Raw genomic sequence first — 56,216 nt, forward strand, 5'->3', positions numbered from 1 at the left:
AGGTGGACGAATTGACCGCGTTTCCGTCACTTTTGCGCCCGCTTCGACAGACGCTTCGCACTTGGCTATCCTTGCCGGCATGACCCCGATCCGGATTGCCCTGAAGCGGCTGCCCAACGGCGCCGACCTGCCGCTGCCCGCCTATGCCACCGCCGGCGCGGCGGGGATGGACGTGGTGTCGGCCGAAACATGCGAGATCGCGCCCGGCGCGCGGCGCGCGGTGGCGACCGGCTTCGCGCTCGCCATCCCGGATGGCTATGAGGTTCAGGTCCGCCCGCGCTCCGGCCTCGCGCTCAAACATGGGGTGACCTGTCTCAACACGCCCGGCACGATCGACAGCGACTATCGCGGCGAAGTGAAGGTGATCCTCGCCAATCTGGGCGACGCCGTCTTCACCATCGCGCGCGGCGATCGCATCGCCCAACTGGTCCCCGCCCCGGTCCAGCGCGCCACGCTCGACGAGGTAGCAGACCTCGACGCGACGGCGCGCGGCGACGGCGGCTTCGGATCGACCGGGCGATGATCGTATCCGCTGTCCTGATGCTTGTCGCCGCGCAGGCCGCGCCCGTCGACCCGGCTCCGCCGCCGCCGGTGGTGCCGACCGCGCGCGCCGCGGCGCTCGCCCCGCCGGCCGACTGGTCGCGGTTGCCGCCGATGCCGTGGCGCGAGGCGCCGGTGCTGACGCCCGACCTCACCGAATTCGTCGCCGGCGAGGTGCGCGAGGGCCGCTGCCCGGTCGATCGCAACGAGATCGCGGTCGAGGTCGCGGTGATGATGCGCCGCGACGGCACCGTGCGCGCGGCGGTGCCCCGCGCCATCGACTGCCCCACCGTCGAACAGTTCGCCGCCGGCCTCGTCACCAGCTTCGCGCGCGGCAATCTGCGCCGCGCCGCCGGCGGCTGGTATCTCGCGTCGCTCACCTTCGACTGGGCCCGATGACGCTGGATGACGCCGCGCTTGAACGCTATGCCCGCCACATCGTGCTCCGCGAGATCGGCGGCGCGGGGCAGGTTCGGCTGGCCGCGGCGCGGATCGCGCTGGTCGGCGCGGGTGGCATCGGCAGTCCGGCGATCCAGTATCTCGCCGCCGCCGGGGTCGGCACCCTTGTGCTCATCGACGACGACCATGTCGATCTTGGCAACCTCCAGCGCCAGACGATCTTCGCCACCGACGATGTCGGCGCGGCCAAGGTCGATGCCGCCGCCCGCGCCGTCGCCCGGATCAACCCGGCCGTCGCGGTCGAGCCGCACAGGACCCGCATCTTCCCCGCCAACGCCGCGTCGCTCGTCGCCGGCTGCGACGTCGTCGTCGACGGATCGGACAATTTCGCCACGCGCCTCGCCGTTGCCGACGCTTGCCACGCCGCCCGCGTGCCGCTGGTCTCCGCCGCCGTCGCCCAGTTCGAGGGGCAGCTGGCGGTCTATCGCGGCTGGGAAGCGCACCTCCCCTGCTACCGCTGCCTCATCGGCGACGATCCCAATCGCGACGGAACGAGTTGCGCCGAAATCGGCGTGCTCGGCGCCATGGCCGGGGTGATGGGCAGCCTCGCCGCGCTGGAGGCGATCCGCGCCGTCGTGCCGTTCGGCGACGACCCCGCCGGCCGGCTGCTGATTGCCGACGCGCTCGCCTTCCGCTTCCGCACCGTCACCGTGCCCAAGGATCCGGGATGCCGATGCGCGGCCTGACGATCATCGTCGCCGGCGACGATCCGGCCCGCTTCGACGCGGCGCTGACGCTTGCCAATGCACAGGCAGCGCTCGGCGGGCGGGTCCGGCTCTACCTCCACGACCGTGCCGTCACCCTGGCGCTGGCGGGGCCGCTGGCGGAGGCCGCCCGCGAGTTGGGCGTCCAGGTGATCGCCTGCCAGACCGCGCTCGACACCCACGGCGCGGCGCTGCCGCCGGGAGCGGAAGGCGGCGGGATGATCGGCCTGCTCGCCGATCTGGGCGAGGATCGGCTGGTGACGATCTAACCGCTGACAGTTCCTGGGAAACTTCGGCCCGATCGTGCGTTCGGGCGTGAATGGTTCAGCGTATCGGAACCAGAGGAGGGGAAAATGCCGCACGGCATCGCCAGCGCTCAGCTCGTCACCACGTTCGATCCCGCCAGCCCGCCACCCGCCGAGACTTCCATCGCACAGGCGCTGTCGGAGTGGCGGAGGCTGAGCAGCGCCGCCCAGTCCGCAGCGTTGCTGATCGTCCACGACCGCGATACCGACCGACCCCGCGTCATTGGCCGCGAAGCGATCGCGCAGTTGCTGGCCCGGTCCTAGGCCGCGCCGCGCAGCCGGTCGCCGGCCGCCTCCAGCGCATAGCCGGCGCCGACGAACCGGTCCATCCAGTCGCGGTTCGCCAGATACCAGCGCACGCACGCCTCCAGCCCGCTCTCGAAATCATGCACGCGTAGCCAGCCGAGTTCGCGCTCGATCCGGCTCGGGTCGATGGCGTAGCGCAGGTCGTGTCCCGGACGGTCGGCGACGAAGGTCACCTGCCGGCGATAGGACCGCCCGTCGGCCCGCGGCGAGAGTCGGTCGAGCAGGTCGCACAGGCCACGCACGACGGTGAGGTTGGACCGCTCCGCCCGCCCGCCGATCGCATAGCGCGCGCCCGGCGCCGCGCGGGTCGCCACCAGCGCCAGCGCCGCGGCGTGGTCCTCGACATACAGCCAGTCGCGTACGTTGCGCCCCTCGCCATAGACCGGCAGCTCGCGCCCGCCCAGCGCATTGGCGATGATGCGCGGGATCAGCTTGTCGGGTGACTGGAACGGCCCGTAATTGTTGCTGCAGTTGGTGACGAGCACCGGCAGGCCATAGGTCCGCCCCCAAGCCGCGACGAGGTGATCGGACGCGGCCTTGGACGCCGAATAGGGCGAGGACGGATCATAGCCCGATCCCTCATCGAACGGCGCGTCCCCGAAATCGAGGTCGCCGTGCACCTCGTCGGTGGAGACATGGTGGAAGCGGAACCGCGCCTTCGCCTCCCCCTCCAGCGCCTGCCAATGCTCGAGCGCGGCCTCCAGCAGATGGAAGGTGCCGACGATGTTGGTCTCGACGAAGGCTGCCGGCCCGGCGATCGAGCGGTCGACATGCGTTTCGGCAGCGAGATGGATGACGAGGTCGATCGCCTCCTCCGCCAACAGCCGGCTAACCAGCGCGCGGTCGCCGATGTCGCCGCGGACGAACCGGTAGCGGGGCGACCGGCTCGCCGCCTCCAGCGCCGCCGGGGACGCGGCATAGGTCAGCTTGTCGAGCACGACGACGCGGCCAGTCCCCTCGCCGATCAGGTGGCGGACCAATGCCGATCCGATGAAGCCAGCCCCGCCGGTGACGAGCACGCGCCGCATCATGCCGCCTTCGCCGCGCAATCGCGCAGATAGTGGGCATAGCCGGTCCGCCCCATCGCGCCCGCCCGTGCAACAAGATCGCCCGGCGCAAGCCAGCCCTGATCGAGCGCGATTTCCTCGGGACAGGCGATCTTGATGCCTTGGCGATGCTCGATCGTGCGAACGAAGGACGAGGCGTCGTGCAGGCTGTCGTGCGTGCCCGTGTCGAGCCAGGCATAGCCGCGCCCCAGCCGCACGACGTCGAGCGCGTCGCGCTCCATATAAGCACGCAACAGATCGGTGATCTCCAGTTCGCCGCGCGCCGACGGTTGCAACGACCGCGCGATCGCCGGCGCGTCGCCGTCGCAGAAGTACAGACCCGTCACCGCCCAGTCGGACACCGGCTGCGGCGGCTTCTCGACCAGCGCGATCGCACGGCCCGTATCAGGATCGACATCGACCACGCCGTAGCGCTCGGGATCGGTAACGCGATAGGCGAAAACGCTCGCGCCCGCGGGCTTCGCCGCCGCCTCGCGGCACCGCGCGGGCAGGCCGTCGCCGTGGAATATGTTGTCGCCCAGGATCAGCGCGGAAGGCTCGCCGCCCAGGAAATCTTCGGCGATCATATAGGCCTCGGGCAGGCCGCGGGGCGCCGCCTGCTCGGCATAGCTCAGGTCGATGCCGAAGGCCGATCCGTCGCCCAGCAACAAACGGAACATCGGCAGGTCACGCGGCGTCGAGATGACGAGGATCTCTCGGATCCCAGCCAGCATCAGCACTGACAGCGGGTAATAGATCATCGGCTTGTCGAACACCGGCAGCAGTTGCTTCGATACCGCCAGTGTCGCGGGGTAGAGCCGCGTGCCGCTGCCCCCCGCCAGGATGATGCCCTTCATGTGTCCCCAACCTGTCGTTCGGGCGGGGGTCTAGCGCGGAAAGATTTACCCTTCGTTCGCGAGCAAGGCCTTGGCGAAGGCGCGCACCGACGGGCCGATGTCGCTGCGCGCGAGCGCCAGCGCGAGATTGGCCTGGATATAGCCGGCCTTATCGCCGCAATCATAGCGCTGCCCGTCGAACGAATAGCCGTGGAACGGCTGGCGGCCGATCAACTGCGCCATCGCGTCGGTCAACTGGATCTCGCCCCCCGCGCCGCGGACGGGCCGGTCGAGAATGCGCATCACCTCGGGCTGAAGGATATAGCGGCCCGGCGTCATCAGCGTGGATTTCGCGGTCCCCGGCGCCGGCTTCTCGATCACCTCCAGCACCTCGACGAGCGGACCATCGACCGCGCCGGGCGTGATGATGCCGTATTTGCTGGTCTCCTCGGGCGCGACTTCCAGGGCGCCGATCAGGTTGCCGCCCACCCGCTCATAGGCAGCGACCATCTGTTTCAGGAAACCGGGCGTGCCGACCATCAGTTCGTCGGGCAGCAGCACCGCGAACGGCTCGTCGCCGACGATCTCCCGCGCGCACCACACCGCATGGCCCAGGCCCAGCGGTTCCTGCTGGCGGATATAGACGGGCGAGCCGGGCTTCTGGCGGATACCGTCGATCAACTCCAGGCTCTTGCCGCGCGCGCGCATCGTCTCCTCGAGCTCGTAGGAGATATCGAAATGATCCTCCAGCGCGCCCTTGCCGCGCCCGGTCACGAAGATGACCTGCTCGATCCCCGCCTCGATCGCTTCCTCGACCGCATATTGGATCAGCGGCTTGTCGACGACCGTCAGCATCTCCTTCGGCATCGCCTTGGTCGCGGGAAGGAAGCGCGTGCCCAGCCCCGCGACGGGGAACACGGCCTTTCGGATCGGCTTGTAGGTCATGGCCGCGCCCTAGTCTGCTCTCGCGCCAGCCGCAATCGGCAAGCGGTTAGCGCGCGCTTAAGCGATCCACGATAAAGCCGCTCCCATGAAAAAGACCATGGTGATCTTCGGCACCCGCCCCGAGGCGATCAAACTGTTTCCCGTCGTCCGCGAGTTGGCCGGCACGCCCGGCCTCGCCGTCACAACGTGCGTGACCGCGCAGCATCGCGGCCTGCTCGATCAGGTTCTCTCGATCGCCGGGCTCACCCCCGACATCGATCTCGACCTGATGGAACCCGGCCAGTCGCTCGACCGGCTGACGGCACGGCTGCTGACGGGCCTGGGCGAGGTGATGGACGCGGAGCGCCCCGATCGCGTGATTGTGCAGGGCGATACCGCCACCGCGATGGTCGGCGCGCTGGCCGCATATTATCGCAAGGTGCCCGTCAGCCATGTCGAGGCCGGGCTACGCTCCGGCGACATATGGGCGCCGTGGCCCGAAGAGGTGAACCGGCGCATCGTCGCGCCGATCGCAGACCAGCATTTCGCTCCGACGCAGACCGCCGCGGACGCGCTGCTGCGCGAAAACATCGCGCCCGACACCGTCCACGTGACCGGCAACAGCGTGATCGACGCGCTGCTGTGGACGCAGGATCGCATCACCGCTGATCCCGCGCTCGCGTCCGGTCTCGACAGCGTCGCGGATCGCTTCGCCGGCAAGCGGATCATCCTGGTCACCACCCATCGCCGTGAGAATTTCGGCGGCGGGATGGAAGCGATCGCCCGCGCGATCGGCCGCATCGCCGACCGCGACGACGTGGCGGTGCTGTTCCCCGTCCACCCGAACCCGAACGTCGTATCGGTGATGGACGCCCTGCTGGGGGACCGGCCGAACGTCGCGCGCATAGACCCGCTCGACTATCCGCACTTCATCCGTGCGCTCGGCATGGCGCACATCGCGCTGAGCGATTCGGGCGGGGTGCAGGAAGAAGCGCCCGCGCTGGGCAAGCCGGTGCTGGTGATGCGCGACACGACCGAACGCCCCGAAGGCGTGGCCGCTGGCACGGCGCGGCTGGTCGGCACCGACGAGGACCGCATCGTTTCCGAAGTCTTCACCCTTCTCGACGATACCGCAGCCTATTCGGCCATGGCCCGCGCCCACAATCCGTTCGGCGACGGCCAGGCCGCAAAACGGATTGCGGGGATCATCGCGGATGGGTTCGGACTCTGATTACAAGGTCGCGGTTCTCGGCCTGGGATACATCGGCCTTCCCACCGCGGCGGTGATCGCGCGCACGGGCGCCAAGGTGCTGGGCATAGACGTGTCGGCTGACGTGGTCGCGACGGTCAATTCGGGCAAGGTGCATATCGAGGAAGTCGATCTCGACGGCCTGGTCTCCGGCGTGGTCGCGCGCGGCGATCTGCGCGCATCGCTGACGATCGAGCCGGCCGACGTGTTCGTCATCGCCGTGCCGACCCCTTTCGATCACGATCATCAACCCAACATCGGTTATGTCCTGCGCGCCGCGACCACCGTCGCCGCCGCGCTCAAGCCGGGCGACCTCGTCGTACTCGAATCCACCTCCCCCGTGGGCACGACCGAAAAGGTCGCGGACCTGCTCGCCCAGCTCCGCCCCGATCTGGCGATCCCCGGCCGCAGCGCCGGCGCCCCCGACATCGCCATCGCCTATTGCCCCGAACGCGTGCTTCCGGGACGCATCCTGATCGAGCTGATCGACAACGACCGGGTGATCGGCGGCATCACGTCACGCTGTGCGCGCAAGGCGTTGCAATTCTACCGTCGCTTCGTGCGCGGGGCCTGTGTCACCACAACCAGCCGCGCCGCGGAAATGACCAAGCTGACGGAAAATGCGTTCCGCGACGTCAACATCGCCTTCGCCAACGAACTGTCGGTCATCGCCGACGGGATGGGCGTGGACGTATGGGAGGTGATACGCCTCGCCAACCGCCATCCGCGCGTCAACATCCTGTCGCCCGGACCGGGCGTCGGCGGGCACTGCATCGCGGTCGATCCGTGGTTCCTCGTCGCCGCGGACCCGGCGAACACGCCGCTGATCCGCACCGCCCGTGAGGTGAACGACGCGAAGACCGACCACGCCATCGCCAAGGCAACGGCCCTGATCGAGGCGACCCAGGGGCCGGTCGCGCTGCTCGGCCTGGCGTTCAAGGCCAATATCGACGATTTCCGCGAAAGCCCCGCACTCAAGGTCGCCTCGGCCCTAGCCGCGCGCTTTGGCGAGCGCGTTCGGATCGTCGAACCCTATGCGCGCACCCTGCCCGACACGCTGGCCGCCAGCGGCGCCCGGCTGATCGACATCGACACCGCGCTGGAAGGCTGCGACACGATGGTGGTGCTGGTCGATCACGACATCTTCCGCTCGATCCCGCTTGACGAACGCGCGGGCAAGGCGGTGTACGACACCCGCGGCATCTGGCCCGACCAGCCCCCCGCGACGACGGGTCCGCAGTTGCGCCTGGCGGGCTGAGGGCTGGCGGGGCGCCGGACGATCACGACGGGCATACCTCAATGGACAAGCGCAGATCGGGCGGTTACCGGGAGCGCAGACCATATCGAGGAAAGTCATTAAGATGAGCGGGTTGAAGACACGCCTGCTAAACCTCGCCCTGCGTTCCGAAACTATCACGATAGCGCTGTTCCTGACGGACAACGCGCTCGCAACGCTCGGCCTTTCACGGGCCAATCCGGCGCCGCAGGAACATCTGAGCGGTGAGACGGTCGAAGCGGACGTTACCTACGCGCGCCAAGTCGTGTCCAGCTACTCCATGTACGGAGCCGCCAAGGGGCGGGTCGCCGAAATCGGTCCGGGCGGCAGCGCGGCGACTGCCTTGCTCCTCATCGATGAGGGTGCGGACACTGTGGCTCTGCTTGATCGCTTCGTATTCCCGCACGATCCCGAACTGCTGGGCCGCACCTATCATGCAATCATCCAGCGCTCACCCAAGCTCACCGCGCTGTTTCCGGACCCGACCGATCTGCACTCGAGGATCACATTCGAATCCGGCGAGCCGGCGGCAGCGGAGCAGTATTTCGCACGTAACGGAAACTTCGACGCCGTGTGCTCGTGCGCGGTGCTCGAACACGTCTCCGACCCAATCCTGGCCCTGGAAAGCATGACGGCGGCGCTGAAGACCGGCGGTGTCCTCGTTCACTATGTCGATTTCCGCGATCACGGGATGTTCACCTCAAGTGGAAAGCACGAGTTGACCTTCCTCAAGGTGGCGAGCTGGCTCTATCCCCATATGTCGCGCAGGCGCGGGCGCCCCAATCGTGTCCTCATCGACCGGTATCGTACCGCCTGCGACAGGCTCGGACTCGATTATGAGATCCTGGCGACCTCGCTGGTCGGCCCGGGATCGCTGCCCGCGCCGATTGCATATGAGAAGGTGCCCGAAGGCCTCCGCTCCGCCGCTGAGGCGCGGGTCGAGGAAATCCGTCCGAAACTGGCCATGCCGTTCAGGTCGATGGATGCGCGAGACCTTGCGATTGATTCGATCGTCCTGGTGGCCCGAAAGCGGCAATGACGTGCGACCGCACGGACAACTCGCCCGACTAAAGGCGAGTTCATGCGCTCATTCGCTACCGTATTTTTTCCATACCGCGCGGTTAACATAATCGGTGTAGCTCAGGATGATCCGCACCACCTTCTCGGACACGTTGGGTGACATATAGTCGGCAACCGGCCGGAGCAGGCGCTCGCCCCCCCGCGGCTGATCTTCAAGGATTTCCAGTCCCTGCATAACCCGATCGAGGCTGAGGCCGGTCAGCATGGTCGACGCCTCCTCGCTGGCTTCGGGACGCTCGTGCGCCTCACGAATGTTCAGCGCGGGAAAATTGAGGATTGACGCCTCCTCGTTGATCGTTCCGCTATCAGACAGCACCGCGCGGGCATCGCGCTGAAGCGCTACATAGTCGAAGAATCCGAGTGGCTTCATCAGCCGAACCATCGGCTCGAAGTCTACGCCCAGCGTCTCAATGCGCCGCCTCGTGCGCGGATGGGTCGATACGATCACCGGAAGGTCAAAGCGGCGCGCCACGCCGTTAATGATCTTTACGAGGCGCCTGAACGCCTGCTCGGGCTCGACATTTTCCTCGCGATGCGCGCTGACCACGAAATAGCCGTGCGCCTCGAGCGACAGATCCTCCCGGACTCTCGACGCCGCGATCCTTGGCGCGTGATGAGTCAGCACTTCGAACATCGGGCTACCGGTCTTGATGACCTGATCGGGCGGCAGGCCCTCGCGCAAAAGATACTCGCGAGAAATATCGCTGTACGTCAGGTTGATGTCGGCGACATGATCGACGATCCGCCGATTGATCTCCTCGGGAACACGCTGGTCGAAACAGCGGTTTCCGGCTTCCATATGAAAAATGGGAATTTTCCGCCGCTTGGCCGGGATCACCGACAGGCAGCTATTGGTGTCGCCCAGCACTAGCAACGCGTCGGAGCGGTGCGCATCCAGCACTCTGTCAACCGAACCGATAAGAGCACCTATCGTCTCAGCAGCCGAATTCTCCGGCTTGGCGCAATTCAGAAAAACGTCCGGCTTCCTCACGCCGAGGTCGTTGAAGAAAACCTCGCTCAGTTCATAATCGTAATTCTGTCCGGTATGAACAATGGTCTGTTCGCAATATCGATCCAGAGCCGACATCACACGAGAAAGCCGAATGATTTCAGGCCTCGTCCCCAAAATCGTCATTACTTTTAGTTTTGGGGCATCCCGCATCTCACGTTCCATCAAACAGCGGCCTGTACAGTGTCTGGCGAGTTCGGATCGAATTGCTCATTGGCCCAGAGCAACACCACCATATCCTCATCGCCCGTATTCGTGATGTCGTGAGCCCAGCCCGGTATGGTCTCGACGATCCGCGGGATATTGCCATCGACGTCGACCACATGCCGTTCTCCGGTGACCATATGGCGAAAACAGAACCGCGCCCTGCTTTTGACGACAAGGAATTTCTCGGTCTTGCTGTGGTGGTAATGTCCACCGCGCGTCACGCCAGGCCCGGCGGTGAAAAATGAGATCTGCCCCGAATCCCTGGTTCGCAGCATTTCCGCAAACGCCCCGCGAGGATCGCGGTGAACGGTGACCGGATAGTCGAAATCCGCGGGGTCGAGATAGGAAAGATAGGTCGAATAGAGCGCACGCGTCAGGCCGCAGCCGACCCGTTCCACGATGTGATTCTCCCGACTGCCGCGAAACGCGTGCAGTTGCGCCGCCACCTGCCCCAGGGTTGGCCGATACTCAGGACTGACGGTCGCAAAGCCCTCCGGTTCTCTCGCCGGAGCCTCACCGCGAATGATGCGCAGAAATGCAGACACGACGTCGTCGATGTAGACAAGCCGCATTACCGCATCGGGATCATCTATGCGGATCGGCAGACCGCGCGCGATATTGTGGCAGAAGGTCGCGATCGCCGAATTATAATTGGGCCGGCACCACTTCCCGAAGACATTAGGCAATCGAAAAACGTGAGCATCGATGCCGCTGGCCTTCGCAGCCGCGCTTAGCCGCGCCTCGGCGCCACGCTTGCTTCGGCCATAATCGGTGTCGCGCTCGGCGTGAATGGAAGAGGCATAGATCACGACCGGATATCGACCGCCGTCCGCCCCGACCTCGATCGCGTCGCACAGTGCCGAGGTGAGATCGACATTGCCGCGCACAAAATCGGCGGGATCCTCGGTCCGGTTAATGCCGGCCAGATGAACGATTACATCCGCTCGCGACGCGAGTGTCTCAAGATTCGCGACCGGATCCCGCCGCGTGAAGGCAGAAGGCTCATAGCCGTGCTGCTCTCCCAGGTGGACCATCAGGTTTCGGCCGATGAACCCGTCGGCTCCCGTGACAAGGACGCGCACCGTCATTCTTCCATCGACGCAGCGCCGCCGGAAATGGCCCGGCGTATGAAATCCAGCTTGAGCAGCAGCGCCTTGGTCGCGTCGAGATCGAGCCGTTCGGTATTGTGGGAATTATACTCCTCACCATGCAGCGCACGGGTGATGCGATCTTCACCCTGCTCGACGTAGCGCGCATAGTTTAGATCGCGCTGATCCGCCGGCACGCGGAAATAGTCCCCCAGATCCTCCGCACACGCCCATTCCTCGCGGCCCAACAGCGACTCGTACAGCTTCTCGCCATGCCGCGATCCGATCACATCGATAGGGTGATCCGACTTTTGCATCAAAGCCAGGATGGCCCGGGCGACCGTCTCGACGGTTGCTGCGGGCGCTTTCTGGACGAAGATGTCTCCCTTCTTTCCGTGCGCGAAGGCATAAAGGACCAGATCAACGGCATCGTCCAACGACATCATGAATCGCGTCATCGCGGGGTCGGTCACCGTGATCGGCCGACCTTGCCGCACCTGATCGACGAACAGCGGAATCACCGAGCCGCGCGACGCCATGACATTGCCGTATCGCGTACCGCAGATGATGGTATCGCCGCTCTCACCTTCGCGGCTGGCGGCGACCATCACCTTCTCCATCAACGCCTTGCTCATACCCATGGCGTTCACCGGATAAACCGCCTTGTCGGTGCTCAGGCAGATGACCCGTTGCACCTTCGCCGCGACCGCCGCCGCGAGCAGGTTTTCGGTGCCGATCACGTTGGTCTGGACCGCCTGCATCGGATAGAATTCGCAAGACGGGACCTGCTTCAGCGCCGCTGCATGGAAAATGAAATCCACCCCGGCCACCGCCGCGGCGATGCTACGCGAATCCCGCACATCACCGATATAGAATTTGAGCTTGGGACTGTCATAGCGACGACGCATGTCGTCCTGCTTCTTCTCATCCCGGCTGAAGACGCGAATTTCGCGGATCTCGCTGGCGAGAAAGCGGCGCAGCACCGCATTGCCGAACGAGCCGGTCCCCCCACTGACGAGCAGCGTCTTGCCGTTGAACATCTGATTATCCATCGAACGATATCACCTACGTCGCGCCACCGATCCTGTCAGGCCATGATCGCGCGGTTAATCACGCCACGAAACGGGTACATGCAGCATAGCGCCATAAACGCCAGCATGAGCATCTTGTTGTCGGTGATCTGCATATTGGCGTTCAGAAAGAGTGCGCCGATCGTCAGCAGTCCGAACAGCGTCACGCTCACCAGGCACCCCTCGCGCACCGCGCCGACCCACATTTTTGCGTAGAATGCACCGAACAACGCCATAAGAATCAAGGCACCCGCAAAGGTGAAATCGGATGCGAGCCACGGAAAGGCCGTACTCCAGTAACTGAACGGCGGGTATCCGGTGAGGTTTTCTTGTCGAACAGGGTAGGACAGCGGGATCGGTTCGCTGACAATGCCCGCGAATCTATAATAATAACTGGTAAGCACGCGGCTGAAAGACAGGCCTTGTGTCCACAGAAAATCAACCTCGAAGGACTTTCCTAAACCATACCAGCCATGAGAGATGTAGGCCAAGGCAAGGCCAATGCCATCGCCGATCCTATGACCGAATATACGGTAAATAACTGATCCATCATCATAAAGAAGTGGCAGATTAACATTGATACGCTCACTTCTTGATGAGAGATTGAAGACCATGAACAAAAAAAACGCAAAGCCTACCGCCAAACCATATCGAATTATTTTCGTGAATTTTGCTACAGCTACTTTGATAGAATCAACCCTATCGAGATTTCCGAAATATTGAGAAGCAAGCCATCCAGAAAATGAAAGGACGACAATATAAAATGCACCAGACATTGTACCAATTGAAATATAGAAAAACATAACAACCACAGCAGAAACTATAGTTAGTATTTTCGCTATAGATCCAATTTCTGACCATTTAAATACTGGAACTACAAAAGCAACAATTTGCAAGAAGGCCAATATGTTCAATATAGAATACACTGGGCCAAGTGTCTGATATCCAAGATCTTCAATCAGTTCATCTTTAGTAAGATAGTTCATTCCTATATCGTTGAATGAATCAAAAACTGAAAATCCATAATAATCTAGAGCAGAGTTTATCTGAGGGACATAATAAATAATATTAGCGAAGCACGCTAATATTATAACAGCGTCAAGTCGAGTAGAGCCGCCACTATAGACGGTATAATCGCCGCCAACTCGGCTGATATATGCGCGGTAGCCCACAACAAAGAAAATTACCGCAGCGCATCCGTATAGTAATGTGTAAAATCTATTGTCCGCATAAGGAAACATCGGAGATATTATAAACAGCGCAATAGAAAAAAGAAGATAGCCAGCTGATAAGACCAGAGGGGTATCGAATGCCTTTTGCAGATATTTTGAGCTCATGGCTTATATCACAATACCAAAGGAGTGACCCACGGATGAGGTTCGACGTACCGACAGGCGTTGCGTCGCGAAGAAACCAGCCTCGCATGTTGAGCGATCGGTGTGGGCAACCACGAAGCGCCCATTCAGCGCCGACCTTTCGATGCGCTTCGCTTGCAAAACGCCGTACGTCAACCGGCGACCACCCCCCTCAGCTTTGAAGCCCCCGCTTCGACCGAAAAAGTGCGCCTGCCGGTGGCCGCCGCCGCCTCTCTCATCCGCTGTCGTTCCACAACATCCATGGCGAGCGCCCGAGCGAACAATGCTGCCAAGCCAGCATCCGTTTCATCGCGGAGAAACAATCCGTTCCTCCCATCTTCTAGGCAGAACGCCAAATCGGAATACGCGTTGCCGATGACCGGGGTTCCGAGGCGAAAGGCCTCCGCCACCTTGGATGGGAAGCCGTAGTTCACGCGGATGGACGGATGACGGATGACTAGCGAAAAATCGGCCGCCCCCACAATCGCCCTGGCTTCCGCGACATCGACCCTGCCCCTCGCCAGAATGCGAACGCCCTCTCGCTCCAGCAGGTGGGCCGCGCCGCTTTCATGGGCGACAACTTCGACCGCGGATCGATCCAGACCGACGAGTTGCACATCGATGCGCTTGCTTTGGGGAAGTTCGACAATCGCCAAAGCACGAAAGATCAGGGACAGCCACTCCTTGTTCGACGGGCTGCCGGCATAAGCAAGGACCAGCACATTGGCATCAGCAGCGGATCGTCGGCCCGCCGCAAGGTCGTCAAAGAAGGGCGGGAGCAGATGCGCCGGCTTTCCCAGCCGCGCGATCAATCGTTGGAATCTCCTGCTTGGCACGACCACCGCATCCGCCAGCATGGGGACACACAGGAAAATACCAATCCAGGTGCCGACACGTGTTCGGATTGTCGAGAATGACGTGGCCATCTCCTCGAAACCGTATAGTTCGGTCACATCCAGCACCAATCGAGCACGATGCCGGCGCGCGACCCTCCAGCAGCTGAGAACCCAGCTCAACTCGCTGCCGTAACAATAAATGATGTCAACGCGCTCCCGCGCGGCGTTCGCGTCCAGAAAGCCGAAGCCAACTCCGAACTTGCGCCCCAGCCGATGCCTGATCGTGGAAGATGACCGGACGCGCTCCAATTTCACGTCAGTGGCGCTGTATCGCCTGGGGCCATCCGACGACAGACCATCTACGATCGTCACATCATGCCCCAATCGTTGCAGCGCGCCGCTCACCTCGCGCACGCGGAACATCGCGGCATTGTCCACGTCGTAATAGACATGACCGGCGATCAGGACTTTCAAAGAGGCCTCCCCGACACCGACGCCACCCTCAACCTCCGCCACACCGTGAAGACGATGGTCGGCAGCATGACCAAGGCCCAGCTGAGAAAGGCGCCGGCCGCAACGCCCGCCGGACCGAACATCGCGCCCGCCACGCTTTTCAGGGGAAGACCGACCGCCAGAAGTGCGAGATACCCGAGCATCTGCTCCTTTATCGCCCCGACGCTGTTCGCTACCGCAAAATAGGGTGAGGCAAGCGCTATCACCATCGACGTGAGCGCCAACGACACAAGCACCGCCGGAGATGCGTCCTTCGCGGTTCCCAGCCAAGCCTCCACGATCATGTTGTAGAACAAAACGAGCAGGACCGTGAAAGCCGCGTAGGCCGCCAAGGTGACCAAGTTGATTTTCAGGATGCTCGACCAGACCCACGCCACCTCGCCTTCATGGATCTTGCGCGCGAAAACCGGCCAGAGCGATGCTCCCAGAACAACGACCGCTGCATTGGCGATCCCGATCAACCGATCAGCTATCGAATACGGCACCAGATCGACGACGCCGACCACACGCGCGACGATGATGTAGTCGAGCCGATTGCAGAGAATGACGAGCAGCGAAAGCACCACGAACATCCGTCCGCTTCTCAGAATCCGCCGTGCGGTTGCCGGATCCCAATCGGCAGATGTGGGAACAAGGGATTTGTTCCGATAGAAATAGCGCAATGTCAGGCCGAGGTAGACGGTCGGTACGGTCGCGAGGAAGCAGAACACGAGCAGTGCTGGATCCAGCCCCGCTCCAATGCCCAGAAACGCGATGGCCACCGACAGAAACGCCGCGACGCCAGGCGCGATACTGGCTTCGAAACCGCGCAGGTCGATGTAGAGAAGGCGAAGCACGAAGCCGAGCGGAACGCCAAGCGCGATAGGCAGCAACACCGCGACCAGCATCGCGGCGAACGATCGTTCCGCCTCGCTTGAGCTGACCAATCGCACCCCGACAAAGAAAAGCGCCAGCAGGCACGCCAGACCGACACCGGCTGCCGCGAGGATGACATAGGCGTTACTGATCAGCCGGCGTCGTTCCTTGGCCACCGTCGCGGTCTGCGACAGTTCGGTCGTGATGCCGTTCGTAATACCGAAGTCCGACAGGGCTACGACCGCCGCCACGGAGGTGAGCATCATCCAAAGGCCGTATCGATAGTCTCCAAGATAGGCGAGCATGATGGGAGTGGTGACAAGCGGAGCGAGGGCGGCAAGCAGAGCCCCCGTCCCGCCCGACACGACCGATGCGAAGACTCGCCGCAACGGAGATACGGAATGCGTCAAGTCATTCGGCCTTGACCGCCGATGAGCGCCGCGCGACGCCCTCGATCGCCTCGATCCACGCCGCGGCGATCTTCTCCGAACTATAGTCGTCGGATCGCTCGAGCGCGGCGGCAGCAAGGCGTCGGCGCAAATCTGGGGAGCGCAGGAACCGGTCTATAGCGGTAACCAAGCCGGCGGCGTCGCCGGGTGAGAACTCCAGCCCGTACCTGTCGAGCTTTTCCCCGAGAACGTCCGATGTGCCCCCCGGACACCGCGCCACGATCACCGGCAGGCCGACGGCCATCGCCTCGATCATGGCATTGGGGAAGCCTTCGTACCGTGAGGGAAGTACGAAGCCGTCCGCCTCGGCGAGCGCAGGAAAGACATCCTGCACCGCGCCGGCAAAATGAACGCGCTGGCCTTGTCCCATGGCATGCGCCTGAGCCTCGAGATTGCCGCGTTCGGGGCCATCGCCGACGATGGTCAGTTGAACTTCAGCCTCGCGGAGGCGAACATCCGCGAAGGCGTCGATCAGCAGATCGACGCCCTTCTCACGCGATAGACGGCCGACGGAAACCAGGCGCACCAAGCGACCGGCCGCCTCGTCACGGTCCCGTCTGTCGGACACGGCGGGGCCCGCGGAATTGCCGATCACGACATTGCGCAAGCCGCGAAAGCGATCCGCCATCCACCTTGCGACATGGCCTGACTGCGCAACATGCAGGTGCGCGGTCGGATAGGCCAGCCGACGCAGCAATCGCCACGTGAGCGGCTGCCACTCTGCGGCGGGGTTGCTCCGTTCGGAAATGACCTTGCCACATCGCATCCCGATTGTGGCCAACAGCATCAGCACGTTGGATCGATCGGCGAGCGCAAGTACGACGTCAGGACGATAAGTCGTTACCGCCCTTCTGAACGCCAGCAATCGTCCCAGATTGTTGCGTACTGCCGTTATAAGGCCGCCACTCGCCCCCGCTCTGTCCAGCCCTATCCGGGTCACGCCGGGCGCGACCTGGTAGAAATCGGCTTCCGTCCCCGACAGGGTCAACAAGCAGACATCGTACTCGGCCTGATGAAAGACCTCTGACAGGCGAACCGCGACCCGTTCCGCGCCACCCGCAGACAGGCTGGAAACAAAGACAATTATTCTCAGTCGATTGCGCACGAAAGCCGATGTCCAGCCAAAGTTGACCAAGATATGAAGGCGTCTCCGCGTCTAGCCGACACACTGGGGTGCCGACGACGCGCGAACCCCGTCATTTACCGTAGTAATCCCGGAACCAGGCGACGAAGCGCGCAATCCCGTCGCGCACATCGGTCGCGGGGCGATAACCGGTCAAACGCTGCAACAGGCTCGCGTCGGCCCAGGTCGCAGGCACGTCTCCCATCTGCATGGGCATGTAGTTGCGGATCGCGTTCACTCCGAGTTCGGCTTCGATCGCATCGACGAAGTCGAGCAGACGCACCTTGTCGGAATTGCCGATGTTGACCACGCGGTACGGCGCGGCCGGCGAGAGGCTATCGCCATCTTCCACCGCTTCCCCAACCGCCGGACGAACCGGCGGGACATCGACGAGGAGGCGGATCGCCCGGACGAGATCGCCCACGAACGTGAAATCGCGATGCATCTGACCATTATTGTAAATATCGATCGGGCGCCCTTCAAGGATCGCATCGACGAACTTGTACAGCGCCAGATCAGGACGGCCCCATGGCCCGTAAACCGTGAAGAAACGAAACATCGTGGTTGGTATGCCCCACAGATGCGCATAGGCGTGCGCCATGCTTTCGTTGGCCTTCTTGGTCGCCGCGTAGATGGTCAGCTGCGTGTCCGCCTTGTCGGTCTCGGCAAAAGGCATGTCCTCGTTGGCGCCATAGACCGACGATGTGGAGGCCATCAGCAGATGCGCGACTTCCAGCTTGCGCGCGGCCTCCATGACGTTGAACGTCCCGATGACGTTGCTGTCGAGATAAGCGCGCGGCTGCTCCAGGCTGTAGCGAACGCCAGCCTGCGCGGCGAGGTGTACGATCACTTCGGGCCGGAATGCCTCAGCCGACGCCCATACCGCCGTCTCGTCTTCCAGCATCGCTTCAGTGGCAGAGAAACCGGGGTGACGACGGAGGTGCTCGTCGCGCGCCCGTTTCAGAGAGACGTCGTAATAGTCGGTGAACCCGTCATAGCCGTGGACGAGAAACCCTTCTTCGAGCAGCAGGTTTGCCAGATGGAAGCCGATGAAGCCAGCAGTGCCAGTTATCAGCACGCGGCGCCCAGCCGCAGGCTTGGCCACCACAAAGGGATCGCTCATCGTTTTACCACACCTTATCCTGATCAACGTCGCGAGGAACTCGACCGCGCGATTTCGGCGGCTCTTATCGCGAGGAGGCCGCCGCCGCCAGTTCTACCGTCCGATCACGCATGCCTGCCGCGATCGAAACCGTATCGAGAACAAGCGGACCGACTCTAACACCGCCTTCTGACTGGGAATCCCGTCCGGTCGCCACCAACGACATCTGCTGGACCGGACATCTTGCCGGAATTGCGATCGAGGACGTCAATTTCCGCGCCTCGTCGCTCGCGGGAACTTCCTGCCGCCAGGCCAGATCCTCGTGGCGCGGCGCGCAGCGCATTTCCCACGACAAGGATACCGGGTCCAGGTTCGGCACCGGCTCGACGGTATAATGAAAGCGATAGGTACCCGGCTTCAGGAACAGGAATCGGATCGCCGCGACGCCGTTGGCATTCGGCTGGGCGAACACCGCAACCCGCCCGTCGTCATCCTGCTGCGCGCGAGTGTCTGACGGATTGGACAACTGCCAGGTCAACGGCGCGAGCCGCGAATCCAGGGTGTCGCGGGTGAAGCCCGGGTCCGTCATCACCGACGGACGGACCCCCGGCAAGGAAAGCGCATAACGATAGGCCGTCGAATATTGGCGCGCGACCTCGAGCCGTCGTAGCAACAATGTGTCGAGCGGCCGATACGCTGCCGCACGGGGCAACCCGCCTCGCTTGAGAATCAGATCGGCCAAAGCAGCGGGCGCTTCGCCGTTGGCGATGGCGTATTCCAGGAAGCTCGGCATCCACGGCCTTTCACGACCGATCCACGGCATGAAGGCCGTGGCAATCTGCGGTTCGCCCAGCGCCGCCGTCAGAACAGGGAACAACACCGCCGGCGCGCGCTGGTCGGTGGACAGCGCCAGATCATAGCGATCGAGCGCGCCCGCCACATCGCCAGCCGACACCCGCTCCTCGATCATCCAGGCATTGGTACCCAGATCACGGCGCGAAACGCGGGTCGCGAGATGCATGAGCTTGAGGGCATCTCGGGCATTGCCCTGCGCGGCGGCGGCGATACCCATCAGTCGCAACCCGCCCACCGAAAGCGGGGCTCCACCCAATATCTGCCTCCCGCGATCTCGCAACTCAGCGGGCGACAGGTCGGCACCGCGAGACATCAGGAGCTGCTGCTCCATATCGGTCAGCAAAACGACGGGATCGCCTCCATCAAGGCGCAGCGCCACGGCGGGCGCCGTGTTCGCCAGATAGCCGACCGCAGCATGCCGCGCGGCCATGATCGCCAGTCCAACCAGCAGCGCCCAGAGGACCGCCTTGCGTATCGCGGGCGGGAGGGCGGCCGACGTCGTCACGGCCGATCAGGTCCGCGCGCCGTCGCCATCCTCAGAATCCGTCGAGCCGTATCCATAGCCGTAGCCATAGCCGTAGCCGTAGCCGTAGTCGCCGTCACGCCGGTTGAGCTTGGTAAGCACAGCACCGAAGATATGGGCATTGACCATGCGGAGGCGCTGCAATGCGCCGCGCACACCGCGCACGGGCACGCGACCGGCCTGGATCACATAGACGCATCCTTCGACCGCACCGGTGATGAGCGGCGCATCGGTCAGGCCGAGCACTGGTGGCGAATCGATAACGACGTGATCGAACTGCTCCAGCAACGCAGTGATCAGTTCCTTGAGCTGGTCGCCGCTCAGGAGCTCACCTGGGCTCGGCGGGGTAGGACCGGCAGTCATCAGCGACAGCCCCTTGAACCCGCTATCGCGAATGAGCGCTCCGGCATCCTCGCGACCGGTCAACAGGTTGCTGAGACCGGCACGGTTATCGATGGCGAACAGTTCGTGAACCGACGGGGACCGCATGTCCGCATCGATGAGCAACACGTTCTTGCCGGTACGACCGATAATCCGAGCGAGCGCCAGCGACGTCGTCGACTTGCCTTCGCCAGCGCGCGTGCTGGTCACCATGATCGAGCGTGGCATGCCGTGCGGTGTCGCGAAGGCCAGGCTGGAATGAATGCTGAAATAGGCTTCCGACAATGTCGATTTCGGGTCGGCGAGTTCCTCGGCCGGCGACCCTTCTGAAAGAGGCGCGAAGCCCAGCGTCGGCAACTGCAGCAGCTGCCCGACCTGCTGCTGGCTGACCACGCCCTCGTCGATCTGGTCAAGCGCGAACACCAGGCCGCCCGCGATCAGCAGGCCAAGAAACATCGCGATCGCGAGATTCTTGGGCAGGCTGGGCGCCGAGGCCGTCGTCGGCACTTCCGCCCGATCGACGATGGCGATGTTGTTCACGCCGACGGTACCGGCGACGCCGATCTCCTTGTAGCGCTGCAACAGCGCGTCGTAGAGTTGGCGGTTGGTATCCGCCTCGCGCTGGTAGATGCCGTACTGGATGTTGTCGCGCTGCTGCGAATCCAGCGCGCCCCGAAGTCGATCGACCTCACCCTTCAGGCGGCTTTCCTTGGCGAGCGCCTCCTGATAGGTCTGGAGATGCGCCTGCGAGCGACTGGAGGTTATGCGCGCGGTCTCCCGGGCGATACCCTGGTCGAGGCTGTCGATCTTCTCCTGCAATGCGCGGGCGGCGGGATAGCCCGGCTCGAACTGGACGAGCAATGTCGCGCGCTCGGCCGCCGCCTCGGCGCGCTGGCGGCGCATGTCCGCAATGGCGGTATTGGAAAGCGCCTCGACATTCGCCTCGCCGCTGCCCGAATTTACCCGGCTCTGCGCAGCGATGCGCTCCGCCACCGCCGTCGATAGCGCGGTATTCAGCGCCTCAAGATCGGCCGCGACCAAGGTCCGCTGGCCCATCGTGCGGCCATCGGGATTACGGACCGTTTCCAGCGCGACGATGCCCTTGTCGGTCGCATAAGCAACCGACTGTCGCTCCGATTCCTCGAGCCTTGACTTCAGCGCGGTGAGACGTTCCTCGAGGAACTTGCGGGCATCGGAGGTCGATGCGAACTGCCGGTCCATCGTGGCGCCGATGAACTGCTGTGTCCAGGCGTTGGCGATCTGAGCGGAAACCACCGGCGACCTGCTGGTATAGCTCACCTTCACCAGACGGGAACGCCGGACTGGCTCAACCGTCACGTTTCTAAGAAGCGTCGTAATCACTGCACGCTGACGCCGCTCGCGCTGGGCAGCGGTCAGTGCCCCGGTCTTCGGATCGCCCGCGGTCTTCTCATCGAGTTTCACACCCGCGGCCGCAAAGAACTCCTCGCTCCGCGCCAGGTCGAGCGAGGTCGAAACCCGCTCCGCCAGCGACGGCGCCTTGAGCAGGGCATACTGGGTCTCGTAGAATTCCATGTCCGGCCCGCTGCGATTGGAATCCAGCCCCTCGACGTTGGTGACCTTCTTCTGCTCGCGGCTGATCTCGATCTGGGTCGTCGCCGTATAGGTCGGCGCGGTAAGCAACGTAACGATGACCCCGATCGCTAGGCACGCCAGGACCGCGCCCAGCACAACCCATTTCCAGCGAAGCAGGAGGTAGAAGTACCGCTTCAGGATCGGCGGAGCGATCCATTGCGATTCAGGCGCCATACCTGCACCCGCACCCACGCTCGGCGTATCGGCAACCGCGACACTGTTCATATCAAAGCCCATAAACTGCAGCTACACCACAAAGTCCGAACTCCAGCGCCGGCCCGTCGCCGTTCGGCATCGGATCGTCCGTCACTGGAGTGCGACGATAAGCGGTGTCGTCAAGAGCGGTACGATCCCAAGGAAGTCCTTGAAAATCCTGCGCGCTCGCGAGTCCCCGACGACCACCACGTCATTCCCGAAGATCTCCGGGTCGGCATAGGCGCCTTGCCGGATCATGCGCAGGCTATAGAGCGCGGCAAGATCGCGCCCCTCAACCTGCCGGAACACCACGACATGGTCGAGATTGGAAAATTCGCTCGTCCCTTCCGATATGGCGATCGCGCGCAACAGCGTCATGCGACCAATTACCGGATACTGGCCGGGCTTGCGAACCTCCCCGTCGACGGTGACGACCTGGCTGACCGCTTCCTTGAGGTTGACGGTCACCTGCGGATCGCGCACGAACCGCTCCTTCAGGCGGTCACGCAGCAACGTCGCGACTTCATCCGGGGTCTTGCCCGCAACGTCGAGATTGCCAGCAAGCGGGAAAGATATGCGCCCGCCCGCATCGACCGCGATATCGCGCTGCTGCATTTCCGGAATGCCGAACACGTCGATCGTCAATTTGTCGAACGGCCCGACGAGATAGGGCCGGCTGGCCTTGGTCAGATCGAAACGGCCGGGTGACGGCAACGCATTGCCTTCAACCACCTGAAGATTTGGCGCACCGCCCACCTGGCTGGAACCGGCACAGGATACGAGCGACAACGCCGCCAGGCCCAGGACAAGGTGTCGGAACATGGTACGCACTTTCGATATCAATGTTCTGCAGGCCCGCGCCGCTCCACCGGAGCTTCATCCTGGTCGCGGTTGCCGAGCAGCGGGGTGGCCGCCCAAAGCACCGCGAGCGCGAAAAAAGCGGCCAGAGAAGGCGTCCGCAAGGGATAATCTCCACCGCTGGCAATAGCGAACTGGACGACAAGCACAAGTCCAAGCCGCGCAAAAAGCGCCGCTTCCGCCGTCGCTTGCAGGCCGGCGCGGGCGACCTGCGCGGTGCGGACAAAGAACAGCGCTACCCCGCAGACAAGCAATATTGCACCCGGCGCGCCGTGGGTGAGCACCACCTCGAGCCAGTCGTTATGGGCATGGTTGAGATAGCTGGTCGTGAGCAGCGCCCTCGGCTCATGCAGCTGATAGGCCTCGACGAACGTGCCGGCGCCGGTGCCGAACGGGAAGTAATGAGCCACCATTCGCGCGATGACGCCCCAACTCTCGAAACGCGTGTCCCCGCCCGCGCCCTGGCCCGCGATCCTCTGGAAAGCCTCGCCGCGATCAAAAAGCACGCTCAGCGTACCCAGCAGCGCCGCGAAGGCCAGCAAGCCACTCGCCATCAACCAGCGGCGGCGCAGGCCGCCCACTCGCGACGCCCCGCCTCCGCTCGACTGGTTTCCAGCGACACTCTCGACAGGGGGCCGGTAAAACAGGAGGGTAGATACGACACCCACCCCGCCGACGATCAGACCCAGTCGCGATCCGGTGATGAAGATCAATGGCACCATCATGGTCGCGACGATCAACGCCATCGCCTTGATGAAAACGGGAGCCGCAAAGTGCCATCGCAGCGAGGCGAAGGCGGCCAACATCGGGAACATCGTCGCGAGCAGAACCGCCTGGTGGTTGCGGTTGGCAAACAGACCAACCGCGGCGCCGGCATTGGTGATCGGGTAGAAGTAGAGCGGGCCGTCGGACGGCCCGAGCAGCTGCAGAAGCGCAATCAGGCCGCTGACGATGCCGATGGCGATCATGACGGGAAGCAGGATGCGCAGCCTCCCCGCCGCCCGCATACCCAGAAGCAGCATCGCGATCGGTACAGCCATAGCGAAAAGACTGCCCCAGGTCTCCCGAGGAACCAGCGACACCGCACGCCAGGCCGACCCCAGTCCCGCCACCGCGCCCACTTCCGCGACGATCCCCCTGCCGGGTAGATGGCTCCAAAGACCGGGCGGCAGCGGGACGAGTTGCAAAAGGGTCAGCCCCACAGCACCAAAGACAAGACCGAGCAGATACCGATACGGCCGGATCATCTCGCGTTGAAGACCGGACAGCCCCACTCCCATCGCCAGAAAAGCAACCGGCCAGAGCAGCACATTGCCAAGGATGTCGCCGCGAGCCGACCCGCCAATCGCGAACGTCAATACCAAGAATGCGCACATCAGCATCGTCAGCCCACGCACCCTGCGGTCCACGAGGCTTTCAGATCGCCCGCCTCGGCCGGCCCGTCGGCGACCATCGCTGTATCGGTCTCGAAGCATTGTCGCTCCTTTGCCCGAGCCGAGCCCTGCCGCCAACCCGTTGCGGCACACGCGCCTCGCCCATCAAAGTTGAAACCATTGCGGGAGAAAGCCGTGCGGGGTAATCGGCGGATGCGGTCGGGAAATCGCCACACGTCGGCGACACCCGAATCGCCGCGTCACGGCCTGGATCATCCGATACCGATCCGAAGTCTGGAAATCTTCTTGCAAACCCCGCGACACGCTCCGGTCATTCTCCACGTCATCTCGGGTCTGCGCACCGGAGGAGCCGAGCGTGCGCTGTACCGGCTGGTCAGCAACGGACTTGCGCGCGCATTCGACACCCACGTCGTATCCATGGATACAGAGGGTACCTATGGCGCTCCGTTGCGTAACGCCGGGGCAGTCGTGCACGCGCTTGATGCACGTCAAAGACCGGCGCGTGCCGCGGCTCGGCTCGCCGGCATCGCCCGAACGCTACGACCCGATCTGATCCAGGGCTGGATGTATCACGGCAACGCCGGTGCCCTGCTCGCCCACGCGGCGACACGAACGGCCGCGCCCCTGCTATGGAACATCCGACAGGGGCTGGACGACATTCGGGTAGAGGGCTGGGGCACCCGACAGGCAATCAGGGCGAACAGGCTTTTCTCGCGGAGGCCGCGGCGCATCCTCTACAATTCATATCGTTCGCGGGAGCAGCATGAGGCTTATGGTTTCGCCGGTCATGGCGGCCAGATCATCCCGAACGGCTTCGATACCGACGCTTTTCTTCCGGATCCCGATCGCCGCGCACGGTGTCGCACCACACTAGGCATCTCGCAGGACGTTGTTCTCGTCGGTCACTTCGCCCGCCTACATCCGATGAAGGACCACGCGGGCCTGCTAGGCGCGGCGAATATCGCGCTACATCAGGGCATGGACGCGCAGTTCCTGCTGGTCGGGACAGAAGTGTCGCCCGCCGCCACGGATTTCGAGACGCTGGTCGCGCCCGACTTTCGCGACCGCTTTCATTTCCTGGGGGAGCGCTCCGACATTCCGGACCTGATGCAGGCGATCGACCTGTATGTTTCGAGCTCATCCAGGGCGGAAGGCTTCCCCAATGTGATCGGGGAGGCGATGGCGGCAGGCGTGCCATGCATCGGGACCGACATTGGCGATACCGGTCGCGTCATCGGAACAAGCGGGATCGTCATCCCGCCTTCTGACGCGAGCGCACTGGCCGCAGCGTTGATCGAGCTTGCGCCCGCCCGGTCGCGCAGGCTGGCGCTCGGTCAGGCCGCGAGACGGATCATCAAACAGACATACAGCATCGACGCCGTGGTTGACCGCTATATCGACCTCTATCAGAGCGTCGTGAGCGATAGCCGGGAAAAACGATAATGTGCGGAATCACAGGATATTGGTCGCGCAAGACCCCGGCGACCAAACCGTTGGTGGAAGCGATGGCGGCGATAATCGCACATCGCGGGCCGGACGGCGGGGGATCGTGGATCGACGACCGGCGAGATGTCGCGCTGGCACACCGGCGTCTGGCGATCATCGACCTGTCCGAGGCCGGCCATCAGCCAATGATCTCGCCGTGTGACCGCTACGTCCTGACGTATAACGGCGAGATCTATAATCATCTCGAGCTCCGCCGCGAGTTGGACGCCGCCGGGGCCGCGTTTGCGTGGAAAGGCCATTCGGATACCGAGACGCTGCTCGCCGCAATCCGCCACTGGGGAGTACGGGGGGCGCTCGAGCGGCTGAATGGCATGTTCGCCTTCGCACTTTGGGATAACAAAACACGCGAGTTGACGCTGGCGCGGGACCGGATGGGCGAAAAGCCGCTCTATTACGGAACCAGCGGAGGCACCTTCTTCTTCACGTCGGAATTGAAGGCACTCGACGCCCATCCCGACTGGAGCGCGGAAATCGACCGCGATTCGGTGTCGTCGTTCCTGCGTTTTGCCTATGTGCCCGGTCCGCGATCGATCTATCGCGGCATTGCGAAACTGCCGCCGGCGCACTTCGTCGTGGTTGCCGACGACGGCCGGGCAGTCGGCGAGCCTGAAGCCTATTGGGATCTGGACGCTGTGGCACGCGACGGTGTCGCCCGGCGCGGGGGCAGCGATACGGAGATGATCGAGCAACTCGATGCGCTCCTGCGAGACGCGGTGAAGCTGCGTATGGCGGCCGACGTGCCGCTCGGCGCCTTCCTGTCTGGGGGGTTCGATTCCTCGATCGTCGTCGCGCTGATGCAGGCGCAGTCCAGCCGTCCCGTGAAGACCTTCACCATCGGCTTTCATGAAGAAGCCTATAACGAAGCGACCCACGCCCGCGCTGTCGCCGAGCATCTGGGCACCGAACATACCGAACTCTACGTCAGTCCGCGCGATGCGCTGGACGTCATTCCTCGCCTGCCGGCGATCTGGGACGAGCCGTTCGCTGATTCCTCCCAGATCCCGACGTTGCTCTTGAGCGAACTGACCCGCAAACATGTGACCGTCAGCCTGTCTGGCGATGGCGGGGACGAATTGTTCTGCGGCTACAACCGATATGCGATGGGCTATGCGATGTGGAGCAAGCTGCGTCTGCTGCCCTATCCCGCGCGCCGAATGCTGGCTGGAATGATGAAGCGATTTCCCAGCGGCATGGCCACCGCCATTGGCGATGCCCTGCCCGGCGGACTACGCCAGCAGAACCTTGGTGATCGCCTGCCCAAGATGGGTGACGTCATCGCGACGCGCGAAGGGCGGGACTATTATCGGCGACTGGTGTCGCATTGGAAGACGCCCGATGAGATAGTGATCGGCGGGAGCGAACCGCACCTCGACGCATGGGACGCCGGCTGGTCGACGCTAGACGATGTGCGCGACCAGATGATGCTGGTCGACAGCAAGACCTATCTGCCCGATGATATCCTGGTAAAGGTTGACCGCGCGAGCATGGACGTCAGCCTCGAAAGCCGTGTCCCCCTGTTGGACCACCGCGTGGTCGAGTTCGCATGGCGGACGCCGCTGGCCATGAAACAGCGCGGCGCCGAGGGCAAATGGCTGCTGCGCCAGGTGCTGTACAAATATGTTCCGCAGAAACTGATGGATCGCCCGAAAATGGGCTTCGGGGTGCCGATCGACAGCTGGCTCGCCGGCCCGTTGCGCGACTGGGCCGAGGCACTGCTCGACGAGCGGCGCCTGCGCGAACAAGGTATCCTGGACCCGCAGGCGATCCGGGCAATGTGGGCCGAGCATCTCTCCGGCGGTCGTCGATGGCATTACCTGCTGTGGGACGTGTTGATGTTCCAGGCCTGGCTCGAAAACCGCGGGTCGGCAGCGGCCGAGGCCCGCCTGACCGCGAAAGGTTGAGGCGCGACAAGCGCAATCCGCCATGACCGTCGGTACGATCCTGTTCGTCGCCCCCCAGGCGCGTTTCTTCCTGTCTCATCGGGTGCGCATCGCGCTCGCCGCCCAAGAGGCCGGCTGGAGAGCGGTCGTCGCGTGCCCCGAATCCGACGATGCCGAAGCTTTCACACGCCTGGGGCTGGCGCATGCGGCACTGCCCGTCGCGCGATCCGGGCTCAACCCTTTGCGCGACCTAGCGACGATCGCCCGCCTTAGGCAAATCATCCGCAGCTATCGCCCGGATGTCGCGCATCTCATTACCGCGAAGTCGGCGCTGTGGGGCGGGCTCGCCTGCCGGCTTAGCGGCACTCCCAGCGTGACCGCCATCACCGGCCTCGGCTACGTCTTCACCGAAGACAGTCACCGGAACAGGTTGCTGCGCCGTATCCTGCTTACGGCCTATCGCGTGCTGCTGAACCATCGCCGCAATCACTTCGTGTTCCAGAACCCGAACGACAGAGCGATTTTCGCGACAGCCGGAGTGCTGGATCACGCGGCTTCCACCATGTTGCCGGGTGCGGGAGTGGACCTTTTCGCAATCACCGCCAAGCCTGCACCGCCTGAGCCCCCTGTCGTGGTCCTGCCGGCCCGCATGCTGAAGATGAAGGGCGTAGAAGACTTCCATGCTGCGGCCCTGATATTGCGCGACGAGGGGATCGACGTAACCATGCGGCTGGTCGGCGACCCCGACCCATCAAATCCGACCAGCATGAACAGGCACGTGCTGGAAGATTGGGCGGCCAGGGGCGAGGTGGAATGGCTGGGGCACCGGCTTGATATCGATCGCGTCCTCGCCGACTGCCACATCGTAGCCCTGCCCTCCCGCGGAGGGGAAGGCTTGCCCAAGACTCTCATCGATGCCGCCGCGGCCGGCCGACCGGCGGTGGCGACCGCGATACCGGGATGCACAGAGGCGATCGTAGCTGGGACGACCGGCCTGTTGTGCCGGTCGCGTGATCCAGTCGATCTCGCAGCGAAGCTGCGCGTACTGATTGCCGACAGGAAATTGCGCGAGACGATGGGGGCCGCCGCAAGGCGCCACGCCGAAGACGTCTTCGACATCCAGCGCGTCATCTCAGCGCATCTCGACATCTATGGTGCGCTGGCCAAGGGTGATGCCCGCGCACTCGAAAGGAACGTGACATGATACCTTGGTGGGGCAAGATCGGCGCGAAGCTCATACTGTCGCGACTGCCCGTCAACTATCGCAGCTGGACGAAGCTTAAAATCTTCCGCCATGGTCATATGACAGATCCCGGCTATGCCACGCGCGTCATGCGCGCCCACCTCGACCAAGCGTACGGGACAGGCCGCGCACCGCCCACTGGCCTGTGCCTGGAGATCGGACCGGGCGATTCGCTGTATACGGCCTGCAGCGCGCACGCCGCAGGATTCTCGGGTTCAATCCTCGTCGATGCCGGCGCGTGGGCCGACCGGGATCTGGAGGGGTTTCGAGCCGCCGCGCGCGTCGCCGGTATAGCGCCAGACCAGATCGCGCGCTGGGGCAGCATCGACACGGCGTTGGCCGACCTCAACAGCCGCTATCTAACCACCGGGATCGACGCGATGCGAAGCCTGGCCGACAATTCGGTCGACTTCATCTTCTCGCAAGCCGTGCTCGAGCATATCCGGCGTCATGAGTATGACGCCTTCATCGCGGAAACCCGCCGCGTTCTGAAGCCTGGTGGTCGAAGCTCGCACCGTGTCGATCTGCAGGATCATCTGGCCCACGATCTCAACAACCTGCGATTCGGTCACAAGCTTTGGGAATCCGATTTCTTCACGTCGTCCGGCTTCTATACCAACCGGCTCAGCTACAAGGATCATGTACGCGCGTTCGAAGCGGCCGGCTACCGGATCAACGAGTTGAACCTCGATCGTTTCACCAAACCGACCGTCCGCCGCGCCAAGCTGGCGAGAGAATTTCGCGATCGATCCGACGACGAACTGACGGTGATGGCCTTCGACATAGTGGCGGAAAAGCCCCTGGGCTGAGCGCCGCTCAGTCGATCATCGAAGCGGCGGGCGTGGCGATTGCTCGACGACGGCGCATCAAGAGATCGCCGATCTCGCCTTCGGCTTCGAATCCGTCGACGAAGGCGGACAGCAGTTGGCGAATCCGAACGACGTCGTTGGCGTCGGCCGCTTCCCGCAAATCCCGCAGGCCGGTTTGCACATCGAGCCATGGATACATGCGCTCCCGCGCCCGCATCACCCGGCTATGATCGGTCGACAGCGCGGCATCGTCGATCAACAGTTCCTCGTAAAGCTTCTCGCCAGGGCGCAGCCCCATCACCTCGATCTCTATGTCGCCACGAGGGTTGTCCGGGCCCCGTACCGTTGATCCGGACAGTTCGATCATTTTCCGCGCGAGATCGATGATCCGCACCGGCTCGCCCATATCGAGTAGAAACACTTCTCCGCCCGTTGCCATCGCGCCCGCCTGCAACACCAGTTGCGCCGCTTCGGGAATGCTCATGAAATAGCGGGTCACATCGGCATGCGTCACGGTCAACGGGCCGCCGGCGGCGATCTGCCCGCGGAACAGGGGGACGACGCTTCCGCTCGACCCGAGCACATTGCCGAACCGGACCATCGAGAAGATGGTTCGATTGGAAAAGCTGGCCCGCCCGGCTTCAAAGCCGATGTCACGCTCTGCGGCCATGCCCTGCAAAAGGATTTCCGCAAACCGCTTGGTCGCCCCCATCACATTGGTCGGCCGCACCGCCTTGTCGGTAGAGATCAGCACGAAGCGTCCGACGCCGTTTTCCAACGCGGCGCGCGCCACGGTATAGGTTCCGACGATGTTGTTCTCGATACCCTCGCGGACATTGTTCTCGACCAGCGGGACATGTTTGTAGGCCGCCGCGTGATAAATCATCGAGGGGCGCCAGGACGCGCATATCTCGCCTATGCCCTTTGCATCCCGCACGTTGCACAGCAGAGGCACCAGCTCGGTTTCGCCGCCAGCCTGTTCCGCGATCCCGGACAACTCGCGGTGGATCGCGTAGAGCCCGTATTCGGACACTTCTACCAGCAGCAACCGGGCCGGTTTGATGCGCAGCAGCTGGCGGCAAAGCTCGCTACCGATACTCCCGCCGGCACCCGTCACCATGATGACCGCGCCTTCGACATGCTGACGCAAGCGACCAAAGTCGCCCGGCACGGGATCGCGTCCCAGCAAATCCTCTATGTCGAGGTCGCGCACCTCCGACAGCTCGACGCGGCCGGTAGCAAGATCTTCGACGCTGGGAACGGATCGCACGTGAATCGCATGCGGTCGCAACCAGTCGATGATCGCATTGCGCCCCGCCCGACCGAGGCGCGGCATGGCGAGGAGGACGCTATCGACCTGCTCATCGACGATCAGGCGCTTCGCACGGGCGCGGTTCATCACATCGACGCCGTAGACCTGGCGGCCCTCCTTGCGCGGATCGTCGTCGATAAAGCCGACGATTTCATAGTCGCGGCTGGTCAGCAGCGCGCCCACCGTTTGAATTCCGCTGGTGCCGGCACCAAAAATCAACAGCCGCTCAAGTGGACGCTCGCTGCGTGCGCCCAACAGGCCCGGCGCCAGCAGGTATCCACCAAGCCCGCGCAGCGCCAGGACCGCCCAAGCGTAGATGATGGGCTGAATGAAAGAAACAGTGCGGGGGACACCGGGAAACCCGAGCAGCAAAACGCAAGCAGCAAACAGGAGCGTGTAGGTCGATACCGCCCGCGCGATCGCCACCGTCGCGCCGAAGCCACTGTAGCGAAAGATCGCCCGGTACATCCCGAAACGCGCGAAGATGGGAAGCGACAGCGCGACGCCAAGCCAGAATATGAAGACCTGTTGCGCTGTGGTCGGAACGAACATCTCCTCATAGCGAAGACTGAACGCCATCCACATCGTGACGAGCGACAAAGCGCTGTCCGCCACCATCATGATGGCCTGCTTTTGTCGTCGAGAAAGGCGGGTCAGCCAGCCTGAAGCCCCCTGGCGCAGCGCGGAGAGGCGACTGCGCGCTGCGGCAAACGACCCCGGTTGCGATGCCCGGATGTCATCGGTCATGCGCCGCGATCCCCCGCTCCGAGCAATAGAGCGCCGACAAACAGGGGCAACATGGCGGTGACCACGCCGGCCGTTTCTCCAATCGTCTCGGTGGCGATCAGATAGGCCAGCGGAAAAAGCCACAGCCAGGTGATCGCGAGCGCGCTGACGGTGATCGGAAGGTGCCCACCCACGCGACGGGTCCAGCGCTGGTAGGCGTGTGACCGATGCGCCTCGTAGACTTTCTCACGGCGCAACAGTCGCCGGATCAGTGTTACCGTCGCGTCGGCGATGAACACGCCGGGCAGTATCGCCCAGGCATAGGCCAGACGCGGCGCGACTGTACCCATCGCGAGCACCAATGCAGCCAGCATGAAGCCCAGGAAGCCGCTGCTCACATCGCCCATGAAAATGCGTGCCGGAGGCCAGTTCCATGGCAGGAAACCCATCGTCGCGGCGGCCAAGACGAGCGGGATGGCGATTACGGGGAGTGACCCCAGCCCCGTGCCCGACGCGACGACGACGCCACCCAGCACCACGACGAGGGTCAGGCCTGCCGCCAACCCGTCGATGCCGTCCATGAAGTTGTACAGGTTTACCATCCAGACGACAAACAGCACCGACACCAAACCTGCGCCGACGATCCAGTCCGCCTGCCAAAATACGATCAGATCGAGCGGGAGCGGCCCGATCCACCAGATCAGCCAAATCGCCGCCGCGAAATGGGCGGCCAGCCGAACGAGCGGTGGGACATGGCCATGATCGTCCAGCCAGCCGACCATGGCCACGGCAATGCCGCCGCCGACCAAACCGAAAACAAGATCTGACGACACTCCGAGCAGCCAGGGGGAGGCAGCCGTTGCGAGCAGGGTGGACAACACGATCGATGCGCCCCCCCCTCGCGGCGTGGGCGTGTGGTGGGCGCTGCGATGACCCGCCTGATCGATCAGTTCGACGTGTAAAGCATAACGCCGCAGCGCCCCCGTCAGTATCAACGCGATCGCGAACACGGCATTGGTCAACAGGATAAGCGTGAGTTCCATCAGTCGCCGCTTTCGCGATCGGCACGAAACGCCGCTACTGTTTCCGCGAATCCTTGCTCGACTGTGTAGGCGGGCCGCCAGTCCAGCGTCGATCGCGTGTGGGTGATATCCACCCTCAGCGACCCGAGCAGACGTCGCACCGCCGCCCCCTTGCCCGTCACCGCACCGAGCACGGTCAGCACGCCAATGGGAATCGGGACCAGCATTGGTCGGCGGCCCATCGCAAGCGCCAGACGGCGGACAAGATCCGCGGTGGAAAGATCCTCGCCATCGCTCACCAAGAATGTCTCGCCCACAGCCGCCGGATGCTCCGCTGCCCGGATGCAGAGGTCCGACAGATTACCCACGAATACCATCGACCGCAGATTCCGTACCCTGGCAAAGGGGAGAGGAACACGCGACGCCACCGCCTTCATGACAGCCCGAAAATTCGCTTTGACGCGCGGGCCGTATACCAGAACCGGGCGGACCACCACTACCTCCAGACCAGTTGCGCGCGCGATGTCGAACAGGCCCTGCTCTGCCTCCAGCTTGGATTGACCATAAGGGTCGCATGGCGCCGCCGGATCATCGGCGCGATATGGCCTGTCGATGTCCGTTCCCTCGCCGTTGACCTTGATCGAACTGACAAAAACAAGCCGCTTGACGCCGGCCGCCGCAGCCTGGCGGGCAAGAGCCAGCGTTCCAAGCGTATTCGCGGCGCGGAACGCAGCGAGCGGATCGCTGGCCCGATCGTTCATTACGTGCACGCGAGCAGCGGCATGAATGATGACGTCGAGCCCGGCAACGGCACGAGACCAGTCGGCTTCGGGGCCGAGGTCTGGAGATGCTGCCCACCCGACCCCTGCGGGCTGCGAGGCTGGTTTGGTTCGGGAAATCTCGCGCACCGAGAACCCGCGCGCCACAAGATCTCGCACGAGCCAAGCACCGACAAGGCCGCTGGCTCCTGTTACACCAACCCCCGATACCTTGCGACCGCCGTCCATCGGACGGAGCGGATAGCGATTCCCGACTATAATAAAAGGAAAAATCCGAAGCTGGCGGCGCCGCATTCTCCGACCGATCGATCAATCGCGCGGTTGTCGCGCCCTGACGAGCAGCGTAGGGGCAGACCGGAGGTGCGGCGTGTAGCTGCCCATACCGCAACGATCATACTCTTGGTGACGCAGACTACGGTTCTGGTTCAGCTCAACATGTTACACAGGCTTCTCAAAAGGGGGCGCAATCCCCCCCTCGCACCGCCCCGCATCCCCGACGGCGAGCGCATCTATGCGATCGGCGACGTCCACGGTCGCGACGATCTGTTCGCCGAACTGGTCGCGCGGATCGACGCGGACGACGCCGCACGACCGGCGGCCCGTACGCAGATCATCCAGTTGGGGGACCTGATCGATCGCGGACCGGCCAGCGCCGCCGTAATCGACCGCGCCATCCTGCTGTCGCGCGACCGGGGTGCCCGTTTCCTGGCGGGGAACCACGAGGAGCTTCTTCTGCTGGCTCTCGACGGGGATCGTGAGGGGCTGCGCATGTTCTCCCGCGTCGGCGGACATGAAACGATGATGAGCTACGGCCTTGCCGACGATGCCTATCAACGGGCCGATTTCGACGAGCTGCTAGATCTGATGCGGCGTCACATCCCCGCTGACCATGTCGATTTCCTGCGCGGCATGGAGGATGTGATCGAGGTCGGCGACTATGCCTTCGTCCATGCCGGCATCCGGCCAGGCGTTCCCCTGGCCAGGCAGCGCACGGCACATCTGCGCTGGATTCGCGGTGCGTTCCTCGACAGCGAGGTCGTGCATCCGCGCTTCATCATTCACGGACACACGATCACCGATACGGTCGATGAACGGCCGAACCGGATCGGGATCGATACCGGCGCCTACGCCACCGGCCGCCTGACCGCGATCGGGCTGGAAGGAGCCGACCGCTGGTTCATTCAGACGGAGTGACCAGCAGGTCGGCGGGTGGCAGCACCCCCTGTCCCGCCGAACGGCGTTCCGCGACCCGCGCGACCTCGAAGCGAATCGCCGCTACACGATCTCGCCACGCGGGGTGCGTGCGGTTCGAGAAGATGCCGGAATCGCGCCGCCGCGCGGCCACGCTCCAGAAATCGATCGCGGCTTCAGATCGATAACCCGCCATCTCCAACAAATAGACGCTGAGGCGATCAGCGGCGAGTTCTGCGCCACGCAGCGCCCGTCCACCGCGCCCTAGACCAGGCAGTAAAACGCCACGATACGGCCGCAGCGCCGAATCATGTTCGAGCACGACATGCGCAAGCTCATGCGCGACGAGCGGCGCAAGATCCTCTTCGCGCCGCGCCGGATCGACGAGCCCGCTCGAAATCTGCACCCGGACCCGCCCGGCACTGGCATTGTCGCTCCCGCCGGCACGAACCTCGAACCGCGCGTGGCAAGCGGCAACCGGACGCAGGCCGATCGCCATCGGCACACCTCCGCGATCGATCACCAGTTCGGCCCGGCCATCGACCAGCGCGATATCGAGGCGGTCGCGGACCGCGTCCGTATCTGCGGTGGTGCCCGCCGCCGCCGCCGGGTGGACCAGCACGGTCTCGGCGCCATCGATCGCCACAATCCGATCGCCCGCCGCCAGCCCGGCGCGCGCCGCCGGGCCGCCCGGACGGACATGGGTGATCGTCGGCCGATCGGCGAGTGCCAGCAACGCCGTCGCAGCAGGTCGATAGTTGGCCGAGTACTCGGACAAGGTCTGCACGATCATGCCGCTGGCCCACCCACGTTCTCGGCATAGGGGTTGAGAGGCAACGGCGAGGCGCTCCCCCACCTCCAGCAGCGCGGCGTCCCGCTCAGCCAGCAGCCGGACGGTGGCGCCGGACGCGTCCGCATCCGGCACGGGGGCAAACCCGGTGACGCTCGTCATACAAAGGCACAGAAACGCCGCAGCGACACCGACCTTAATCTTTCGGCAACCCATGCGGCCTGATAGCGGTACGGCCTGGTGCCGGCAAAGTGTGGCGAACGACCGCCAGGCAAATTTTTTGTCGATGCAGCGATTTCCGGGTCGAAGCGTTGTTTAACCACCCTTGTCATTGCAGGACCGCTGTGACATAGGCTCGTCAAATTCGACGCAAGGTTACGCGAAAGGGAGTTTTTATGCGGGTGTCCAAGTTCATGCTTACGATCGCGGCCGCGTCTATGGCGACGATGCCCGTCGTCGCTAGCGCCGCGACCGCCAACCCAGCTGCGAAGCTGTCGGCCTCGAACAGCGCGCCGGCCTCGCCGCGCGCGTCGGCCAAGGCAGCCGATCAGAAGGCATTTGGCGGTAGCTGGCTTCTTCTTCTTCTCGCCGGTGTGGCGGTGGTTGGCGGCGTGATCGCCGGCACCAGCGGCAAGTCGACCCCGTCGAGCCCGTAAGCTTCGCGCTTACCTAATATTTCGATCTGCCCGCCGTCTCGGTTATATCGAGCCGGCGGGCTTTTCGTATTTGTAAGCATCCTACACCGACCGTAACCCTTCCACGAGGCCCCGTTTGCAAGCGGGATGATTGATTCGCGGATCATTCCAGCGCGACTCGACGGGAGCGCCAGAATAGAACATGCGCCACAGTGAGGAATTCAGCCTCGTCGCGACATGCTGCGGGTGGCCCCATGATGAGACTCATCTGGACGCTGTGCGCGCACTCGCTGGCACCGGGATTGAATGGGCTCGCGTCGTCGCGATAGCGCAACGGCATCGCGTTGAGGGATTGGTGTCCCAAGGGCTGCTGCGCTCAGGCACCTCCCTGCCCGATCCGATCCGCGCGGACATGGTTGCCGCAGGTCGCCGCGCCGCGGTCCAGGGGATGCAGCAAGCAGCCGCATCGTGCGATCTGACCCGGCGGATCGCCGATGCTGGCGCGCGCGCGGTGATCGTGAAGGGCGCGCCCCTGGCGATGCTCGCCTATGGCTCGCTGTCGATAAAGACATCGCACGATATCGACATACTGGTCGCGCGCCGGGACGTCCGCGCGGCGTGGCAGGCGGTCGAGACCGCAGGCTACCGCCGATACAATCCGCCGATCGACCAGATCGACGACGACCAGCTCGATCGCTGGTTCGATCACGCGATCGAAGGGAGCTGGCAACATCCCGACAGCGGAACTATCGTCGAAATCCATTCCCGGCTGTGCAGCCACCCCGTGTTCGACGCCGCGGTTTCCGTACGTTCGCCTACCCAACAGGTCGCCCTGGGGACGGTCGGCCAGGTCGAGACGCTCAGCGATGAATCGCTCTACACCTATCTGTGCGTGCACGGCGCGACGCACGGCTGGCGACGGCTGAAATGGCTGGCGGACATCGCCGCCTTCGCCGCCCGCCCCGAGGTCGATCCAGCCATGCTCCATGCCGCCGCGGGCCGCGCCGGGGCCGGGCGATGTTCGGCGCAGGCCTCCGCGCTGGCGCGGGAAATGCTGGGAGTTCCCGGCTGGGTTCCGTACCGTGAGCAGCGCGCTCCGGTCGTCCGCCTGCTGGCCTCCGCCGCGCGCGCCGCGATGATCGGCAAAGACGAAACGACCGACGACATGGGCCCCTGGGGCGAACCGGCGGGGGTGATCCTGTCCCGCTTCTGGCTGGGCCGCGGGCTGGGGTTCAAGTGGGCCGAACTGCGCCTCCGTCTGCGCCATCCGACCGATCGCGCGCGACAGGCGGCGACGAGCGAGCGCGGCTATCTCGCGATCGCGCTGCGCCGCTTGGCCGGACGGTTGCGCCGCGCCTTCGGCTAGGATGATTGCGGTCCACAGCGGTTCCCCCTAAGGCGCCGTGACGATTGATTTCTCGAGGACAGACCTTTGCGTATCGCGATGATCGGAACGGGCTATGTCGGCCTGGTTTCTGGCGCCTGTTTTTCGGATTTCGGGCACGAAGTGGTGTGCGTCGACAAGGACGCGGCAAAGATCGAGGCCCTGCATCAGGGCGTCATGCCGATCTACGAGCCCGGCCTTGCCGAACTGGTCGGGGCGAATGTGCGCGCCGGACGCCTGTCGTTCACGACCGACCTGACAGAGGGTGTGAAGGATGCCGATGCGGTGTTCATCGCGGTCGGCACGCCCTCGCGCCGCGGCGATGGCCATGCCGACCTGACCTATGTCTTCGCCGCCGTGACCGAGGTGGCCCAGGCGCTGACAAAACCCGCCGTGATCGTCACCAAATCGACCGTGCCGGTCGGCACCGGTGACGAGGTCGAGCGGATCCTGGCCGAAGTCGCGCCGGACAAGGGCGCCACCGTCGCCAGCAACCCCGAGTTCCTGCGCGAGGGCGCCGCGATAGAGGATTTCAAGCGGCCCGACCGCGTGGTGTGCGGCGTCGAGAGCGACGAATCGCGCCGTGTGCTGTCGGAAATCTACCGCCCGTTGACGACCAATCGCTCGGTGCCGATCCTGTTCACCGGCCGCCGCACGGCGGAGATGATAAAATACGCCGCCAACGCCTTCCTGGCGGTGAAGATCACCTTCATCAACGAGATCGCGGACCTGTGCGAGAGCGTCGGCGGCGACGTGCAGGAAGTGGCGCGCGGCATCGGACTGGACACGCGCATCGGCGCGAAGTTCCTGAACGCCGGGCCGGGCTATGGCGGATCGTGCTTCCCGAAGGATACGCTGGCGCTGCTCAAGACGGCGGCCGACAACGAGGTGCCGCTGCGCATCGTCGAGGCGACCGTGCAGGTCAACGACGCGCGCAAGCGGGCGATGGGCCGCAAGGTCATCAAGGCGATGGGCGGCGAGGCGCGGGGCAAGACCGTCGGCGTGCTGGGCCTGACCTTCAAGCCCGACACCGACGACATGCGCGACGCGCCCAGCCTGGCGCTGATCCAGGCGCTGCAGGATGCCGGGGCCACGGTAAAGGCTTATGATCCGGAAGGGTTCGAACAGGCGCGCCCCCTGCTGACCGACGTCGAGTTCTCCGCCAGTCCCTATGCCGCCGCGGACGGCGCCGATGCGCTGGTGATCGTGACCGAATGGGATGCGTTCCGCGCGCTGGACCTCGGCCGCATCGCCCGATCGATGAACGATCCGGTGCTGGTCGATCTGCGCAATATCTACCCGCCCGAGGAGGCCGCGCGCGCCGGCCTGAAATTGAGCGGCGTCGGCAAGGGCTGAGATTGGCGGCCGCGACCGACAGCGGCAGACACTGAACAGGTTTAACAAGGATTTCGGGGCGATGCATAACGACAAGGTCGTCGTCGTCGGACTGGGCTATGTAGGATTGCCGCTGGCGGTCGCGCTGGCACGCACGCATGAGGTGTGGGGTTTCGACGTCGACCGCGCGCGCATCGAGGAGTTGCGGACCGGACATGACAGGACCGGCGAGATCGATACCGATCGATTGAACGCATCCACGCTGCGGCTGACGAGCCAGCCCACCGATTGCCCCCCCGCCGACATCCTCATCGTGACTGTCCCGACACCCGTCACCGCCGACAACACGCCGGACCTGACGATCGTGCGCGCGGCCACGCGCACCGTCGCCGCGATGATTGACCCGACGCGCAAGCCGATCGTCGTCTACGAAAGCACCGTCTATCCGGGCGTGACGGAAGACATCTGCGGGCCATTGATCGAAGAGGAAACCGGCCTTGTCTGTGGCCGCGACTTCTTTCTCGGCTACTCGCCCGAGCGGATCAATCCGGGCGACCGCGAACATACCGTCGATCGCATTACCAAGGTGGTGGCGGGACAGACGCCCGAGGTGCTCGACCGGCTGTCCGCCCTCTATGGCGCGGTCACGACGGGCGGCGTGTTCCGGGCCGCGTCGATCAAGGCCGCGGAGGCCGCCAAGGTGATCGAGAACGCCCAGCGCGACATCAACATCGCCTTCATGAACGAGATCACGCGCATCTTCGCGCGGGTCGACCTGTCGATCTGGGACGTGCTCGCCGCGGCACGAACCAAGTGGAACTTCCTTCCGTTCCAGCCCGGGCTGGTGGGGGGGCATTGCATCGGGGTGGACCCCTTCTACCTCAGCCACCTGTCCGAGCAGATGGGCTATCACCCGCAGGTAATCCTGGCCGGCCGCGAAACCAACGACACCATGGCGGACTGGGTTGCCGGAGCGATCCACGACCGCGCCGGAAGCGCCGGCACCGCACTTGTCCTGGGGCTGACGTTCAAGGAGGACGTGCCGGATCTGCGCAACAGCAAGGTTGCAGACCTGATCGCCGGGCTGAAGGCGCGCGGGCACGATGTGACCGTCCATGATCCGCTGGCCGACGCGGGCGAAGCGGCGCACGAATACGGCCTCGATCTCGACGCATCGGCACTCGATCGCCGCTACGACCTTGTCGTCCTTGCCGTCGCCCATGACGCATATCGCGACCTGGGCGCATCCGGGCTGGCCGGGCTGGTCAAGCCGGGCGGGCTGCTCGCCGACATGAAGAATGCCGCGCCGACAGCTGCGACGACCGGCGACGGGATAGACTATTGGTCGCTTTAGCCTTGCGGGCCCCGGACGGCGCCAGTTTGCACTGATTCGAACAGGGCCACCCATTGCCGGGCGACGGTCTCGATCGCGCATTTCGCCCGCAACGCGTCCCGCTCCACCTCAAGCTGCGGCATGTCAGGCTCAAGCACCCGCTCCAGGCCGGCGGCATAGTGGCCCGCATCGCTGTTAAGCGGCAGCAGGACGCCGTTCACCCCGTCTCGGATCAGTTCGGCCGGGCCGGTGGGGCAATCGAGGGCCGCGGCGGGCAGTCCGTAACACAACGCCTCCAGAAGGCTGTTGGGGAAGCCTTCGAGCAACGATGTCGTCGCGAATGCGTCGGCCCGCGCGTACCAGTCGTGGAGATTGCCCGCGCGCCCGACAATGTGGATGCGACCGCTCATCCCCAGCGTTTCGACCTGCCTTTCGAGGTTTTCCCGCTCCACGCCGCTTCCCAGGATCGCCAGGGTCCATTGGGGATGGCGATCTGCCAGCCGCGCGAAACTTTCGATCAGCAGAGCGAAATTCTTCAGCGCGTCGAGCCGGCCGACACCGAGCAGAAGTTTGGCGCCCTGCCGGACGACTGTGTCCGGATTTACGGCAGGCGGCGACGCGGGAATCGGCAGTTCGATGCCGTTTATCAGCACCGTCCCCCGGGCAGCGGGAATCTCGCTTCGCAACCATTGCAGGCCACGTTCGGTCTGCATCACGGTGCGGGAGGCTCGCGGATAGGCCCAGCGCCGCAGGCGCCCCAGCATGGAAGGTGTCGGCTCGTTCGGCGGATAGCTGCATTCCGCGACGACGACGGGCACCTTCATCCCGATCGTCGCCATCAGGACCGACACGTTCACATTGTACAGGAACGACACCACCACATCGGGCGCCACGTCCTGAACCAGCGTTCGCAAACTGACGAGGCGGCCGAGGCGCCCGCGCCGCCAACCCGACCCTGCCCGGTCGACGAGATGGAGCACCTCGACGGCTGGGTCGAGCGGATAGACACTCTCCTTCGGTCCCAGAAAGGTCGGGGTCAGGACGACCGAATGGCCCGCCCGGCTCCATTGATTGCAGAGCAAGGCCGCCACCCGTTCGGCGCCGCCCCCGCTCATGTTGCTGATCAGGACCAGAATACGCATGCGATTACCCTCGACGTCCACGCGATCAGCGCGGGCGACCTTCGAGATTTGGGGTCGCGCGCTGGACGGCGACCAGATCGACATCGAACACCAGCACGGAATGCGCCGGGATCGGGCCGGTGGCGCGGGAACCGTAGCCGAGATCCGGGCCGATCCACAGCCGATAGCGCGCGCCCGTCTGCATCAGCTTCAGCCCTTCGGCGAAGCCGGGGATGACGCCCGCCACCGGCATCGGCACGGGCCGGCGGCTTTCGTCGAAGGCCGTCCCGTCGACAAGCGTGCCGCGATAGGTGACGACGGCGACATCGGCATCGGTGGGCCGCGCTCCGGCTCCGGCCATCAGCACCTTGTATTGCAGGCCCGAGGCAGTTTCACGAACCCCTTCGGCATGGCGATTCTTGGCGAGGAAGGCGCTGGCCGCGGCGGGCGAAGCGCGGAACATCGACACCGCGGTGAACAGCGCCGCCATCGCCAGCGCACCGACCAGCACGCCGATCCAGAAAGGCTTGTGCGGCGACGAGACCCCGCCGGTGCCGGACATGCCGGCGATCAGCGCCCCGGCGGGGGGGCCGGAGCCGGCGCGCCGCCTGGCATGCCACCCGGCATTCCGCCCTGCTGCATCTGTTGCATCTGCATCTGGCGAATCACTGATTCGGGCAGGAAATCGAGCAGTTCGATCTCGAAATCGAGCACCGAATTGGCCGGGATCGGCCCCGAATCCTTGTCGCCATAGCCCAGTTCGGGCTTGATCCAGACGCGGTACTTGGCGCCCTTCGGCATCAGCTTCAGCGCCTCGGAAAAGCCCGGCACGACCCCCGCGACCGGAAGCGGGGTCGGCTGCTGGCTCTGGTCGAACACCGTGCCGTCGGTGAGCTTGCCGACATAGTTGATCAGCGCGACGTCGGTTTCGGTCGGCTTCGCGCCGGCACCCGGCGTGATGACCTGATACTGGAGCCCCGAAGCCGTAGTGACGACGCCGGGCTTCTTCGCGTTGCCAGCCAGGAAATCGACCGGCGCCTGCCACGCGAGCGCCGCCGCGCCGACGACGGCGAGCAGCAGCCCGATGACCAGATAGGTGATGTAGCGGCGCTTGACCGGCTGAATCGGAACGGCGGTGACCGACGACATGGCGGGTCCAGTGCTGCTCGGCACGACCGCTCAGCCGCACCGTAAGTTGAGAAAGTTGAGACTTGCCCCGCGCAAGGCGGCGGGGCGAGTCGCACGGCGCTTACTTGGCGCCGTCACGCTCCATGCGCTTGCGCTCCAGCTTGCGGGCGCGGCGGACCGCGGCGGCACGCTCGCGCGCGCGCTTCTCGCTGGGCTTCTCATAGTGGCGGCGCAGCTTCATCTCGCGATACACGCCCTCGCGCTGCAGCTTCTTCTTGAGCGCGCGAAGGGCCTGGTCGACGTTGTTGTCGCGAACGATGATCTGCATAAAATCCAAAAGCTCCGGTCAATAGAGATGCGGCGCCGCGAACAGCGTCCGCGCCGGCAAGTGCCGGGCGCACTAGCAGCAGGTGTCCGTCATTTCAACCCGGACCCGGCGATTTGCCGCGACACATCCTCAGGGGCCGTGCCATCCCCCTTGCGCGCCGCGATCAGCGGGCGGAACCGGACGCCAAGGCAGATCACCGTCGGCCAGAACATCGTGTGGGCGATGTCGTTGATCGTATCGTCCCACCGCCATGAGCCGTAGATGATGCGGTCCATCACCTCGTTGCCGAGTTCGGCGGCGAGCACGATCGACCACGGAACGATCGATCCGAGCGACCGGCGCGTGACGATTCGGGCGAGCATCAGCACCGCTAGCCCCGCGTGGATGTGCAGCACCGTATCGGGAAGCCCGGTGCCATCGCCGATCCACATTATGAACAGGCGATATTGCTCCGCCACCCAGTCGATCATCACGCACCGTTACTCAAAAACCACGATGTGCGCACACTACACCGCATTGCGGGCGTGTAACGCGGCCGATACGAATCGCCGGCAACGCCATTCCCATGCTCCGGCCGGAAAGCCCAGCCCTGGACCTCGCCACGCGCCGGTCGATCGTCGATGGCAACCGGGACCTGACCGCGCGTTCAAGCGCCTCGAGCGCGGGCCCCCTCACCCAGCCGGGCGACCGGGGCACCGGGCTCGGCTCCCGCCGGAGAGGATTGCCGTACCCGGCCATCACCCGTAACCGTGGCCGCCTGACCGGGGAGGATCGATGACGACGCAGGCACCCACGCGCGCGCACCGGTTGCGGTCAATCATCGGCGGTTCGGCGGGCAATCTGGTCGAATGGTATGACTGGTACGCCTATTCGGCGTTCGCGCTGATCTTCGCGCCGCATTTCTTTCCCAAGGGCGATACGACCGCGCAGCTGCTCAACACCGCGGGCGTGTTCGCGGTCGGTTTCCTGATGCGGCCGATCGGCGGGTGGCTGATGGGCATCTATGCCGACCGCCACGGACGCAAGGCGGGCCTGACGCTGTCGGTAAGCCTGATGTGCGCGGGATCGCTGCTGATCGCGGTGGCGCCGAGTTACCAGCAGGCGGGCATGGTCGCGCCGATGCTGCTGGTGATCGCGCGGCTGATGCAGGGCCTGTCGGTGGGCGGCGAATATGGCGCGAGCGCGACGTATCTGTCGGAGATGGCGGGCAAGAACCATCGCGGGTTCTTCTCGTCGTTCCAATATGTCACGCTGATCTCCGGCCAGCTCATCGCGCTGCTCATGCTGTTGCTGCTCAAGACCGTGATGAGCGACGCGGCGCTTTCCAACTGGGGCTGGCGCATCCCGTTCGTCGTCGGCGCGGTGCTGGCGGTGGTGGTGTTCTGGATCCGGCGCCGCATTGTCGAGACCGAGAGCTTCGCGAAGAAGGAAGCGGGCGGCACATCAAGCTTCGGCGCGCTGTTCCGCGAACATCCGCGCGAGGCGTTCACCGTCATGCTGCTGACGGCCGGGGGCACGCTCGCATTCTACGCCTATTCGATCTACCTCCAGAAATTCCTGGTCAACACATCCGGCTTCGACGTCGAGACGGCGACGCAGGTGAACGCCGCCGCGCTGTTCGTTTTCATGCTGCTCCAGCCGCTGGCAGGCGCGCTTTCCGACCGAATCGGGCGCAAGCCGCTGATGGTGTCGTTCGGGGTGCTCGGCGTGCTGCTGACCTACCCGATCTTCTCGACGCTGGAGGGGGTCCGCAGCCCCTATGCCGCCTTCGCGCTGATGCTCGGCGCGCTGGTGGTGGTGACGGGCTATACGTCGATCAACGCGGTGGTGAAGGCGGAAATGTTCCCCGCCCACATCCGCGCGCTGGGCGTCGCCCTGCCCTATGCGATCGCCAACGCGCTGTTCGGCGGGACGGCCGAATATGTCGCCCTGTGGTTCAAGCGCGGCGGCTGGGAACAGGGCTTCTACTGGTATGTGACGGGCATGATCGGTGTGTCGCTGGTGACGTACCTCAAGATGCGCGACACCAGGGACCACAGCCGGATCCTGGAGGACTGATCCCTTTCGTGCTCCCGCGCAGGCGGGAGCCCAGAGCCACGAGCGAAACGGCACGAAGCCCTAGGCTCCCGCCTGCGCGGGAGCACGGCCCGATTACGCCACCTCGATGCGCGTCAGTTTCGGGCTGAGCAGGTGGATGACCGCGACCGCGATGAAATAGGTGACGGTGCAGGCCGCGAAGATCATCGTGTAGTTGCCCTTCGTCGCGTCGAGCACCAGGCCGGTCGATTTCGCCATTATCATGCCGCCGACGCCGCCGGCGAAGCCGCCCAGGCCGATCACCGAGCCCACCGCGCGCTTCGGGAACATGTCCGGCGGCAGGCTCAGCAGGTTGGACGAGAAGGCCTGGTGCCCGGCGAGCGCGATGCCGATCAGCACGACCGCGACCCACATGTTGTCGAGGCCGGTCACGAACAGCAGCGGCAGCACGCAGCAGCCGGCCAGCAGCATCGTCACCTTGCGCGCGAAATTGGGGGTGCGCCCGCGCTCGATAAGTTTCGACGACATCCAGCCCCCGGCGATGCTGCCGACATCGGACAACAGGTACATGACGATCATCGGCAGCAGCACGACCTTCAGATCGACATCATAGGTGGTCGTGAAATAGCTGGGCAGCCAGAACAGCATCAGGAACCACACCGGATCGGTGAGAAACTTGGCGGAGGCGAACGCCCAGGCCTCGCGCTTGCGCACCACGCGGCCCCAGCCGATCTTCTCGATCGCCTCGGGCGGGTCATGTTCGATCCAGGCGAGTTCGCCGTCGCTGACCGCGCAGTTCGCGTCGCGCGGGTTCTTGTACCACCACAGCCATAAGGCGAGCAGCACGACGCCGAAGATGCCGGTGTAGATGAAGGTCTCGCGCCAGCCGAAACCCATCCAGGTCATGAAGATCCACAAAGTCGGCGCCGTCAGGATCACACCGATGGTGGTCGCCGAATTGACCCAGCCGATCGCATAGGCGCGTTCCTTCTGCGGGAACCATTCGGAGCTGGCGCGCACGACCGAGGGGAAATGCCCGGCCTCGCCGACGCCGAGCACGACGCGCGCCGCCATGAACGCGACGACCGACGATGCGAAGCCGTGGGCGACATGACCGACCGTCCAGATGCTGATCGCGATCGCGTAGCCGATCTTCGGCCCGAACCGGTCGACCAGCCAGCCCATCAGCAGGAAGCCGAGCGCGTAGGCGGCCTGGAAGGCGGTGACGATGTTGCCGTAATCATTCTCGGTCCAGCCGAGTTCGCCCGACAACTGCGGCTTCAGCAGGCCCAGCATCGTGCGGTCGATGTAGTTGACCGTCGTCGCGAAGAACAGCAGCGCGATGATCGACCATCGATACTTTCCGACGCGCGCGACCGCCGTGGCGGCGATCCCCGTACTCTCGTTGACCGCCATAAACCCTCTCCGATTTTTATAATTCTAGCGTCAGCCGGTGATTGTCGCGAGCACCGGATAGCGGCCGTCGAACCGCGCCTCCACGCGGTCGCCGATCGCGACCGGATGTACACCGGTTACCGCGCCGCTCGAAATCCATTGTCCGGGGGCGAGCGCGATGCCGCGCCGCGCCGCCAGGTTGAACAGGAAGGCGGCGGCGCCGAACGGACCGTCGAGCATGTCGGCGCCCTTCCCCGTCCCGATCACCTCGCCATTGATGATGAATTCGAGCGGCCAGGCGTTGAGATCGGCATCGCGCCAGCCCGCGATCGCCGCGCCGATCACCAGCCCGTTGTTGTTGCCGTAATCGGATACGGTGACCGACGGACCGTCCTCGTTGATGCGCGGATAGGGCGACGACGCGATCTCGATTCCGGCGTGGACGGCATCGATCAGCGCGGTGGCCGTCGCGACATCATAATCGGCCTTGCCCGCTTCCGGCGCGGTGCCGATGCGCAGGAGGAACTCGGCTTCCGCCGCGCCGAAGCCGTCGCGGAAGATCGGCATCGCGACCGATTCGCCGGCGGCGACCTCGACAATCTGGTCGGTGAAGATCGGGCCGGCCAGCCGGTTGGCGCCGAGCCGTTCGAGGTGCGGCGGGTTGATCCGCCCAAGCTTCCACCCGCCGACCGCGCGGCCGTCATGCGCCATCGCGGCGTCCTGAACGGCATAGGCGTCGGCCAGCGTCTGCGGCGCGGGACCGGGATAGGCGGTGATCGCTTGCCCCGCGCGGCGCGCATCGACGAACGCCCGTGCGATCGCGTGCGCCGCAGCGAATCCGGACTCTCCCAAGCAAACCCCCTCGAACCAGCGTTGTTTGAGCGGGGCGTAACGGAAACCGGTGTCATCGGCAAGGGGCCAAAGCGCTTCCCCGGCGCAGCTTGTATGGCTACACCTTCATCCATGCGCAGCGCAGGCAAGGCCACCATCAACGATGTCGCGCGGATCGCCGGCGTCTCCAAGAAGACCGTCAGCCGGGTCATCAACCGATCCCCGTTGCTGAACGCCGAGACGCGCGCGCGGGTGGAAAAGGTCATCGAGGATCTGGGCTATGTCCCCAATCCGCAGGCGCGCGCGCTGGCGCTGCGCCGCAACTTCCTGATCGGCCTCATTCACGACAATCCCAACGCCCAGATGGTGCTGGGCGTGCAGCAGGGCATCCTGGAGGCGATCCGCGACACCGAGTTCGCGCTGGTCGTGCGGCCCGTCGATCGCGGATCCCCGACGATGCTCGACGACATTCGCGGCTTCCTGGAGCAGCAAAGGCTGTACGGCGTGATGCTGTTGCCGCCGATCAGCGAGAACGACGCGCTGGCGCAGGTGTGCCGCGAGGCCGGCGCGCGCTATGTCCGGATGGGATCGGCGCGGCTCGACGACGACGCGCACATGGTCGCCTCCAACGATCGCGAGGCGGTGAAGGGGGCGACCCAGCATCTGATCGACGCAGGGCACCGGCGCATCGGGCTGGTGCAGGGGCCGCACGGCTTCCGCTCGGCGGCCGAACGCCGCGCGGGTTTCGAGGCGGCGATGGAGGAAGCCGGGCTGAAGGTGCCGCGCAGCCTGATCGCCGACGGCACCTATCGTTTCGAGAGCGGGGTGGCGGCCGGCGACCGGCTGCTCGACGTGACGCCACGCCCGACCGCGATCGTCAGTTCCAACGACGAGATGGCGGCCGGCGTCGTCCACGCCGCGCGCCAGCGGGGCCTGCGCGTGCCCGACGACCTGTCGATCGTCGGCTTCGACGATACCGCCACCGCCAGCCACATGTGGCCGCCGCTCACCACCGTGCGCTGGCCGATCATCCCGATGGCCCGCGCCGCCGCCGCCAAGCTGCTGGCCGGCGCGCTCGAGGGCGACGACGAGGCCGAGGAACCGTCGATGTTCGTCTCGACGCTGATCCGCAGGGCAAGCGTGGCGGCGCCGAAGGGGTGAGGGCGGGGATCGGGTCGAACCGATCCGTAAAATCAGGCACCGGATTGCGGTATGCCGAACCGCTTCCCAAGGAAAAATTCGCCAAACAGCGTTCGCACCTGTGCCGTGCTGAGCGACCGTTCGGGCGCTGGCGAGGAGATGCTTCGGCAGATACGCGTCCAAATCGATCCGGCGGCACGATCGGCCTTCGCCTCGCGATCGCTATAGTCCGTGGTCATCGCCGCTGTGAACGACGCGAGCGTGAAGTAACTGCCGTTCCGCGTCGTAACCGCCCATAAGTCGTCATGTCGGACAGCCTTGATGTAACGCTTCGGCCCTCGGGTGAGCATGGCGGTCTGCCCGGACAACAGACGGCTCAGGCCCTCCATCGCTACAAGAAGATCATCCTTCCGGCCGATCGTGATTGGTTGATCGCCGGCAAGCTCCAGCGTTGCGGGTTGTACCTCGGGATTATGCGCGACGGTCATATCGCGAGTGTCTCATGTCGGCTCAAAAGCCTGCAACCGGCAATTGCATTATCGCTGGGTGAAAGCCCACCGCACCGCAGTAGCGAGGCCCCGCCCTCCTGATCGAACCAAGCCCGCGGCAAGCGAGGGTCGCAAACCGTGCATCTCCCGAGCCCAGTCCGGCAGCAGATCGACCGCTGCCTGAAACGTCAGCGCCTGGACCGGAGCGGCGGCGCGGGTGGCGGCGGGTTGGGCGAGTACCAGCGCGGCGACCTCGCGGCTGCGGGCGTCGCTGCGCAGGTCGGGGCGCATGGTGCTGACGAAGGCGTCGGCCGCAGCCCGGCTGCGCGGCACCGGATCGGCGCCGAGTGCGACCGGCACCGCCGCGAATTCGGCAAAGTAGGCTTCCTGCTCCGCCGGCGACAACGCCGTGCGACCATAGCGTTGCCATGCGGCGAGGAACATCATCGCCTCGCTGACATGCACCCAGGCCAGCAGGTGCGGATCGTCGGCGCGGTACGGCGTGCCATCTGGCAGGCGCCCCGCCACCGCCGCGTGGATGGCCCGCACCCGCGCAATCGCCGCGTCGGCATCCTCGCGCGCGCCATAGGTGGTCACCGCGATGAAGCGCGCGGTGCGGTGCAGCCGGCCGCGCATGTCGGCGCGGAAGTTCGAATGATCCCACACGCCCGCCAGTACCTTTGGATGCAGCATCTGGAGCAGCAGCGCGGCGACCCCGCCGATCATCATGCTCACCGGATCGCCGTGCACGCGGCGCACCACGCTGTCGGCGGCGAACAGGCCTGTGCGATCGTCGGGATTGATGGCGCGGGGCACCGCGTCGCTGCCGTGGATTGCGCGGCGCACCTCGCCGACGATGCGGCGGCGCAAGGGGCCGGTCAGCGTGGCGGGAATCGAGACCATCGCCCGTTCTAACGCGCTAAGTCGGGGTCGGCATCACACGCGACACGCCCTCGCCCTACCGCTATATCGTACCCGCGCTTGAGTTCTTTCCTGACACCGGTTACCGATGGCGCGATATTTTCCCGGAGAGGCTACGCCCCATGTTCGACCGCACCTATTACGCCACGCATCCCGACATGATGGAATGCGTCTCGAACGACGAGTTGCGCGACCGTTACCTGATCCAGGGGCTGTTCCGCGAGGGTGAGTGCGTGCTCAACTACACCCATGCCGACCGCTTCGTGATCGGCGGCGTCGCGGTGGCGTCGGGGTCGGTCAGGCTGCCCGATCAGCAGGAACCAGCGTCGGCCAAGGGCCACCCCTTCCTCGAGCGCCGCGAGCTGGCGATCGTCAATATCGGCAAGGTCACTGGCACCGTGACGGTCGACGGCGAGAGCTTCGAGCTGGGCAACCGGGACTGTTTGTACGTCACGATGGGCGCGCAGGACGTGACCTTTTCCGGCGACGGCGCGCGTTTCTATCTGGCGTCGTGCCCGGCGCACAAGGCGTTCACCACCCGCAAGCTGGGCATCGCCGACGCCAACGCGCTGGAACGCGGCAGCCTGGAGGAATCGAACGAGCGGACGATCTTCCAGCTCGTCATTCCCGGCGTGTGCGATTCGGCGCAGCTGGTGATGGGGTTGACCGTGCTGAAGCCGGGCAGCGTGTGGAACACCATGCCGCCGCACATCCACGAGCGCCGCAGCGAGATCTATTTCTACTTCGAGCTCGACAATCTCGACACCGACCGCGTGATGCATTTCATGGGCGAGGGCGAGGCGACCCGGCACATCGTGATCGCGAACGAGGAAGCGGTCATCAGCCCGCCGTGGTCGATCCACATGGGCGCGGGCACCAAGAGCTATGCGTTCATCTGGGCGATGGCGGGCGAGAACCAGGACTATACCGACATGAACGTGCTCGACATCTGCCAGCTGGCGTGACCGTGGCGATGACCAACCCCTTCGACCTTTCCGGCCGCGTCGCGATCGTCACCGGCGCCAATACCGGGATCGGGCAGGCGATCGCACTGGCGCTGGCGGAAGCGGGCGCCGACATCGCCGCGGTCGGCCGTTCCGCGGCGACCGAGACGGTCGAGCGCGTCCGCGCGCTGGGCCGCCGCGCGGAGATCGTCTCCGCCGATCTCTCCACGATCGGGCCTGTGCAAGGGGTTGTGGACGAAACCGTGGAAAAGCTGGGCGGATTGCACATCCTCGTCAACAATGCGGGGATCATCCGCCGCGCCGACGCGGTCGATTTCACCGAGGAGGATTGGGACGCGGTCGTCGATACCAACCTGAAATCGGTGTTCTTCCTGTGCCAGGCGGCGGGGCGGCACATGATCGCACGCCATGAGCAAGAGGGCGTCGGCGGCAAGATCATCAACATCGCGTCGATGCTGACATTCCAGGGCGGCATCCGCGTGCCCAGCTACACCGCATCGAAATCGGGCATCGGCGGGCTTACCAAGCTGCTGGCGAACGAATGGGCGACCAAGGGCGTAAACGTCAACGCGATCGCGCCGGGCTATATCGCGACCAACAACACCGCGGCGCTGCAGGCCGACGAAGTGCGCAACAAAGGGATCGTCGATCGCATCCCGGCCGGGCGCTGGGGCGATCCGAGCGATCTGGGCGGGGCTGCGGTGTTCCTCGCCAGCCGCGCGGCGGATTATGTGCAGGGGCATATCCTGGCGGTCGACGGGGGCTGGCTGGCGCGCTAGTCCGCGACATCCGCTCGTGCCGACCTTGTCGAAGCACCGCACTTCCCCGCATTAGAAGAACGGCCCTTCGACACGCTCAGGGCGAACGGAGATTTGGCAGATGGGCAGGTTCGTTGCGTTCGGCGAGGTGATGCTGCGGATGTCGCCGCCGGGCCGTGAGCTGTTGCTCCAGACCCCGCGCCTCGACGTGTGGGTGGCCGGGGCCGAGGCGAATGTCGCGACGCAGCTCGCCCGGCTGGGCCACGAGACCGCGATGGTCACCGCGCTGCCGCCGGGCGGGCTGGGCGAGGCCGCGCTCACCCATCTGCGCGGCCACGGCGTCGATACCCGGCACATCCAGCGGCGCGACGGCCGCATGGGCATCTATTACGTCACCACCGGCGCCGGTTTCCGCGCGACCGACGTGCTGTACGATCGCGCCGCATCGGCCTTCGCCACCGCGCCGGCGGATGCGTGGGACTGGGACGCGATCCTAGCCGGCGCTGACCGGCTGCACCTGTCGGGCATCACCCCGGCGCTGGGCCCCAACGGCACCGCCGCCGCGATCGCCGCGGCCGAGACGGCGGCGCGTCTGGGCGTGCCGATATCGTTCGACGGCAATTATCGCGCGCGGTTGTGGGACGCGTGGGACAGCGATCCGCGCGCAACGCTGACGATGCTGATCGGCCATGCCGACGTGCTGTTCGGCAACCACCGCGACGTATCGCTCCTGCTCGGCAAGGACTTCCCCGGCGACGGACCCGAACGGCGGCGCGAGGCGGCGCTGGCGGCGTTCGCGGCATTTCCCAGGCTCCAGGTGATCGCATCCACCGCGCGCCACGCCGACGATGCCGACCGCAACCGCGTCGCAGCGCGCGTCGACACGCGCGAACGCGGCTTCCAGACCGATGAGGCGACGATCACCGGCATCGTCGATCGCATCGGCGCGGGCGACGCCTTCGCCAGCGGCGTGCTGCACGGCCTGCGCAGTGGGCTGGCGCTGGAGGATGTGGCGAAGACCGGCCTTGCCGTCACCGCGCTCAAGCATTCACTGCCGGGCGACGCCAGCCTGTTCGGCCAGGCCGATATCGATGCGTTTCTTAGCGGAAGTTTCGACGTGCGGCGGTAACCCCCGCCCGCGTCGGTCCGGATATACGCAGTTCGCGGGAGAGAGACGATGGATCGCCGCACCTTCGTAGCAACCGGGCTCGCCGCGATGGCAGCCCCTCCCCTCACCGCCCGGCCCCGTCAGCGCCGCTGGACCGGAACGGTCGAAGCCGGCGTCCATGTGTTTCGCGGCATCCGCTACGGCACCGCCGAACGGTTCCGGGCGCCCACGCCGTTCCTGCCTGCCGAAACCGTCCGCGCGACCGCCTTTGGCCCGTCGTGCCCGCAGGCCAGCCGGATCGCGCCGGCCAGCGAGGATTGCCTGTACCTCAACGTCTGGACCGCCGAGCCCGACGCGCGGGCGAAACGGCCGGTGATGGTCTATTTCCACGGCGGCGCCTATTCGAACGGCAGCGTCGCCGATCCGCTCAACGATGGCCATCCGATCGCCGCGCGCGGCGACGCGGTGGTGGTGACGGTCAACCACCGGCTCAACGTGCTCGGCTATCTCTATCTCGCGCGGCTCGATCCGCGGTTCCCGGACAGCGGTAACCTGGGCCAGCTCGACCTGATCCTCGCGCTCAGATGGGTGCGCGACAATATCGCGAGCTTCGGTGGCGATCCCGGCCGCGTCATGGTGTTCGGCCAGTCGGGCGGCGGCGGCAAGATCGCGACGCTGATGGGCATGCCGGCGGCGACCGGGCTATTCCACCGCGCCGCGACGATGAGCGGGCAACAGGTGACCGCGTCCGGCCCGATGAACGCGACGCGGCGTGCCGAGGCCTATCTGGCAAAGTTGGGGGTGAAGGCCGACGACCTGTCACCGTTGCTGACGCTGCCGGTCGAGCGGCTGGTCGAGGGGCTGGCGGCGACCGATCCGATCCTGGGCGGCGGTGTCTACATGGGGCCGGTGCTCGACATGACGTGGATCGATCGCCACCCTTTCTGGCCCGATCCCAACCCGATCGGCAACGCAATCCCACTGATGCTCGGCAACACCGCGCGCGAGACGGGCGCATTCATCGACCCCGACGGCCCGAAGATGCGCGGGCTCGACTGGAGCAACCTCGCCGAACGCATGGGTCCCGAACTGCGCGTCGACGTGTCGCCCGAATGGATCGTCGCGCAATATCGCGCGAAATTCCCCGGCTGGTCGCCACTGGAGGTGATGTACGACGCGACCACCGCCGGCCGTAGCTGGCCCGGGCAGGTGATCGAGGCGGAGGCGCGGTCGAAGGCCGGGGTGCCGGCCTGGGTCTATCAATGCGATTTCGCCAGCCGCACCGATCCGCGCCGGGGGGCGTTCCACACCATCGATATCCCGCTGGTGTTCGGCACGCTGGGCGCGGCGGGATCGCAGACCGGAACGGGCGCCGATGCGCGCGCCGCGTCGAAGGCGATGCAGGATGCGTTCGTCGCCTTCGCCAGGACGGGTGTCGCGCCGTGGCCGCGCCACGACCTGAAGACGCGGACGACGATGATCTTCGACGCGACGAGCCGCGTCCAGCACGATCCACGCAAGTGGCAGCGCGAACTGTTCGCGCGCGCGCCCTACATCCAGCCGGGGACCTGAAGGGCGCCCGCGAGCGGCCCTATTTCTTGTCGCCGCCCTCAGGCTCGTCGCTTTCGCCTTCACCCTTGTCCGGCCGCGCCGCCGCGATCTTTTCGGCAGGTTCGCCGTCGTCGATCATCTTGACCAGCTTGCCCGCGAAACTGCTCTGCCCGCGGCCGTGCGGATCGAAGGCCAGGGGAACCAGCGCCCGCCGCGCCTCCGCCGTCCGGCCTTCGTGGAGCATCTGCCGCGCCGCCTGGAACCGCAGCCCGCGATCCTGCGGCGCCATGGCGAACGCCCGCATCAGCGCCGCCGAGGCATTCGCCGTCGGAGCGGCGCCCTGCGCGCCGTAGCTGTCATAGAACAGCGAAAGCGGTTCGGCGGCGTCGGGCCGCGCAGCGGCGGCCTTGATGTACCAGCTCCGCGCAGCGCGCCACGTCTCCGCGCTCGCCTTGTCGTCCTTGCCGGCCCTGCGCACGAGCACCTGGCCCTTGTAAAGCAGCGCATCGACATTTTCCGGATCGGCGGCGATGGCGCGGTCCGCCGCCGCCTCCGCCTCGGTATCGTTGCCCGCATCGAACTCGGCCTCGGCGAGCGCGACCTGCACGGCGGGGTCATTGGGATAGGATGCAGCGACGCGACGCGCTTCGGCCACCACGCGCTTCGCCTCCGCTTCGTCCACCCCACGATCCGACCACATGCGGACCTGCATGATCGCAGCCTCGCCGGGGCGGAGCGCGCGTATCGCGATCTGGCCGGGCTTCACCTTGTCGGCACCGATCGTCGCGGTGGTCAGCGGCCGGCTCATGTAATTGTCGATCGCCCGGTCGAGCGCGCGCATGTCGCCGAACACGGCGCGCCCTGCGTCGAGGCTCGACGTACCGCTCGACACCAAAGTCAGATACTTGGCAAGCTGGCCGGCGCGCGCGGGATCAAAATGCATCATGTGCGCCAGCAGCCAGGCGCGGCCGTAGAACAGGTCGCCGTTTCCGCCGGTGTCCCCGGTCAGCAGCTTTTCCGCCGGCAGCGACGACGCGTTGAGCAGCGAATAGGCCCGGTGATGCGCCGGCCGGCCGACATCGACGCTGCCGTCACGGCCGAACATCGGCGTGGAGAAGACCTCCGCAAAGCCTTCGCTGTACCAGCGCGGATAGGCGATCGTCGCGTTGCGCCACATCAGGTGATGGACATATTCATGGAACAGCGTGTTGTTGCCGTCGCTGCGCCCGCGCGGCCCCTCGCCCTCGCGCGGGGCGAAGGCGACGGCGTTGATCCGCGGGATGTAGAAGCCGCCGACCGAACTGGCCCGGTTGCGGGCGTAGAGCTGGCGCACGGCGTCGCCGTCCTCCACGACATAAACGACCACGCGGTTGGCGCCCTCCCCCGCCTGGGCCGGGATGCGGCGGATGCTGCGCATCGTGGCGTCGAAGCGTTCGAGCTTGCCGGCATAGTCGCGGATCCACGCTTCGCTGGCGTCGGCGTAGATGATGAAATGGTCGGTCGACGCCTCGTGCCAGTCGGCGCGCGCGGTCTGCGCGGCGAACGTGACGGCGATGGCGGCGACGAATGGGAGGATTCGGCGCTGCATGACCGCGAAGCTACCGCGATCGCGGGTCGTCGCCAAGAGCGCGCCGCCAACCGGTACGGGGCGCGGGCGGCGCGGATCGCCTACTTTTGCACCACCCGTTCCTTCAGCGGATAGGCGATGATGAGCGACAGCGGTTTGCCGCCCGTCTGGCGAATGCCGACCTTCGCGCCTGCGTAGAGATAGGCGGTCATGCCGGGGCCGAGCCGGACGCGGGTGCCGTCGCTCTCCACCTCGCCCTCGCCCGCCAGGACGTAATAGACCTCGTCATGATCGATTCCGTGGACGCCGATCGCCGCGCCCCTGTCGAGGATACGGCGGCGGAACTCGAAGTTGCGCCGGGGCACGCCGTCGGTGATGCGGTACGCGCTGCTCATCCCGATCGCGCCGTGCGGCGGGGCCTCGCGGCGCAGCGTCGCCTTCTCGTCGATGACGACCATCGGCGGCAGCGCCGGCGCGGCACTCGCCTGGAGCGCCAGCGCGAACGCCGCGATCACCGCCGCATCCCGGCGTCGCGAGGCGACAGATGCTCCTGCGGCACGTCGCGCGTCTGGCCCGGATAGCGGCCCGACCTCGGCTCCATGGTGTCGAGGTTCCAGTCCGCCTCGACGAAGGGCGCCTTCGTCGGCTTCTGGACGGGATAGGCGCTGACTTCCCTCTCGTCGTCGATGATCGCGCCGCGCCCTTCGGCGACGAAGAAGAACACCCGGATATCGTCGGCATCGCGATCCCACGGCCGCGCGCCGACGTTGGCGAGGACGTG

The 56,216-nt window shown here is 65.0% G+C and carries 54 protein-coding genes (1 of these 54 cut by a window edge); 23 read left to right on the forward strand and 31 right to left on the reverse strand.

Annotation, left to right across the window (positions count from 1 at the left end; translation table 11 throughout):
* Window positions 1–79 precede the first annotated feature (79 nt).
* The 5 genes from dut to VYI76_RS11070 all read left to right on the forward strand — a co-directional run bounded on the left by dut (window position 80) and on the right by VYI76_RS11070 (window position 2,272).
* Complete coding sequence (dut, locus tag VYI76_RS11050) at window positions 80–523, forward strand: dUTP diphosphatase (protein WP_326524799.1); 444 nt, start codon at window positions 80–82, stop codon at window positions 521–523.
* Window positions 520–939: a hypothetical protein gene (locus VYI76_RS11055; RefSeq protein WP_326524800.1), complete on the forward strand. Its 420-nt coding sequence runs from the start codon at window positions 520–522 to the stop codon at window positions 937–939. Before dut ends, VYI76_RS11055 begins: the two co-directional genes overlap by 4 nt.
* Window positions 936–1,685, forward strand: coding sequence for a HesA/MoeB/ThiF family protein (locus VYI76_RS11060; RefSeq protein WP_326524801.1), 750 nt, complete (start codon window positions 936–938; stop codon window positions 1,683–1,685). The genes VYI76_RS11055 and VYI76_RS11060 overlap by 4 nt, the downstream gene beginning before the upstream one ends.
* On the forward strand, window positions 1,667–1,972 hold the full coding sequence (locus tag VYI76_RS11065) for a DsrE family protein (protein ID WP_326524802.1): 306 nt from the start codon (window positions 1,667–1,669) through the stop codon (window positions 1,970–1,972). Before VYI76_RS11060 ends, VYI76_RS11065 begins: the two co-directional genes overlap by 19 nt.
* A gap of 84 nt (window positions 1,973–2,056) precedes the next feature.
* The gene (locus VYI76_RS11070) at window positions 2,057–2,272 is read left to right on the forward strand and encodes a hypothetical protein (protein ID WP_326524803.1); all 216 of its coding nucleotides are present in this window, start codon (window positions 2,057–2,059) and stop codon (window positions 2,270–2,272) included.
* Here the strand turns inward: VYI76_RS11070 and rfbB are convergent.
* The 3 genes from rfbB to galU are packed head-to-tail and all read right to left on the reverse strand — an operon-like array spanning window position 2,269 to window position 5,141.
* Window positions 2,269–3,345, reverse strand: coding sequence for a dTDP-glucose 4,6-dehydratase (gene rfbB / locus VYI76_RS11075; protein WP_326524804.1), 1,077 nt, complete (start codon window positions 3,343–3,345; stop codon window positions 2,269–2,271). The genes VYI76_RS11070 and rfbB overlap by 4 nt on opposite strands.
* The gene (gene rfbA / locus VYI76_RS11080) at window positions 3,342–4,217 is read right to left on the reverse strand and encodes a glucose-1-phosphate thymidylyltransferase RfbA (RefSeq protein ID WP_326524805.1); all 876 of its coding nucleotides are present in this window, start codon (window positions 4,215–4,217) and stop codon (window positions 3,342–3,344) included. The genes rfbB and rfbA overlap by 4 nt, the downstream gene beginning before the upstream one ends.
* A gap of 45 nt (window positions 4,218–4,262) precedes the next feature.
* The gene (gene galU / locus VYI76_RS11085; RefSeq protein ID WP_326524806.1) at window positions 4,263–5,141 is read right to left on the reverse strand and encodes a UTP--glucose-1-phosphate uridylyltransferase GalU; all 879 of its coding nucleotides are present in this window, start codon (window positions 5,139–5,141) and stop codon (window positions 4,263–4,265) included.
* 85 nt (window positions 5,142–5,226) lie between these two features.
* Between galU and wecB (VYI76_RS11090) the strand changes: the two genes are divergently transcribed.
* The 3 genes from wecB (VYI76_RS11090) (at window position 5,227) to VYI76_RS11100 (ending at window position 8,684) form a co-directional block, all read left to right on the forward strand.
* Window positions 5,227–6,351 (forward strand): non-hydrolyzing UDP-N-acetylglucosamine 2-epimerase, encoded by a 1,125-nt coding sequence (wecB, locus tag VYI76_RS11090; protein ID WP_326524807.1) that lies wholly within the window; start codon window positions 5,227–5,229, stop codon window positions 6,349–6,351.
* Window positions 6,335–7,627: a UDP-N-acetyl-D-mannosamine dehydrogenase gene (gene wecC, locus VYI76_RS11095; protein ID WP_326524808.1), complete on the forward strand. Its 1,293-nt coding sequence runs from the start codon at window positions 6,335–6,337 to the stop codon at window positions 7,625–7,627. The genes wecB (VYI76_RS11090) and wecC overlap by 17 nt, the downstream gene beginning before the upstream one ends.
* 103 nt (window positions 7,628–7,730) lie before the next feature.
* A complete protein-coding gene (locus VYI76_RS11100) occupies window positions 7,731–8,684 on the forward strand; it encodes a class I SAM-dependent methyltransferase (protein ID WP_326524809.1) in 954 nt (317 codons plus the stop codon).
* Window positions 8,685–8,732: 48 nt separating this feature from the next.
* Here VYI76_RS11100 and wecB (VYI76_RS11105) read toward each other — a convergent pair whose 3' ends face one another.
* The 12 genes from wecB (VYI76_RS11105) to VYI76_RS11160 form a co-directional block, all read right to left on the reverse strand.
* Window positions 8,733–9,899 (reverse strand): non-hydrolyzing UDP-N-acetylglucosamine 2-epimerase, encoded by a 1,167-nt coding sequence (wecB, locus tag VYI76_RS11105; protein ID WP_326524810.1) that lies wholly within the window; start codon window positions 9,897–9,899, stop codon window positions 8,733–8,735.
* Window positions 9,899–11,029 (reverse strand): UDP-2-acetamido-2,6-beta-L-arabino-hexul-4-ose reductase, encoded by a 1,131-nt coding sequence (gene wbjC, locus VYI76_RS11110; RefSeq protein ID WP_326524811.1) that lies wholly within the window; start codon window positions 11,027–11,029, stop codon window positions 9,899–9,901. Before wbjC ends, wecB (VYI76_RS11105) begins: the two co-directional genes overlap by 1 nt.
* A complete protein-coding gene (locus VYI76_RS11115) occupies window positions 11,026–12,081 on the reverse strand; it encodes a polysaccharide biosynthesis protein (protein WP_326524812.1) in 1,056 nt (351 codons plus the stop codon). Before VYI76_RS11115 ends, wbjC begins: the two co-directional genes overlap by 4 nt.
* 35 nt (window positions 12,082–12,116) lie before the next feature.
* On the reverse strand, window positions 12,117–13,436 hold the full coding sequence (locus VYI76_RS11120; RefSeq protein WP_326524813.1) for a hypothetical protein: 1,320 nt from the start codon (window positions 13,434–13,436) through the stop codon (window positions 12,117–12,119).
* Window positions 13,437–13,606: 170 nt separating this feature from the next.
* Window positions 13,607–14,764: a glycosyltransferase gene (locus tag VYI76_RS11125; protein WP_326524814.1), complete on the reverse strand. Its 1,158-nt coding sequence runs from the start codon at window positions 14,762–14,764 to the stop codon at window positions 13,607–13,609.
* A complete protein-coding gene (locus VYI76_RS11130; RefSeq protein ID WP_326524815.1) occupies window positions 14,761–15,963 on the reverse strand; it encodes a hypothetical protein in 1,203 nt (400 codons plus the stop codon). Before VYI76_RS11130 ends, VYI76_RS11125 begins: the two co-directional genes overlap by 4 nt.
* A gap of 106 nt (window positions 15,964–16,069) precedes the next feature.
* On the reverse strand, window positions 16,070–17,212 hold the full coding sequence (locus VYI76_RS11135) for a glycosyltransferase (RefSeq protein WP_326524816.1): 1,143 nt from the start codon (window positions 17,210–17,212) through the stop codon (window positions 16,070–16,072).
* Between the two features lie 91 nt (window positions 17,213–17,303).
* Window positions 17,304–18,353, reverse strand: a complete 1,050-nt coding sequence (locus tag VYI76_RS11140; protein WP_326524817.1) for an NAD-dependent epimerase/dehydratase family protein — start codon at window positions 18,351–18,353, stop codon at window positions 17,304–17,306.
* A 64-nt stretch (window positions 18,354–18,417) separates the two neighbouring features.
* On the reverse strand, window positions 18,418–19,692 hold the full coding sequence (locus VYI76_RS11145; protein WP_326524818.1) for a hypothetical protein: 1,275 nt from the start codon (window positions 19,690–19,692) through the stop codon (window positions 18,418–18,420).
* Between the two features lie 6 nt (window positions 19,693–19,698).
* Complete coding sequence (locus tag VYI76_RS11150) at window positions 19,699–21,930, reverse strand: GumC family protein (protein WP_326524819.1); 2,232 nt, start codon at window positions 21,928–21,930, stop codon at window positions 19,699–19,701.
* A gap of 81 nt (window positions 21,931–22,011) precedes the next feature.
* A complete protein-coding gene (locus tag VYI76_RS11155; RefSeq protein ID WP_326524820.1) occupies window positions 22,012–22,722 on the reverse strand; it encodes a polysaccharide biosynthesis/export family protein in 711 nt (236 codons plus the stop codon).
* Between the two features lie 17 nt (window positions 22,723–22,739).
* On the reverse strand, window positions 22,740–24,167 hold the full coding sequence (locus VYI76_RS11160; RefSeq protein ID WP_326524821.1) for an O-antigen ligase family protein: 1,428 nt from the start codon (window positions 24,165–24,167) through the stop codon (window positions 22,740–22,742).
* A gap of 177 nt (window positions 24,168–24,344) precedes the next feature.
* Here VYI76_RS11160 and VYI76_RS11165 point away from each other — a divergent pair, with 177 nt between their 5' ends.
* The 4 genes from VYI76_RS11165 to VYI76_RS11180 all read left to right on the forward strand — a co-directional run bounded on the left by VYI76_RS11165 (window position 24,345) and on the right by VYI76_RS11180 (window position 29,590).
* Window positions 24,345–25,595, forward strand: a complete 1,251-nt coding sequence (locus VYI76_RS11165; RefSeq protein WP_326524822.1) for a glycosyltransferase — start codon at window positions 24,345–24,347, stop codon at window positions 25,593–25,595.
* Window positions 25,595–27,559, forward strand: coding sequence for an asparagine synthase (glutamine-hydrolyzing) (gene asnB / locus VYI76_RS11170; protein ID WP_326524823.1), 1,965 nt, complete (start codon window positions 25,595–25,597; stop codon window positions 27,557–27,559). Before VYI76_RS11165 ends, asnB begins: the two co-directional genes overlap by 1 nt.
* Window positions 27,560–27,581: 22 nt before the next feature.
* Entirely contained in the window at window positions 27,582–28,742 is a 1,161-nt protein-coding gene (locus VYI76_RS11175) for a glycosyltransferase family 4 protein (RefSeq protein WP_326524824.1), read from the forward strand.
* 128 nt (window positions 28,743–28,870) lie between these two features.
* Window positions 28,871–29,590: a class I SAM-dependent methyltransferase gene (locus VYI76_RS11180; protein ID WP_326524825.1), complete on the forward strand. Its 720-nt coding sequence runs from the start codon at window positions 28,871–28,873 to the stop codon at window positions 29,588–29,590.
* Between the two features lie 7 nt (window positions 29,591–29,597).
* Here VYI76_RS11180 and VYI76_RS11185 read toward each other — a convergent pair whose 3' ends face one another.
* From VYI76_RS11185 to VYI76_RS11195, 3 genes are read right to left on the reverse strand one after another with little or no spacing between them, the layout of a single operon-like run.
* A complete protein-coding gene (locus VYI76_RS11185) occupies window positions 29,598–31,649 on the reverse strand; it encodes a polysaccharide biosynthesis protein (protein WP_326524826.1) in 2,052 nt (683 codons plus the stop codon).
* Entirely contained in the window at window positions 31,646–32,671 is a 1,026-nt protein-coding gene (locus tag VYI76_RS11190; protein ID WP_326524827.1) for an MraY family glycosyltransferase, read from the reverse strand. The genes VYI76_RS11185 and VYI76_RS11190 overlap by 4 nt, the downstream gene beginning before the upstream one ends.
* The gene (locus VYI76_RS11195) at window positions 32,671–33,723 is read right to left on the reverse strand and encodes an NAD-dependent epimerase/dehydratase family protein (protein ID WP_326524828.1); all 1,053 of its coding nucleotides are present in this window, start codon (window positions 33,721–33,723) and stop codon (window positions 32,671–32,673) included. Before VYI76_RS11195 ends, VYI76_RS11190 begins: the two co-directional genes overlap by 1 nt.
* A 141-nt stretch (window positions 33,724–33,864) precedes the next feature.
* On the opposite strand from VYI76_RS11195, the gene VYI76_RS11200 reads away from it, so the two are divergent.
* Window positions 33,865–34,623: a metallophosphoesterase gene (locus tag VYI76_RS11200; RefSeq protein WP_326524829.1), complete on the forward strand. Its 759-nt coding sequence runs from the start codon at window positions 33,865–33,867 to the stop codon at window positions 34,621–34,623.
* Here VYI76_RS11200 and VYI76_RS11205 read toward each other — a convergent pair.
* Window positions 34,607–35,407 (reverse strand): PDZ domain-containing protein, encoded by an 801-nt coding sequence (locus tag VYI76_RS11205; RefSeq protein ID WP_326524830.1) that lies wholly within the window; start codon window positions 35,405–35,407, stop codon window positions 34,607–34,609. The genes VYI76_RS11200 and VYI76_RS11205 overlap by 17 nt on opposite strands.
* Window positions 35,408–35,805: 398 nt before the next feature.
* Here VYI76_RS11205 and VYI76_RS11210 point away from each other — a divergent pair, with 398 nt between their 5' ends.
* The 4 genes from VYI76_RS11210 to VYI76_RS11225 all read left to right on the forward strand — a co-directional run bounded on the left by VYI76_RS11210 (window position 35,806) and on the right by VYI76_RS11225 (window position 40,118).
* Window positions 35,806–36,066 (forward strand): hypothetical protein, encoded by a 261-nt coding sequence (locus VYI76_RS11210; RefSeq protein ID WP_326524831.1) that lies wholly within the window; start codon window positions 35,806–35,808, stop codon window positions 36,064–36,066.
* Window positions 36,067–36,247: 181 nt separating this feature from the next.
* Window positions 36,248–37,411 (forward strand): nucleotidyltransferase family protein, encoded by a 1,164-nt coding sequence (locus VYI76_RS11215; protein WP_326524832.1) that lies wholly within the window; start codon window positions 36,248–36,250, stop codon window positions 37,409–37,411.
* Window positions 37,412–37,477: 66 nt separating this feature from the next.
* On the forward strand, window positions 37,478–38,785 hold the full coding sequence (locus tag VYI76_RS11220) for a UDP-glucose dehydrogenase family protein (protein ID WP_326524833.1): 1,308 nt from the start codon (window positions 37,478–37,480) through the stop codon (window positions 38,783–38,785).
* A 61-nt stretch (window positions 38,786–38,846) separates the two neighbouring features.
* Window positions 38,847–40,118: a nucleotide sugar dehydrogenase gene (locus tag VYI76_RS11225; RefSeq protein WP_326524834.1), complete on the forward strand. Its 1,272-nt coding sequence runs from the start codon at window positions 38,847–38,849 to the stop codon at window positions 40,116–40,118.
* Here VYI76_RS11225 and VYI76_RS11230 read toward each other — a convergent pair.
* From VYI76_RS11230 to VYI76_RS11250, 5 genes are all read right to left on the reverse strand, one after another.
* Window positions 40,115–41,239: a glycosyltransferase gene (locus VYI76_RS11230; RefSeq protein ID WP_326524835.1), complete on the reverse strand. Its 1,125-nt coding sequence runs from the start codon at window positions 41,237–41,239 to the stop codon at window positions 40,115–40,117. The genes VYI76_RS11225 and VYI76_RS11230 overlap by 4 nt on opposite strands.
* A gap of 25 nt (window positions 41,240–41,264) precedes the next feature.
* Window positions 41,265–41,780, reverse strand: a complete 516-nt coding sequence (locus tag VYI76_RS11235; protein WP_443018928.1) for an FKBP-type peptidyl-prolyl cis-trans isomerase — start codon at window positions 41,778–41,780, stop codon at window positions 41,265–41,267.
* Window positions 41,781–41,788: 8 nt separating this feature from the next.
* Window positions 41,789–42,367: an FKBP-type peptidyl-prolyl cis-trans isomerase gene (locus VYI76_RS11240; RefSeq protein WP_326524836.1), complete on the reverse strand. Its 579-nt coding sequence runs from the start codon at window positions 42,365–42,367 to the stop codon at window positions 41,789–41,791.
* A gap of 100 nt (window positions 42,368–42,467) precedes the next feature.
* Window positions 42,468–42,674, reverse strand: coding sequence for a 30S ribosomal protein S21 (gene rpsU / locus VYI76_RS11245; protein WP_056428702.1), 207 nt, complete (start codon window positions 42,672–42,674; stop codon window positions 42,468–42,470).
* 89 nt (window positions 42,675–42,763) lie between these two features.
* Window positions 42,764–43,144 carry a hypothetical protein gene (locus tag VYI76_RS11250; protein WP_326524837.1) on the reverse strand — a complete coding sequence of 127 codons (381 nt, stop codon included), beginning with the start codon at window positions 43,142–43,144 and terminating at the stop codon, window positions 42,764–42,766.
* A 304-nt stretch (window positions 43,145–43,448) separates the two neighbouring features.
* On the opposite strand from VYI76_RS11250, the gene VYI76_RS11255 reads away from it, so the two are divergent.
* The gene (locus tag VYI76_RS11255; protein ID WP_326524838.1) at window positions 43,449–44,732 is read left to right on the forward strand and encodes an MFS transporter; all 1,284 of its coding nucleotides are present in this window, start codon (window positions 43,449–43,451) and stop codon (window positions 44,730–44,732) included.
* Window positions 44,733–44,825: 93 nt separating this feature from the next.
* On the opposite strand, the gene VYI76_RS11260 is transcribed toward VYI76_RS11255, so the two are convergent.
* Both VYI76_RS11260 and VYI76_RS11265 read right to left on the reverse strand, forming a co-directional pair.
* Entirely contained in the window at window positions 44,826–46,127 is a 1,302-nt protein-coding gene (locus VYI76_RS11260; RefSeq protein WP_326524839.1) for an MFS transporter, read from the reverse strand.
* A 30-nt stretch (window positions 46,128–46,157) separates the two neighbouring features.
* Window positions 46,158–46,958, reverse strand: coding sequence for a 2-keto-4-pentenoate hydratase (locus tag VYI76_RS11265; RefSeq protein ID WP_326524840.1), 801 nt, complete (start codon window positions 46,956–46,958; stop codon window positions 46,158–46,160).
* Window positions 46,959–47,069: 111 nt separating this feature from the next.
* Here VYI76_RS11265 and VYI76_RS11270 point away from each other — a divergent pair, with 111 nt between their 5' ends.
* Window positions 47,070–48,098: a LacI family DNA-binding transcriptional regulator gene (locus VYI76_RS11270; protein ID WP_326524841.1), complete on the forward strand. Its 1,029-nt coding sequence runs from the start codon at window positions 47,070–47,072 to the stop codon at window positions 48,096–48,098.
* A 32-nt stretch (window positions 48,099–48,130) separates the two neighbouring features.
* Here VYI76_RS11270 and VYI76_RS11275 read toward each other — a convergent pair whose 3' ends face one another.
* Both VYI76_RS11275 and VYI76_RS11280 read right to left on the reverse strand, forming a co-directional pair.
* Window positions 48,131–48,565 carry a hypothetical protein gene (locus tag VYI76_RS11275; RefSeq protein WP_326524842.1) on the reverse strand — a complete coding sequence of 145 codons (435 nt, stop codon included), beginning with the start codon at window positions 48,563–48,565 and terminating at the stop codon, window positions 48,131–48,133.
* A gap of 48 nt (window positions 48,566–48,613) precedes the next feature.
* Window positions 48,614–49,468 (reverse strand): oxygenase MpaB family protein, encoded by an 855-nt coding sequence (locus tag VYI76_RS11280; RefSeq protein WP_326524843.1) that lies wholly within the window; start codon window positions 49,466–49,468, stop codon window positions 48,614–48,616.
* A gap of 140 nt (window positions 49,469–49,608) precedes the next feature.
* Between VYI76_RS11280 and kduI the strand changes: the two genes are divergently transcribed.
* The 4 genes from kduI (at window position 49,609) to VYI76_RS11300 (ending at window position 53,889) form a co-directional block, all read left to right on the forward strand.
* Window positions 49,609–50,451 (forward strand): 5-dehydro-4-deoxy-D-glucuronate isomerase, encoded by an 843-nt coding sequence (gene kduI / locus VYI76_RS11285; protein WP_326524844.1) that lies wholly within the window; start codon window positions 49,609–49,611, stop codon window positions 50,449–50,451.
* Between the two features lie 8 nt (window positions 50,452–50,459).
* Window positions 50,460–51,230, forward strand: coding sequence for a 2-dehydro-3-deoxy-D-gluconate 5-dehydrogenase KduD (kduD, locus tag VYI76_RS11290; RefSeq protein WP_326525097.1), 771 nt, complete (start codon window positions 50,460–50,462; stop codon window positions 51,228–51,230).
* A 100-nt stretch (window positions 51,231–51,330) separates the two neighbouring features.
* On the forward strand, window positions 51,331–52,338 hold the full coding sequence (locus VYI76_RS11295) for a sugar kinase (protein WP_326524845.1): 1,008 nt from the start codon (window positions 51,331–51,333) through the stop codon (window positions 52,336–52,338).
* A gap of 48 nt (window positions 52,339–52,386) precedes the next feature.
* Window positions 52,387–53,889 (forward strand): carboxylesterase/lipase family protein, encoded by a 1,503-nt coding sequence (locus VYI76_RS11300; protein WP_443018929.1) that lies wholly within the window; start codon window positions 52,387–52,389, stop codon window positions 53,887–53,889.
* Between the two features lie 19 nt (window positions 53,890–53,908).
* On the opposite strand, the gene VYI76_RS11305 is transcribed toward VYI76_RS11300, so the two are convergent.
* The 3 genes from VYI76_RS11305 to VYI76_RS11315 form a co-directional block, all read right to left on the reverse strand.
* Window positions 53,909–55,456, reverse strand: a complete 1,548-nt coding sequence (locus tag VYI76_RS11305) for a tetratricopeptide repeat protein (protein WP_326524846.1) — start codon at window positions 55,454–55,456, stop codon at window positions 53,909–53,911.
* 80 nt (window positions 55,457–55,536) lie between these two features.
* Window positions 55,537–55,893 (reverse strand): cupin domain-containing protein, encoded by a 357-nt coding sequence (locus tag VYI76_RS11310; RefSeq protein ID WP_326525099.1) that lies wholly within the window; start codon window positions 55,891–55,893, stop codon window positions 55,537–55,539.
* Between the two features lie 53 nt (window positions 55,894–55,946).
* On the reverse strand, window positions 55,947–56,216 hold the final stretch of the coding sequence (locus VYI76_RS11315; RefSeq protein WP_326524847.1) for a pectate lyase family protein. The gene runs 1,116 nt beyond the window's last position; only the last 270 of its 1,386 coding nucleotides appear in the window; its start codon lies beyond the right edge, outside the window; it ends in the stop codon at window positions 55,947–55,949.

The organism is Sphingomonas sp. (genome assembly GCF_035910975.1).
Classification (GTDB): domain Bacteria; phylum Pseudomonadota; class Alphaproteobacteria; order Sphingomonadales; family Sphingomonadaceae; genus Sphingomonas.

What these genes read in the sequence shown, in the direction of transcription:
- wecB (WP_326524810.1), bottom strand. Translation starts at nt 9,899, where the DNA reads ATGGAACGTGAGATGCGGGATGCCCCAAAACTAAAAGTAATGACGATT.
- VYI76_RS11120 (WP_326524813.1), bottom strand. Translation starts at nt 13,436, where the DNA reads ATGAGCTCAAAATATCTGCAAAAGGCATTCGATACCCCTCTGGTCTTA.
- wecC (WP_326524808.1), top strand. Translation starts at nt 6,335, where the DNA reads ATGGGTTCGGACTCTGATTACAAGGTCGCGGTTCTCGGCCTGGGATAC.
- galU (WP_326524806.1), bottom strand. Translation starts at nt 5,141, where the DNA reads ATGACCTACAAGCCGATCCGAAAGGCCGTGTTCCCCGTCGCGGGGCTG.
- wecB (WP_326524807.1), top strand. Translation starts at nt 5,227, where the DNA reads ATGAAAAAGACCATGGTGATCTTCGGCACCCGCCCCGAGGCGATCAAA.
- VYI76_RS11300 (WP_443018929.1), top strand. Translation starts at nt 52,387, where the DNA reads ATGGATCGCCGCACCTTCGTAGCAACCGGGCTCGCCGCGATGGCAGCC.
- VYI76_RS11230 (WP_326524835.1), bottom strand. Translation starts at nt 41,239, where the DNA reads ATGCGTATTCTGGTCCTGATCAGCAACATGAGCGGGGGCGGCGCCGAA.
- VYI76_RS11200 (WP_326524829.1), top strand. Translation starts at nt 33,865, where the DNA reads ATGTTACACAGGCTTCTCAAAAGGGGGCGCAATCCCCCCCTCGCACCG.
- VYI76_RS11100 (WP_326524809.1), top strand. Translation starts at nt 7,731, where the DNA reads ATGAGCGGGTTGAAGACACGCCTGCTAAACCTCGCCCTGCGTTCCGAA.
- kduI (WP_326524844.1), top strand. Translation starts at nt 49,609, where the DNA reads ATGTTCGACCGCACCTATTACGCCACGCATCCCGACATGATGGAATGC.
- VYI76_RS11235 (WP_443018928.1), bottom strand. Translation starts at nt 41,780, where the DNA reads ATGTCCGGCACCGGCGGGGTCTCGTCGCCGCACAAGCCTTTCTGGATC.
- VYI76_RS11275 (WP_326524842.1), bottom strand. Translation starts at nt 48,565, where the DNA reads ATGACCGTCGCGCATAATCCCGAGGTACAACCCGCAACGCTGGAGCTT.
- rfbA (WP_326524805.1), bottom strand. Translation starts at nt 4,217, where the DNA reads ATGAAGGGCATCATCCTGGCGGGGGGCAGCGGCACGCGGCTCTACCCC.
- VYI76_RS11115 (WP_326524812.1), bottom strand. Translation starts at nt 12,081, where the DNA reads ATGGATAATCAGATGTTCAACGGCAAGACGCTGCTCGTCAGTGGGGGG.
- VYI76_RS11240 (WP_326524836.1), bottom strand. Translation starts at nt 42,367, where the DNA reads ATGTCGTCGGTCACCGCCGTTCCGATTCAGCCGGTCAAGCGCCGCTAC.
- dut (WP_326524799.1), top strand. Translation starts at nt 80, where the DNA reads ATGACCCCGATCCGGATTGCCCTGAAGCGGCTGCCCAACGGCGCCGAC.
- VYI76_RS11280 (WP_326524843.1), bottom strand. Translation starts at nt 49,468, where the DNA reads ATGGTCTCGATTCCCGCCACGCTGACCGGCCCCTTGCGCCGCCGCATC.
- VYI76_RS11155 (WP_326524820.1), bottom strand. Translation starts at nt 22,722, where the DNA reads ATGTTCCGACACCTTGTCCTGGGCCTGGCGGCGTTGTCGCTCGTATCC.
- VYI76_RS11305 (WP_326524846.1), bottom strand. Translation starts at nt 55,456, where the DNA reads ATGCAGCGCCGAATCCTCCCATTCGTCGCCGCCATCGCCGTCACGTTC.
- VYI76_RS11215 (WP_326524832.1), top strand. Translation starts at nt 36,248, where the DNA reads ATGCGCCACAGTGAGGAATTCAGCCTCGTCGCGACATGCTGCGGGTGG.
- VYI76_RS11260 (WP_326524839.1), bottom strand. Translation starts at nt 46,127, where the DNA reads ATGGCGGTCAACGAGAGTACGGGGATCGCCGCCACGGCGGTCGCGCGC.
- VYI76_RS11185 (WP_326524826.1), bottom strand. Translation starts at nt 31,649, where the DNA reads ATGACCGATGACATCCGGGCATCGCAACCGGGGTCGTTTGCCGCAGCG.
- VYI76_RS11270 (WP_326524841.1), top strand. Translation starts at nt 47,070, where the DNA reads ATGCGCAGCGCAGGCAAGGCCACCATCAACGATGTCGCGCGGATCGCC.
- VYI76_RS11190 (WP_326524827.1), bottom strand. Translation starts at nt 32,671, where the DNA reads ATGGAACTCACGCTTATCCTGTTGACCAATGCCGTGTTCGCGATCGCG.
- wbjC (WP_326524811.1), bottom strand. Translation starts at nt 11,029, where the DNA reads ATGACGGTGCGCGTCCTTGTCACGGGAGCCGACGGGTTCATCGGCCGA.
- rpsU (WP_056428702.1), bottom strand. Translation starts at nt 42,674, where the DNA reads ATGCAGATCATCGTTCGCGACAACAACGTCGACCAGGCCCTTCGCGCG.
- VYI76_RS11250 (WP_326524837.1), bottom strand. Translation starts at nt 43,144, where the DNA reads ATGATCGACTGGGTGGCGGAGCAATATCGCCTGTTCATAATGTGGATC.
- VYI76_RS11310 (WP_326525099.1), bottom strand. Translation starts at nt 55,893, where the DNA reads ATGGTCGTCATCGACGAGAAGGCGACGCTGCGCCGCGAGGCCCCGCCG.
- VYI76_RS11255 (WP_326524838.1), top strand. Translation starts at nt 43,449, where the DNA reads ATGACGACGCAGGCACCCACGCGCGCGCACCGGTTGCGGTCAATCATC.
- kduD (WP_326525097.1), top strand. Translation starts at nt 50,460, where the DNA reads ATGACCAACCCCTTCGACCTTTCCGGCCGCGTCGCGATCGTCACCGGC.
- VYI76_RS11130 (WP_326524815.1), bottom strand. Translation starts at nt 15,963, where the DNA reads ATGCTCGCCTATCTTGGAGACTATCGATACGGCCTTTGGATGATGCTC.
- VYI76_RS11225 (WP_326524834.1), top strand. Translation starts at nt 38,847, where the DNA reads ATGCATAACGACAAGGTCGTCGTCGTCGGACTGGGCTATGTAGGATTG.
- VYI76_RS11195 (WP_326524828.1), bottom strand. Translation starts at nt 33,723, where the DNA reads ATGCGGCGCCGCCAGCTTCGGATTTTTCCTTTTATTATAGTCGGGAAT.
- VYI76_RS11150 (WP_326524819.1), bottom strand. Translation starts at nt 21,930, where the DNA reads ATGAACAGTGTCGCGGTTGCCGATACGCCGAGCGTGGGTGCGGGTGCA.
- VYI76_RS11055 (WP_326524800.1), top strand. Translation starts at nt 520, where the DNA reads ATGATCGTATCCGCTGTCCTGATGCTTGTCGCCGCGCAGGCCGCGCCC.
- asnB (WP_326524823.1), top strand. Translation starts at nt 25,595, where the DNA reads ATGTGCGGAATCACAGGATATTGGTCGCGCAAGACCCCGGCGACCAAA.
- VYI76_RS11140 (WP_326524817.1), bottom strand. Translation starts at nt 18,353, where the DNA reads ATGAGCGATCCCTTTGTGGTGGCCAAGCCTGCGGCTGGGCGCCGCGTG.
- rfbB (WP_326524804.1), bottom strand. Translation starts at nt 3,345, where the DNA reads ATGATGCGGCGCGTGCTCGTCACCGGCGGGGCTGGCTTCATCGGATCG.
- VYI76_RS11175 (WP_326524824.1), top strand. Translation starts at nt 27,582, where the DNA reads ATGACCGTCGGTACGATCCTGTTCGTCGCCCCCCAGGCGCGTTTCTTC.
- VYI76_RS11065 (WP_326524802.1), top strand. Translation starts at nt 1,667, where the DNA reads ATGCCGATGCGCGGCCTGACGATCATCGTCGCCGGCGACGATCCGGCC.
- VYI76_RS11070 (WP_326524803.1), top strand. Translation starts at nt 2,057, where the DNA reads ATGCCGCACGGCATCGCCAGCGCTCAGCTCGTCACCACGTTCGATCCC.
- VYI76_RS11210 (WP_326524831.1), top strand. Translation starts at nt 35,806, where the DNA reads ATGCGGGTGTCCAAGTTCATGCTTACGATCGCGGCCGCGTCTATGGCG.
- VYI76_RS11180 (WP_326524825.1), top strand. Translation starts at nt 28,871, where the DNA reads ATGCGCGCCCACCTCGACCAAGCGTACGGGACAGGCCGCGCACCGCCC.
- VYI76_RS11060 (WP_326524801.1), top strand. Translation starts at nt 936, where the DNA reads ATGACGCTGGATGACGCCGCGCTTGAACGCTATGCCCGCCACATCGTG.
- VYI76_RS11165 (WP_326524822.1), top strand. Translation starts at nt 24,345, where the DNA reads ATGCGGTCGGGAAATCGCCACACGTCGGCGACACCCGAATCGCCGCGT.
- VYI76_RS11295 (WP_326524845.1), top strand. Translation starts at nt 51,331, where the DNA reads ATGGGCAGGTTCGTTGCGTTCGGCGAGGTGATGCTGCGGATGTCGCCG.